41 protein-coding genes are annotated in these 50,109 nt (G+C 70.7%); 27 read left to right on the top strand and 14 right to left on the bottom strand.

The window, feature by feature from the left end; translation table 11 throughout:
* The first annotated feature begins 137 nt into the window (after positions 1-137).
* From recG to mutM, 7 genes are all read left to right on the top strand, one after another.
* Positions 138-2,315: an ATP-dependent DNA helicase RecG gene (gene recG / locus ETD85_RS20585; RefSeq protein ID WP_138691372.1), complete on the top strand. Its 2,178-nt coding sequence runs from the start codon at positions 138-140 to the stop codon at positions 2,313-2,315.
* 435 nt (positions 2,316-2,750) lie between these two features.
* Positions 2,751-3,317 (top strand): 16S rRNA (guanine(966)-N(2))-methyltransferase RsmD, encoded by a 567-nt coding sequence (gene rsmD, locus ETD85_RS20580; RefSeq protein WP_138691371.1) that lies wholly within the window; start codon positions 2,751-2,753, stop codon positions 3,315-3,317.
* 14 nt (positions 3,318-3,331) lie between these two features.
* A complete protein-coding gene (gene coaD / locus ETD85_RS20575) occupies positions 3,332-3,808 on the top strand; it encodes a pantetheine-phosphate adenylyltransferase (RefSeq protein WP_138691370.1) in 477 nt (158 codons plus the stop codon).
* A 54-nt stretch (positions 3,809-3,862) separates the two neighbouring features.
* A complete protein-coding gene (locus ETD85_RS20570) occupies positions 3,863-4,432 on the top strand; it encodes a YceD family protein (RefSeq protein WP_138691369.1) in 570 nt (189 codons plus the stop codon).
* Between the two features lies 1 nt (position 4,433).
* On the top strand, positions 4,434-4,613 hold the full coding sequence (gene rpmF, locus ETD85_RS20565; protein WP_033409409.1) for a 50S ribosomal protein L32: 180 nt from the start codon (positions 4,434-4,436) through the stop codon (positions 4,611-4,613).
* A gap of 204 nt (positions 4,614-4,817) precedes the next feature.
* Entirely contained in the window at positions 4,818-5,537 is a 720-nt protein-coding gene (rnc, locus tag ETD85_RS20560; RefSeq protein ID WP_138691375.1) for a ribonuclease III, read from the top strand.
* 131 nt (positions 5,538-5,668) lie between these two features.
* On the top strand, positions 5,669-6,514 hold the full coding sequence (gene mutM / locus ETD85_RS20555) for a bifunctional DNA-formamidopyrimidine glycosylase/DNA-(apurinic or apyrimidinic site) lyase (RefSeq protein ID WP_138691368.1): 846 nt from the start codon (positions 5,669-5,671) through the stop codon (positions 6,512-6,514).
* Here mutM and ETD85_RS20550 read toward each other — a convergent pair.
* Positions 6,462-7,643 carry an MFS transporter gene (locus ETD85_RS20550; RefSeq protein WP_138691367.1) on the bottom strand — a complete coding sequence of 394 codons (1,182 nt, stop codon included), beginning with the start codon at positions 7,641-7,643 and terminating at the stop codon, positions 6,462-6,464. The genes mutM and ETD85_RS20550 overlap by 53 nt on opposite strands.
* 90 nt (positions 7,644-7,733) lie before the next feature.
* Between ETD85_RS20550 and ETD85_RS20545 the strand changes: the two genes are divergently transcribed.
* From ETD85_RS20545 to ETD85_RS20520, 6 genes are all read left to right on the top strand, one after another.
* A complete protein-coding gene (locus ETD85_RS20545; RefSeq protein ID WP_138691366.1) occupies positions 7,734-8,636 on the top strand; it encodes a LysR family transcriptional regulator in 903 nt (300 codons plus the stop codon).
* Positions 8,637-8,656: 20 nt separating this feature from the next.
* A complete protein-coding gene (locus tag ETD85_RS20540; protein WP_138691365.1) occupies positions 8,657-8,944 on the top strand; it encodes an acylphosphatase in 288 nt (95 codons plus the stop codon).
* A 191-nt stretch (positions 8,945-9,135) separates the two neighbouring features.
* On the top strand, positions 9,136-9,330 hold the full coding sequence (locus ETD85_RS65835) for a hypothetical protein (RefSeq protein ID WP_090938435.1): 195 nt from the start codon (positions 9,136-9,138) through the stop codon (positions 9,328-9,330).
* A 175-nt stretch (positions 9,331-9,505) separates the two neighbouring features.
* Positions 9,506-13,210, top strand: a complete 3,705-nt coding sequence (gene smc / locus ETD85_RS20530) for a chromosome segregation protein SMC (protein ID WP_138691364.1) — start codon at positions 9,506-9,508, stop codon at positions 13,208-13,210.
* Between the two features lie 52 nt (positions 13,211-13,262).
* Positions 13,263-14,435, top strand: coding sequence for a signal recognition particle-docking protein FtsY (gene ftsY, locus ETD85_RS20525; RefSeq protein WP_138691363.1), 1,173 nt, complete (start codon positions 13,263-13,265; stop codon positions 14,433-14,435).
* Between the two features lie 369 nt (positions 14,436-14,804).
* Positions 14,805-16,487 (top strand): tetratricopeptide repeat protein, encoded by a 1,683-nt coding sequence (locus ETD85_RS20520; protein ID WP_240779266.1) that lies wholly within the window; start codon positions 14,805-14,807, stop codon positions 16,485-16,487.
* Here ETD85_RS20520 and ETD85_RS20515 read toward each other — a convergent pair.
* Genes ETD85_RS20515 through ETD85_RS20505 form a run of 3 tightly spaced genes read right to left on the bottom strand, consistent with a single transcriptional unit; the run spans position 16,402 to position 19,285 of the window.
* Positions 16,402-17,211, bottom strand: a complete 810-nt coding sequence (locus ETD85_RS20515; protein ID WP_138691361.1) for an ABC transporter ATP-binding protein — start codon at positions 17,209-17,211, stop codon at positions 16,402-16,404. The two genes, ETD85_RS20520 and ETD85_RS20515, sit on opposite strands and share 86 nt — an antisense overlap.
* On the bottom strand, positions 17,208-18,251 hold the full coding sequence (locus ETD85_RS20510; protein ID WP_138691360.1) for a FecCD family ABC transporter permease: 1,044 nt from the start codon (positions 18,249-18,251) through the stop codon (positions 17,208-17,210). The genes ETD85_RS20515 and ETD85_RS20510 overlap by 4 nt, the downstream gene beginning before the upstream one ends.
* Entirely contained in the window at positions 18,251-19,285 is a 1,035-nt protein-coding gene (locus ETD85_RS20505) for a FecCD family ABC transporter permease (protein ID WP_138691359.1), read from the bottom strand. Before ETD85_RS20505 ends, ETD85_RS20510 begins: the two co-directional genes overlap by 1 nt.
* Before the next feature lie 97 nt (positions 19,286-19,382).
* Here ETD85_RS20505 and ETD85_RS20500 point away from each other — a divergent pair, with 97 nt between their 5' ends.
* Entirely contained in the window at positions 19,383-20,354 is a 972-nt protein-coding gene (locus ETD85_RS20500) for an ABC transporter substrate-binding protein (RefSeq protein WP_138691358.1), read from the top strand.
* On the opposite strand, the gene ETD85_RS20495 is transcribed toward ETD85_RS20500, so the two are convergent.
* Complete coding sequence (locus ETD85_RS20495) at positions 20,351-21,424, bottom strand: PLP-dependent cysteine synthase family protein (RefSeq protein WP_138691357.1); 1,074 nt, start codon at positions 21,422-21,424, stop codon at positions 20,351-20,353. The genes ETD85_RS20500 and ETD85_RS20495 overlap by 4 nt on opposite strands.
* A gap of 235 nt (positions 21,425-21,659) precedes the next feature.
* Between ETD85_RS20495 and ETD85_RS20490 the strand changes: the two genes are divergently transcribed.
* On the top strand, positions 21,660-22,256 hold the full coding sequence (locus ETD85_RS20490; protein ID WP_138691356.1) for a sigma-70 family RNA polymerase sigma factor: 597 nt from the start codon (positions 21,660-21,662) through the stop codon (positions 22,254-22,256).
* Here ETD85_RS20490 and ETD85_RS20485 read toward each other — a convergent pair.
* Together ETD85_RS20485 and ETD85_RS20480 are read right to left on the bottom strand one after the other, a co-directional pair.
* Entirely contained in the window at positions 22,253-23,149 is an 897-nt protein-coding gene (locus tag ETD85_RS20485) for a sensor histidine kinase (protein WP_170246765.1), read from the bottom strand. The genes ETD85_RS20490 and ETD85_RS20485 overlap by 4 nt on opposite strands.
* Positions 23,150-23,219: 70 nt before the next feature.
* Positions 23,220-24,059 carry a DMT family transporter gene (locus ETD85_RS20480; protein WP_240779265.1) on the bottom strand — a complete coding sequence of 280 codons (840 nt, stop codon included), beginning with the start codon at positions 24,057-24,059 and terminating at the stop codon, positions 23,220-23,222.
* A 91-nt stretch (positions 24,060-24,150) separates the two neighbouring features.
* Between ETD85_RS20480 and ETD85_RS20475 the strand changes: the two genes are divergently transcribed.
* The 3 genes from ETD85_RS20475 to ETD85_RS20460 all read left to right on the top strand — a co-directional run bounded on the left by ETD85_RS20475 (position 24,151) and on the right by ETD85_RS20460 (position 26,681).
* Positions 24,151-24,726, top strand: coding sequence for a helix-turn-helix domain-containing protein (locus tag ETD85_RS20475; RefSeq protein ID WP_138691353.1), 576 nt, complete (start codon positions 24,151-24,153; stop codon positions 24,724-24,726).
* 468 nt (positions 24,727-25,194) lie between these two features.
* Positions 25,195-25,986: a polysaccharide deacetylase family protein gene (locus ETD85_RS20465; RefSeq protein ID WP_138691351.1), complete on the top strand. Its 792-nt coding sequence runs from the start codon at positions 25,195-25,197 to the stop codon at positions 25,984-25,986.
* A 44-nt stretch (positions 25,987-26,030) separates the two neighbouring features.
* A complete protein-coding gene (locus ETD85_RS20460) occupies positions 26,031-26,681 on the top strand; it encodes a DUF2461 domain-containing protein (protein WP_138691350.1) in 651 nt (216 codons plus the stop codon).
* A gap of 78 nt (positions 26,682-26,759) precedes the next feature.
* Here the strand turns inward: ETD85_RS20460 and ETD85_RS20455 are convergent, their stop codons facing one another.
* The 3 genes from ETD85_RS20455 to ETD85_RS20445 all read right to left on the bottom strand — a co-directional run bounded on the left by ETD85_RS20455 (position 26,760) and on the right by ETD85_RS20445 (position 31,969).
* Complete coding sequence (locus tag ETD85_RS20455) at positions 26,760-29,288, bottom strand: hypothetical protein (RefSeq protein ID WP_138691349.1); 2,529 nt, start codon at positions 29,286-29,288, stop codon at positions 26,760-26,762.
* 215 nt (positions 29,289-29,503) lie between these two features.
* Positions 29,504-31,354 (bottom strand): translational GTPase TypA, encoded by a 1,851-nt coding sequence (gene typA / locus ETD85_RS20450; protein ID WP_138691348.1) that lies wholly within the window; start codon positions 31,352-31,354, stop codon positions 29,504-29,506.
* A 57-nt stretch (positions 31,355-31,411) separates the two neighbouring features.
* Positions 31,412-31,969 carry a TetR/AcrR family transcriptional regulator gene (locus tag ETD85_RS20445; RefSeq protein WP_138691347.1) on the bottom strand — a complete coding sequence of 186 codons (558 nt, stop codon included), beginning with the start codon at positions 31,967-31,969 and terminating at the stop codon, positions 31,412-31,414.
* Between the two features lie 139 nt (positions 31,970-32,108).
* Between ETD85_RS20445 and ETD85_RS20440 the strand changes: the two genes are divergently transcribed.
* Genes ETD85_RS20440 through ETD85_RS20420 form a run of 5 tightly spaced genes read left to right on the top strand, consistent with a single transcriptional unit; the run spans position 32,109 to position 39,055 of the window.
* The gene (locus tag ETD85_RS20440; protein ID WP_138691346.1) at positions 32,109-32,852 is read left to right on the top strand and encodes an AMP-binding protein; all 744 of its coding nucleotides are present in this window, start codon (positions 32,109-32,111) and stop codon (positions 32,850-32,852) included.
* A gap of 52 nt (positions 32,853-32,904) precedes the next feature.
* Positions 32,905-35,319, top strand: a complete 2,415-nt coding sequence (locus ETD85_RS20435) for a LuxR C-terminal-related transcriptional regulator (RefSeq protein WP_138691345.1) — start codon at positions 32,905-32,907, stop codon at positions 35,317-35,319.
* A gap of 56 nt (positions 35,320-35,375) precedes the next feature.
* Positions 35,376-35,789, top strand: a complete 414-nt coding sequence (locus ETD85_RS20430; RefSeq protein ID WP_170246763.1) for an AMP-binding protein — start codon at positions 35,376-35,378, stop codon at positions 35,787-35,789.
* A 52-nt stretch (positions 35,790-35,841) separates the two neighbouring features.
* Positions 35,842-38,271 carry an ATP-binding protein gene (locus tag ETD85_RS20425; protein WP_138691343.1) on the top strand — a complete coding sequence of 810 codons (2,430 nt, stop codon included), beginning with the start codon at positions 35,842-35,844 and terminating at the stop codon, positions 38,269-38,271.
* Between the two features lie 10 nt (positions 38,272-38,281).
* Positions 38,282-39,055: an alpha/beta hydrolase gene (locus ETD85_RS20420; RefSeq protein ID WP_240779264.1), complete on the top strand. Its 774-nt coding sequence runs from the start codon at positions 38,282-38,284 to the stop codon at positions 39,053-39,055.
* A 246-nt stretch (positions 39,056-39,301) separates the two neighbouring features.
* Here the strand turns inward: ETD85_RS20420 and ETD85_RS20415 are convergent, their stop codons facing one another.
* Both ETD85_RS20415 and ETD85_RS20410 read right to left on the bottom strand, forming a co-directional pair.
* Entirely contained in the window at positions 39,302-40,735 is a 1,434-nt protein-coding gene (locus tag ETD85_RS20415; protein ID WP_138691342.1) for an aldehyde dehydrogenase, read from the bottom strand.
* 188 nt (positions 40,736-40,923) lie between these two features.
* The gene (locus ETD85_RS20410; RefSeq protein WP_240779263.1) at positions 40,924-43,914 is read right to left on the bottom strand and encodes a M14 family metallopeptidase; all 2,991 of its coding nucleotides are present in this window, start codon (positions 43,912-43,914) and stop codon (positions 40,924-40,926) included.
* Positions 43,915-44,147: 233 nt separating this feature from the next.
* Between ETD85_RS20410 and ETD85_RS20405 the strand changes: the two genes are divergently transcribed.
* A complete protein-coding gene (locus ETD85_RS20405) occupies positions 44,148-45,044 on the top strand; it encodes a coiled-coil domain-containing protein (protein ID WP_138691341.1) in 897 nt (298 codons plus the stop codon).
* Here ETD85_RS20405 and ETD85_RS20400 read toward each other — a convergent pair.
* On the bottom strand, positions 45,026-46,339 hold the full coding sequence (locus tag ETD85_RS20400) for a GH1 family beta-glucosidase (RefSeq protein WP_138691340.1): 1,314 nt from the start codon (positions 46,337-46,339) through the stop codon (positions 45,026-45,028). The genes ETD85_RS20405 and ETD85_RS20400 overlap by 19 nt on opposite strands.
* 92 nt (positions 46,340-46,431) lie before the next feature.
* On the opposite strand from ETD85_RS20400, the gene ETD85_RS20395 reads away from it, so the two are divergent.
* The gene (locus ETD85_RS20395; protein WP_138691339.1) at positions 46,432-47,070 is read left to right on the top strand and encodes a TetR/AcrR family transcriptional regulator; all 639 of its coding nucleotides are present in this window, start codon (positions 46,432-46,434) and stop codon (positions 47,068-47,070) included.
* Between the two features lie 21 nt (positions 47,071-47,091).
* Here ETD85_RS20395 and ETD85_RS20390 read toward each other — a convergent pair whose 3' ends face one another.
* Positions 47,092-48,015 (bottom strand): aldo/keto reductase, encoded by a 924-nt coding sequence (locus tag ETD85_RS20390; protein WP_138691338.1) that lies wholly within the window; start codon positions 48,013-48,015, stop codon positions 47,092-47,094.
* 81 nt (positions 48,016-48,096) lie between these two features.
* Here ETD85_RS20390 and ETD85_RS20385 point away from each other — a divergent pair, with 81 nt between their 5' ends.
* Positions 48,097-48,456 (top strand): MerR family transcriptional regulator, encoded by a 360-nt coding sequence (locus ETD85_RS20385; protein ID WP_138691337.1) that lies wholly within the window; start codon positions 48,097-48,099, stop codon positions 48,454-48,456.
* A 36-nt stretch (positions 48,457-48,492) separates the two neighbouring features.
* Entirely contained in the window at positions 48,493-49,950 is a 1,458-nt protein-coding gene (locus ETD85_RS20380) for a peptidoglycan D,D-transpeptidase FtsI family protein (RefSeq protein ID WP_138691336.1), read from the top strand.
* Positions 49,951-50,109 lie beyond the last annotated feature (159 nt).

The following is a 50,109-nucleotide window of genomic DNA, read 5'->3' as shown; positions in this document are numbered from 1 at the left end:
TGGCCGGGGCGGGCGTGCGGCCGGTCCGGCGGGGCGTGTCCCCGATCTGCGCGGACGTGACGCGGACCGGCACGCCGACGCGGCGGGGAGCACTCGGACGGGGTTCCTGTCGGCCGCAGGCGGTAGAACTTATTGCCGTGAGCCGTTTCGACGAGCCTCTGACGAAGGCCCTCGACCCCAAGACCGCCAAGTTGCTGCACAGCGTGCTCGACCTGGAGACGGTCGGCGACCTGCTGCGCCACTATCCGCGCCGCTACGCCGAGCGCGGCGAGCTGACCTCGCTCGACGCCCTGGCGGTGGACGAGCACGTGACCGTGGTCGGCGAGGTGACCAGGCTCATGCGCAAGCCCATGCGCAACCGGGGCGGCACCTGGCTGGAGGTCGAGGTCGTCGACGGCAACGGCAACAAGCTCTACCTGTCGTTCTTCGGCAAGGGCTCCCACGTGGCCGAGTCGCGGCTCAAGGCCGGGCGGCGCGGGATGTTCGCGGGGAAGGTGGGGCTCTTCGGCTCGCGCACCAGCCCCCGCTGGCAGCTCGCGCATCCGGAGTTCGAGCTGTTCGAGGAGAGCGAGGCCAGCGCCGAGGAGTTCGCCGCCGCGCCGGTGCCGATCTATCCGGCGGGCAAGGACCTGACGCCGTGGGCGATCAGGCGCGCGATCGGCGTCGTGCTCGACACGCTCGGCCCGCTGGACGACCCGCTGCCCGCCGAGCTGCGGGCCAGGCACGGCCTGCAAGATCTGGCCGACGCGCTGGAGGCGATCCACCGGCCGAAGGACTTCGCTGAGGTGGGGCGGGCGCGCAAGCGGCTGAAGTTCGACGAGGCGTTCGTGCTGCAGGCGGTGCTGCTGCAGCGCCGCCAGGCCGCCACCGCCTGGCCCGCCAGGTCCAGGCCCAGGCGGAGCGACGGGATGCTGGCCGACTTCGACGGGCGGCTGCCGTTCTCGCTGACCGAGGGGCAGGCGGAGGTCGGCGAGGAGATCGCCGCCGACCTCGCGCTCGAGCACCCGATGCACCGGCTGCTGCAGGGCGAGGTGGGCGCGGGCAAGACCGTGGTGGCGCTGCGCGCGATGCTCCAGGTGGTCGACGCGGGCGGCCAGGCGGTGCTGCTGGCGCCCACGGAGGTGCTCGCCCAGCAGCACCACCGCTCGATCACCGGCATGCTCGGGGATCTGGCGCAGGGAGGCATGTTCGGCGGCACGGCGGTCACGCTGCTGACCGGCTCGATGGGCGCGGCCGCCCGCCGCTCGGCCCTGCTCGACGCCGCCTCGGGCACGGCGGGGATCGTGGTCGGCACCCACGCGCTGTTGCAGGAGCACGTGCAGTTCGCCGACCTGGGGCTGGTCGTGGTGGACGAGCAGCACCGCTTCGGGGTCGAGCAACGCGACGCCCTGCGGGAGAAGGCGGGCGAGGCCCGGCCGCACGTCCTGGTCATGACGGCCACCCCGATCCCGCGCACGGTCGCCATGACGGTCTTCGGCGACCTGGAGGTCTCGACGCTGTCCCAGCTCCCGTCCGGGCGCGCGCCGATCACCACGCACGTCGTGCCGGCGGCCGAGAAGCCCCACTATCTCGAACGCACCTGGCAGCGCGTCAGGGAGGAGGTGGGCCTGGGCCGGCAGGCGTACATCGTGTGCCCCCGCATCGGCGACCTGGAGGGCGACGAGGGCGACCTCGGGTCCGTGACCGCGGACGAGGAGCGCCGCCCGCCGCTGGCGGTCCTCGACGTGGCCGAGCTCCTGTCCGAAGGCCCGTTCCACGACCTGCGCGTCGGTACGCTGCACGGCAAGCTGCCGCCCGAGGAGAAGGACGCGATCATGCGGTCGTTCACCAAGGGCGAGCTCGACGTCCTGGTGGCCACCACGGTCATCGAGGTGGGCGTGGACGTGCCCAACTCCTCCGTCATGATCATCATGGACGCCGACCGGTTCGGCGTCTCCCAGCTCCACCAGCTACGCGGCCGGGTGGGCCGGGGCGGCCTCCCGGGGCTGTGCCTGCTGGTCTCCGACTTCCCCGAGGGCACCCCGGCCCGCGGCCGACTGGACGCGGTGGCCGCCACGCTCGACGGGTTCGAGCTGTCCAGGGTGGACCTGGAGCAGCGCCGGGAGGGCGACGTGCTGGGCGCGGCCCAGTCGGGCAAGCGCTCCTCGCTGAAGCTGCTGCAGCTGCTGCGCGACGAGGACGTGATCGCCACCGCGCGGGAGGAGGCGGGGGCGCTGCTGTCCGCCGATCCGGAGCTGACGTCCCACGAGGGCCTCAGAGCGGAGATCGACCGGCTTCTGGCGGATGAGCGGGCGGAATACCTGGAGAAGACCTGACATGCCCCTCAGCGCCGCCTGAGGGCGTCACAGGCCGGACGCCGCACACCGCCGCACATCGAGACGCGCCCCGAACCTACGGAGACGCGCGCGTCGAGCCGCACACCGGGACGCGCGGCGTACGGACGGAAGAGGCGGCACGCGCCGTAGACGTCAAAAAGCCCGTACGAACCGTACGGGCGAAAAAAGAACCCAGCCGCGGGGACGGCCTCCCCCCGAATGCCGTCCCCGGCTGGGCCCACCCTCGGGTCAGGTGCCGAGGGAACCGGCGTGCGGAAGGGCTCACGATCACGCCGGTCGGCCTTCATGTGGGTCACCTCGAAGGCCGCAGACTCATCATGCGTGCCCACGGTGCCGATGCCAATCACCCTTGCGCACTCGAGGCAGACACTTGTCCACTCTTGACCTGCATGGACATGCGGAACAATGGGTCACATGACTCGGATCATCGCGGGGAGCGCAGGTGGGCGGCGGTTGGCGGTGCCGCCGGGGCGCGGGACGAGACCGACCAGCGACAGGGCGCGAGAAGGCATCTTCTTGACGCTCGATTCACTGTACGGACTCCGTGACGCCCGCGTGCTGGACCTCTACGCCGGGTCGGGGGCCGTCGGCCTGGAGGCGCTGTCGCGGGGCGCCGCCGAGGCCGTGCTCGTCGAGTCCGACCCCAAGGCCGTCCGGACGATCAAGGAGAACGTGCGCTCGCTCGGCCTCCCCGGCGCCGTCGTGGTGGCCGACAAGGTGGACAGGGTGCTCGCTAAGACGCCTGATCAGCCGTACGACATCGTGTTCGCCGACCCGCCGTACGCCGTGTCCGACGACGAGGTGCTCAGGAACCTCGCGTCGCTGCGAGATAACGGTTGGCTGACTGATGAGGCTTTGGTGGCGTTCGAGCGGGAAAGCAGGGGAAAAGCGTTGATGTGGCCAGAAGGGTACGTTGAGGAGAGGGTCCGTAGATATGGCGAAGCGTCCGTTTGGTACGGTCGCGCCGCCGGGAACCCGTAGACCTGGGAGGCGTCTTGCGCCGCGTAGTCTGCCCGGGGTCGTTCGACCCCATCACCAATGGCCATCTCGACATCATCGGCCGGTCCGCCAGGCTGTATGACGAAGTGACCGTCGCAGTCCTCATCAACGTCGAGAAAAGCAGCTTGTTCGCGGTGGACGAACGCATCGACATGCTGCAGACCGTGACGAAGGAATATCCGAACGTCAAGGTGCGGAAGTTCCACGGCCTGCTGGTCGACTTCTGCCGCCAGAACGACATCCCCGCCATCGTCAAGGGCATCAGGGTGGTCAGCGACTTCGACTACGAGCTGCAGATGGCCCAGCTCAACTACCGCCTGTCGGGAGTCGAGACGCTGTTCATGCCGACGAACCCCGAATACTCGTTCCTCTCCTCCAGCAGGGTGAAAGAGATCGCCCGATATGGTGGGGACGTGTCCGGTCTGGTGCCCGATCTGGTGCACAAGCTGCTCATCGAGCGGCTCAGGGGCTGAGCACGACCTGCTATCCTTTCATTTCGGCCTTGTAAGACGGCGATTGTTTTCGCCATGCCTAGCGAGAGCAGGATGACTCAGCACCTCGACCCCCGCTCCCCTTGGGTGCTCTCCACTCATGACTTGGGGAAGCGGCCAGGCACGATGCGGCAGATGACTCTGGCCCTCCCGGCACCGGCGGATCTCGGCGTCGACATGATCGGTGTCCCCAAAGACGCCGAAGTCGAGCTGGATCTCCGGTTCGAAGCAGTGATGGAAGGCGTGCTCGTCTCGGGCACGGCGCACGCCCCGCTCGCCGGGGAGTGCGGGCGGTGCCTCGATCCGGTCTCCTCGGAGATCGAAGTCGATCTGCAGGAGCTGTTCTTCTACTCCGACGAGGACGCCTCGGAGGAGGACTCACTGCTCGACGGTGAGCTGCTCGACCTCGAGCCGACGTTCCGCGACGCGGTGGTGCTCGCACTGCCGTTGAGCCCCGTGTGCCGCGAGGACTGCGAGGGGCTCTGCACGGAGTGCGGGATCAAGCTGGCCGAGGCCGGCCCGGATCACCGGCACGAGAAGATCGACGCCCGCTGGGCGTCGTTGCAAGGTCTGATTACCGAGAACGATAACGATCAGGAGAAGTGACGTGGCCGTCCCGAAGCGAAAGATGTCGCGGAGCAACACCCGCGCCCGTCGCTCCCAGTGGAAGACGACTGCTGTCGCCCTGGTGAGCTGCCCGCAGTGCCGTTCGCCGAAGCAGCCGCACATCGCGTGCCCCACCTGCGGCACCTACAACCGCCGTCAGGTCATCGAGCCGTCTGCCTGATTGACGTAATGCCGGCCGGGTGCCATTGTGCCTCGGTCGGCGTTACCGTCTCAGATGCGTACGGCGGCGGTTCGCCCGCGGCCGTGGTGGACGCCGGGGCTACGCGTTACCCCGACGCCCACCACGTTTTCGGGCATCTTCCGCAGTCGGCGCGCCATGCGAAGATGTCCGAGGAGGAAACACGTGGGCGCAGGTCCTAAGCCGGTGGCCGTGGAGGTCGCCAGAGACGAGCTGGAGCGGGTCCTGGCGGTAGGCCTCGGGCTCGACATTCTGGAGCGGGCGCTGACGCACCGCTCCTACGCGTACGAGAACGGCGGCCTGCCCACCAACGAGCGCCTGGAGTTCCTCGGCGACTCGGTGCTGGGCCTCGTGGTCACCGACACCCTCTACCGCAACCACCCCGACCTGCCCGAAGGCCAGCTCGCGAAGCTGCGTGCCGCGGTGGTCAACATGCGCGCGCTGGCCGACGTGGCCCGCAACCTCGGTTTGGGCCGCTTCCTGCGGCTGGGCAGGGGCGAAGAGGGCACGGGCGGGCGCGACAAGTCCTCGATCCTGGCCGACACCCTTGAGGCCCTCATCGGCGCGGTCTACGTCGACAAGGGGCTGGACGAGGCGTTCAGGGTCGTGCACCTGCTGTTCGACCCGCTGATCGTCCGCTCGGCCTCGCTGGGCGCGGGCCTGGACTGGAAGACCTCGTTGCAGGAGCTCACCGCCTCCGAGGCGCTCGGCGTGCCCGAATACCACGTCGAGGAGAGCGGCCCCGACCACGCCAAGTCGTTCACGGCCATGGTGCGGGTCGGCGGCGAGTCCTACGGCTCCGGCACCGGGCGCAGCAAGAAGGAGGCCGAGCAGCAGGCGGCCGAGGCGGCGTGGACCCGGATCAGGGCGCGCAGGGAGCAGCGCGAGAGCCAGCCCACGGGCTGAGCGCCGCGTTCCATACCGTTCTTGGGGTAACCCGAGGGCGAGAGTTCCGTTTGCCGGCCGCACTCGCAGCGCGGAGTGCGTGCGTTCAGAGATGCGTGAGGTGCCCGTGGGGCCGGAGTGCGAGGTGCTGAGTGCCTGAGCTGCCGGAGGTCGAGGTCGTCAGGCGCGGCCTCGAACAATGGGTCGTCGGCCGGGAGATCGCCTCGGCGGAGGTGCTGCACCCCCGTGCGATCAGGCGGCACGTGCCAGGGGCCGACGAGTTCACCGCCCGGCTCAAGGGCCGGGTGGTGCTGTCGGCCGCCCGCCGCGGCAAATACCTGTGGCTGCCGCTCTCGGGCGCGGACGAGGCGATCCTGGCCCACCTGGGGATGAGCGGCCAGCTGCTCGTCGTGGACCAGGACTCGCCGCTGGAGCGGCATCTGCGCGTACGGCTCCGCTTCGAGGACGGCGGCCCCGACCTGCGCTTCGTGGACCAGCGCACGTTCGGCCACGTCATGCTCACCTCCCTGGTGGACGGCGTGCCCGCGCCGATCTCGCACATCGCGCCCGACCCGTTCGAGGCGGCGTTCGACGAGGCCGAGTTCACCCGCAGGCTCAGGGCCAAGCGCACCGAGATCAAGCGGGCGCTGCTCGACCAGACGCTGATCAGCGGCGTCGGCAACATCTACGCCGACGAGGCGCTGTGGATCGCGAAGCTGCACTGGGCCAGGCCCACGCAGACGCTCACCCGCCCGAAGATCGCCGAGCTGCTCGCCGCGGTCCGCACGGTCATGGGCGCCGCGCTGCTGCAGGGCGGCACGTCGTTCGACAGCCTGTACGTCAACGTCAACGGCGAGAGCGGCTACTTCGACCGGTCGCTGGAAGCGTACGGCCGCCGCGACCTGCCCTGCTCCCGCTGCGGCACCGCGATCAGGCGCGAGGCGTTCATGAACCGGTCGTCCTACTCCTGCCCCAGATGCCAGCCACGACCGCGGTGAGGACGGCGAGCCCGGCTCCCACCCACATCACCGCGGAGATCGAGACCCCGTCCACGACCCGGCCGCCGGCGAACGCGCCGAGCGCGATGGAGACGTTGAACGCGCTCACGAACAGCGCCGTGCCCATCTCGCCGCCGCCCGCCCGCATGATCCAGAGCTGCAGGGTCACCCCGACGCCTCCGTAGCCGAGGCCCCACACCACGAGCATGACCAGGGGCAGGCCGACCAGGGGCAGCGCCGCGGTGGACAGCGCCATGAGCACGGTCAGGACGATGAGGACCGGCTTGGGGTTCACGCCCGCCCGCGCGCCCGCCGCGAAGTTGCCGGCCACGCCCGCGGCGCCGTACAGGAGTAGCGCGGTGCTGACGAGGCCGGGCCCCGCGTCCGAGACCTGTTCGAGGAACGGCCGGACGTAGGTGTAGGCGGCGAAGTGGCCGGCCACGACCAGCACCGTCAGGACCAGGATGACGGTGAGCGGGCCCGAGAGCCACGCTGGGCGCTCCCCACGCGCGGGGGCGGACTCGGAACCGGGCGCGGCGCCGTCGCCGGGCAGAGGCGGCAATGTGACGGCCAGCAGGGCGAGCAGGGCCAGCGCCAGCACCCCCATGGCGGCGAACGCCGTCCGCCACCCCGCGAACGACGAGACGAGCGTCGCCGCCGGCACCCCCAGCACCGACGCCACCGACACCCCGGCCAGGATGATCGACGTGGCCCGGCCCACGGAGCGCTCCGGCACCAGCCGCACCCCGAGGCCGGCCGCGAAGGCCCAGAAGCCGCCGATGCTCACCCCGGTCAGCAGCCGGGCCGCCAGCATGACCGGATGGTTCGGGGCGAACGCGCCCGCCAGATTGGCCACCGCCAGCAACGCCATCAGCCCGAGCAACGTGGCCCGCCGGTCCAGCCGCCGGGTGGTGATCGCCAGCACGGGCGCGGCGACGGCGGCGACGAGCCCCGGCGCGGTCATCATCAGCCCGGCGGTGCCGTCGGACACGCCGAGGTCCGAGGCGATCGAGGTCAGCAGGCCCACGGGCAGCATCTCGCTCGTCACGATCGTGAACGTGCCCACCGCCACGGAGAGCACGGCGGGCCAGCGGGCCTGCGTGCCGGCGGAAATGTCGGTCATAGTCATGCGAGTCAGCCTCGGACTCCCGACCAGCGGGAACAATGGCGAAGTCCGAAGGCTTGGTTTAGTTGGGCTAACCGATCACCGGAGGCGGGCATGGAGTTCAGGGAGCTGGAGTGCTTCGTGGTGCTGGCGGAGGAGCTGCACTTCGCGCGTACGGCCGAGCGCCTCTACCTGTCGCCCGGCCGGGTGAGCCAGCTCATGCGCTCCCTGGAGACCAGGATCGGCGGCCGGCTGTTCAACCGGACCAGCAGGCGGGTCCGGCTCACGCCGCTGGGGGAGCGGTTCCTGGCCGACCTGCGTCCCGCGTACGACGGCCTCGCGAACGCCGTGAGCCGCGCCAAGGCGGCCGCCCGCGAGGTGAGCGGCGTCATCAGGGTGGGTTTCCTGGCCACGCCCACGGACGTCGTCACCGGCAGCGTCCGGGCTTTCGAGGACCGCTATCCGGGATGCGCGGTCGAGCTGGTGGAGATCCCGCTCTCCGACCCCTTCACGAAGCTGCGGGCCGGGCAGGTGGACATCACATTCACGCTGCTGCCGGTGGAGGAGCCGGACCTGCGGACGGGCGAGGAGCTCAACCACGTCTCCTACCAGCTGGGCGTCTCCAGCCGGCATCCGTTCGCGGGACGGGCGGGCATCGGCGTGGAGGAGCTGGCCGGCGTACCGCTGATCGGCCTGGACGGGCCGGCCCCGCGCCTGTGGCACGAGCGCGTCGCGCCGACGGCGACCCCGTCAGGACGGCCCATTCCGCAGGCCGGTAAGGTGGCGACCACCCAGGAGGGCCTGACCCAGGTGGCGCTCGACCGGGGCGGCATGCTGTTCTGCACGCCCACGGCGGTCCAGCAGCACCGCCAGGACATCAGCTTCGTGCCCGTCACCGGGCTGCCCGCGTCGATCTTCGGGCTGGCCTGGGTGAAAGCGGAGGAGACGGCCGCCATCCTGGCCTTCGACGAGGCGGCGACCCGGTTCGCGGTCAGAAGTCAGGTTCTGGTGGCCTGATTCCCTGAACGGGAGAAGAAATGTCAGAGAACGGGGAGAACGTCCGTCTGACCGCCTGGGTACGGGGGAGGGTGCAGGGTGTCGGGTTCCGGTGGTGGACCAGAGCCCGGGCGCTGGAGCTCGGCCTCGCGGGCTGGGCGCGCAACACCGATGACGGCCGGGTCGAGGTCGTCGCGGAGGGGACGCGCGCGGCGTGCGTCAAGCTCCTGGAGCTGCTCAGAGGTTGCGACACGCCGGGAAGAGTGGATGGAGTAGTAGAACGTTGGAGCGAACCCCGAGGTAGTTTGCCCGGTTTTGTTGAGCGGTGACGCGTTTCGTTAAACAGCCCAAATAGGGTATAGTTGTATGTCGGGAGTGCCTACCAGTGGGGCTCAGCGGTTCGTTCGACTTGACCGCCCACACTGCCGGTGCGACTCTTGTTAGGTACCACGCGCACCCCTCCCGCGGAATAAGAAGTGCGCGAACCAGTCTGGTCACTCAGCGTGGAGGACCCTTTACCATGGCGAAGGCTCTACTCGGCCACGTCGGCGGTCCTGACCCTCGAATGGTCTCGGAGATGCGCCGTTTGCAGCAGCGTATCCGGGATCTGGAGGCAGAACTCATCCGACTTCAGGCCACCAATGACGCTCTTGCGGCGCAAACTCGCGACGAAGCGCTAAGTCGCATGCAAGAGCGCGAGCCGGCACTCACCTGAGAGTGATCGGAGCGCAAGACCCCAGGGACGTCTCGAAGAGGCGTCCCTTGTTATTTGCGCTGATTCGGAAAGCTTCCTTTGCCCTGGACGGGGCGGTCCGGACTGTACGTGCCCGCGAAGGGCAGTAAGGACCAGTAGTCTTTTCCGAGTCCGTTCAGGGAGAAGGGGGCCGCGCTTGTATTTGAAGACCCTCACCCTGCGCGGCTTCAAGTCTTTCGCCTCCGCGACCGCCCTGCGTTTCGAGCCGGGCATCACCTGCGTCGTCGGCCCCAACGGCTCGGGCAAGTCCAACGTCGTCGACGCCCTGGCCTGGGTCATGGGCGAGCACAGCGCCAAGTCGCTGCGCGGCGGCAAGATGGAGGACGTCATCTTCGCCGGCACCTCCTCCAGGCCGCCGCTCGGCCGGGCCGAGGTGACGCTGACGATCGACAACTCCGACGGCGCGCTGCCCATCGACTACACCGAGGTCACGATCAGCCGCCTGATGTTCAGGTCGGGGCAGAGCGAATACGCGATCAACGGCGACACCTGCCGCCTGCTCGACATCCAGGAGCTGCTGTCCGACTCGGGCATCGGCCGCGAGATGCACGTCATCGTGGGGCAGGGCCAGCTCGACGCCGTGCTCCACGCGGGCCCCGAAGACCGGCGGGCCTTCATCGAAGAGGCCGCGGGCGTGCTCAAGCACCGCAAGCGCAAGGAAAAGGCGCTGCGCAAGCTCGACGCCATGCAGGCCAACCTGACCCGCGTCCAGGACCTCGCCACCGAGCTGCGCCGCCAGCTCAAGCCGCTGGGCCGCCAGGCGGAGATCGCCCGCAAGGCCGCCGTCATCCAGGCCGACCTGCGCGACGCCCGGCTGCGGCTGCTCGCCGACGACATGCGCATCCTGCGCACGACGCTGGAGCGCGAGGCCGCCGACGAGGCCGCGATCACGGCCAGGCGGCGCCAGGTGGAGGCGGAGCTGGCCGAGGGCCAGCAGCGCGAGGCCGCGCTGGAGGCGGCGGAGGCCGAGGCGCAGCCCAGGCTGAGCGCCGCGCAGGAGACCTACTTCAGGCTGTCGTCGCTGAGCGAGCGCATCACCGGCCTGGAGCAGCTCGCCGCCGAGCGCCACAGGCACGCGATCGACGCCGCCGCCATCGAGCGCCGCGGGCGCGATCCCGAAGACCTCGAACGCGAGGCGGGCGAGGTCCGCGAGCAGGAGCTCATCCTGCGGGCCGAGCTGGAGCAGGCGCACGAGCTGCTGGAGGAGGCCGTCCAGCGGCGCGCGGAGTCCGAGGCCGAGCTGAGCGCCGAGGAGCAGCGGCTCGCTCTCGCCGCCAGGGCCGCCGCCGACCGCCGCGAAGGGCTGGCCAAGCTGCGCGGCCAGGTCGACTCCGTACGCAGCCGGGCCAGGGCCGCCGAGGAGGAGATCGGGCGGCTCCGGCAGGCCGTGACCGACGCCGCCGAGCGCGAGCGGCAGGCCAGGGAGGACCTGGAGACGCAGCGCGAGGAGGAGCCCGCCACCGACCCCGCGCTCATCGAGGAGCTGGCCACCGCGCAGGCCGTGGTGGAGGAGGCCAGAGCGGTCGCCGACGAGGCCAGGGCGGCGGCGGAGGAGGCCAAGTCGGGCCTCGACGCGCCGCGCGCCGCCGTGCAGGCCGCCAAGGCGGGGGTGAGCACCGCCCGCGCCACCGACCAGCAGGCGCAGCGCTCGGTGGCCGCGCTGGCCGCCCGCCGCGACGCGCTGGAGCTGGGCCTGGCCAAGGGCGACGGCGGCGCGGCGCTACTGGAGGCCGATCTCGGCGGGGTGCTGGGGCCGCTGGCCGCCTCGATGCAGGTCACGCCGGGGGCGGAGCTCGCGGTGGCGGCCGTGCTCGGGCCGGTCGCCGAGGCGATCGCCGTCAAGACGCTCGACACCGCCGTCGAGGCCCTGGAGCTGCTGCGCGCCCAGAGCGCGGGCCAGGCGACGCTCCTGGTCGCGCTGCCGGGCGGGGAGGACCCTGGCGAGACGGCCGCCGGGCACGGCGCGCCGCGCGCCGCGGCTCCTGGCGGCGGGCGCTGGGCGGCCGATCTGGTGACGGTGCCCGATCACCTGCGGCCCGCCCTGGATCACGTGCTGGCCGGCGTCGTGGTCGTGGACGACCTGGAGAGCGCGCGCACGATCGTCGAGCGCCACCCCGGCCTGCGGGCCGTCACGACCAAGGGCGACCTGGTCGGCGCCCACCTGGCCACCGGCGGCGCCGAAGGCGGCACCTCCGTGCTCCAGGTGCGGGCGGCGCTCGACGAGGCCGTCAGAGACCTGGAGGCGGCCGAGGCCGGGGCCGAGGAGAGCGCGGCGGCACTGGACGAGGCGATAGACGGGGAGCAGGCCGCGCAGGCCGCGCTCGAAGCCGCCCAGGCCCAGGTCAACGAGGCCCAGACCGCCGTCACCACCGCCCAGGCCGGCGTGAGCGCCGCCCAGGGCGCGCTCGACCAGGTCAGAGGCCGCCAGCGGGAGGCCGACCAGCGCAACGCCGCCGCGGCCAGGCGGCTGGCCCAGATCGAGGCCGCCGCCAACGCCGCGCGCGACGAGGCCGAGCGGCTGGCCAGGAGCGTCACCAGGGCGACGGAGGCCCGCACCGAAGGGCTGGAGGAGCTGGCCGAGCTGGAGATCCGGCTGGCCGAGGCCGAATACGCCCAGGAGCTGGAGTCCGAGCCCACCACCGACCTCCGCGACGACCTGGCCGGCGCCTGCGAGTCCGCCAGGCAGCGCGAGATGGACACCCGCCTCCAGGTGCGCACCGCGGAAGAGCGCGTCAGGGGCATCGAGGGCCGGGCCGACGGCCTGCTGCGGGCCGCGAGCAGGGAGCGCCAGGAGCGCGCCCTGGCCGCCGCCCAGCGGGCCAGGCGCAGGCGGCAGGCCGCCGTGGCCGAGGCCGTCAGCAAGGGCGCCAAGCAGGTGCTCAGGGCCCTCACGCAGTCCGTACGGCTCGCCTCCACCGAGCGCGACGAGGCCGACCTGGCCAGGGTCGCCGTCGACGCCGAGCTCAAGCAGGTCCGCCTGCGCGTCCGCGAGCTGGGCCAGGAGCTGGACCGGCTGGTCAACCGGGTGCACGGCAACGAGGTCGCCCGCACCGAGCAGCGCCTGCGCCTGGAGCAGATGGAGCAGCGGGCGCTGGAGGAGTTCGGGGTCGAGACCGAGGCGCTGATCTCCGAATACGGCCCGGATGCCCCCGTGCCGGGCGACCCGCCGGTGCCGTACGTGCGCGAGGAGCAGGAGAAGCGGGCCAGGGCCGCCGAGCGGCAGATGAACCAGCTCGGCAAGGTCAACCCGCTGGCGCTGGAGGAGTTCGCGGCGCTGGAGGAGCGGCACGCGTTCCTGACCTCGCAGCTCGAAGACCTCAAGAAGACCAGGCGCGACCTGCTGACCGTGGTCAAGGAGGTCGACGACCGGGTGGAGCAGATGTTCGCCTCGGCGTACGAGGACGTGGCCAGGGAGTTCGCACAGGTCTTCACCAGGGTCTTCCCCGGCGGCGAGGGGCGGCTCGTGCTGACCGAGCCCGCCGACATGCTGACCACCGGCATCGAGGTCGAGGCCAGGCCGCCGGGCAAGAAGGTCAAGCGGCTGTCGCTGCTGTCCGGCGGCGAGCGCTCGCTGACGGCGGTGGCGTTCCTGGTCTCCATCTTCAAGGCCCGGCCCTCGCCGTTCTACGTGATGGACGAGGTCGAGGCCGCGCTCGACGACACCAACACGCAGCGGCTGCTGACCCTGTTCGAGGAGCTGCGGCAGAGCTCGCAGCTCATCGTGATCACCCACAACAAGCGCACGATGGAGATCGCCGACGCCCTCTACGGCGTGTCGATGCGCGGTGACGGCGTCACACAGGTGGTCAGCCAGCGATTGCGCGAGCGCGAGTCTGCCTGATCGGGGTGGCATTGGGCATACCATGCCGGTCGATCTGGAAAACTGACATCTTGTGGATGGTTATCTCGGCGTCATCGTGATCGTGGCCGTCGTCGCCCTGCTGGCGGCCGGCGGTCTCTTCCTGCTCTTCAGACCGGGACGTAAGGCGGCCCCGCCGGTCAAGCCGCCGGAGGCCCCCACGCTCCCGGAGGAGAAGCTGCCCCCGGGGGTGGGTGAGGAGGACGAGGGCGCGACCACCACGCTGCCGCCGCCGGTCAAGCCGGCGGAGCCGGTCGTCCTCCCGCCCGAGATCGAGAAGCCGCCGCCGTCCGCCGGCCGGATGGTGCGGCTGCGCTCCCGGCTGGCGCGCTCGCAGAGCGCGTTCGGGCGCGGGCTGCTGGAGCTGCTCTCCCGCGACCGTCTCGACGACGACGTGTGGGACGAGATCGAGGAGAGCCTGATCACCGCCGACGTGGGCGTGGCCCCGACCCAGGCGATGGTCGAGGAGCTGCGCACCAAGGTCAAGGTGCTCGGCAGCCGCACGCCCGACGAGGTGCGCAAGCTGCTGCGCGAGCAGCTGCTCGCGCAGGTCAACCCCGACCTCGACCGCACGCTGCACATCCAGAAGCACGGCGAGCGGCCCGCGGTGGTCCTCGTCGTGGGCGTCAACGGCACCGGCAAGACCACCACCACGGGCAAGCTCGCCCGCTCGCTCGTCGGCGACGGCAAGAAGGTCGTGCTCGGCGCGGCCGACACGTTCCGCGCGGCGGCCGCCGACCAGCTCCAGACCTGGGGCGACCGGGTCGGCGCCGACGTGGTGCGCGGCCCCGAGGGCGGCGACCCGGCCTCCGTGGCCTTCGACGCCGTGGCCAAGGGCATGTCGGAGAAGGCCGACGTCGTCATCGTCGACACCGCGGGCCGGCTGCACACCAAGACCGGCCTCATGGACGAGCTGGGCAAGGTCAAGCGGGTCATCGAGAAGAAGGCCACGGTGGACGAGGTGCTGCTGGTCCTCGACGCCACCACGGGCCAGAACGGCATGCGCCAGGCGCAGGTGTTCGCCGAGGTGGTGAACATCACGGGCATCGCGCTGACCAAGCTCGACGGCACCGCCAAGGGCGGCATCGTGATCTCGGTGCAGCGGGAGCTCGGCGTCCCGGTGAAGCTGGTGGGGCTGGGCGAGGGCCCCGACGACCTGGCACCGTTCGATCCCGAGGTGTTCGTGGACGCGATTCTGGGCGACTGAGCGATTACGGACGTGGCCAAAAAACCCGGCGAAATGCCCCTTACCAGATAAATCTTGATCGGCCACTTTTCAATGTGTTGACATGTACCGGTCATCGAGTGATCGCTCGGTCCCGCAGCGAACGTGAAAGGCCGCCCCATGAAGAAGATCGTCGTGCACAGGCCCGGAACCGTTAAGCCGACCGCCGCGGCCGCGCCGCGGCACTCGGCCTGAGCACCCCAGTCGCACAGCTCGGCCGGCGGCTCCCCGGAGACGCCGGCCGGCGCCGGATTCGGATCCGGGGAGGGGGACACGATCATTCTGGACGCGGACCGCCGCATCGGCGGCCCCTACACGTTCGCCGCCGGGCTGCTCGGCCACCTGGTCCCGGTGGCGCTGGAGCGCTGGCCCGGCCTGGTCGCCGCGTACGACATCGAGATCCGGGCCGCGGCCCCCGCGCTGCGCGACCTGGTCCCGGCACGCCGGCGATCTCTGGCTGACGAGCTGCCCAGGGCACAGCGCATCCTCGTCCCGGGCGCGCGCCGCACCCTCAGGATCGCCAACGGGCTGGCCGAGTTCGTCCGCGACCACCTGCTCCGCGCGGGTCCGCTCACGCTCAGCGTGCACAACCTCGGCGAGGCCGACCACACCGACGCCGAGCTCGTGACCGTGCTGCGGCGCAGACTCGCCCCGGAGCTGCTGCGCATCGAGGAGGGCCCGTCGGCGCCCGGGGCCGGGCCGCTGCCGGCCGACTTCGACCGCTTCCGCGACGAGGGCTTCCACCACGCCATGGCGGAGTCGGGGCTCGAAGCGCTGCGCGGGCTGACGTACGAGGACGATCCGGCGGGCTGGGAGCACCTCCTGCAGCGCGTCGCCGGCGCTCTTGAGGCCGTCGAGCGCGAGGACGAGGCCCGCGAGCTCTACGACCGGGCCAGGCGCGAGAGCACCGACCCGAAGCGCCGCGCCACGGCCGCCTACGCCACCGCCATGATCCTCGTACGCCACCACGACCCGGCCCGCCGCGACCCCGAACAGGCGCTGGCCTGGGTCAACGAGGCGATCACGATCACCTCCCTGCTGCCCGACCGCCGCGAGCGGGCCTTCCACCTCGGGTTCGACCTCAACGGCAAGGCCCTGGTGGAGGTGCGCAGGGACCGCCGCGCCGCGGCTGCGGAGCTCGTCCGGCAGGCCATCGACCTGGCCGAGACCGACCTGGCCGACGAGCACCCGATACACCGGCTCGTCCTGTACGCCAACAGGGGCCAGCTGCTGGCCATGGCGGGCCGGCACGAGGCGGCGCTGGCCGACTACACCCGCGCGATCGAGGCCGACCCCGGCTATCCCGACTACTACCTCGACCGGGGCAACCTGCTGCACAAGCTCGGCAGGCTCGCCGAGGCGCTGGCGGACTACGAGAGCGTCATGCGGCTCAGCCCGCCCTTCCCTGAGGCGTACTACAACCGGGCCGAGCTGCGGTTCGTGTCCGGCGACCACGAAGGCGCGCGTGCCGATCTGGACCACACGCTGGATCTCGACCCCTCCTTCACGCCCGCGTACGTCAACAGGAGCGGCCTGCACGCCGCCGCCGGCGACTACGCCCGCGCGCGCCAGGACGTGGAGCAGGGCCTGCGGCTCGCCCCGCGCGACCCCCACCTGCTGTGCGTGCTCGGGCAGATCGAGCTGGCCGAGAGCCGCTACCCCGAGGCGCGGATGGCGTTCGACACCGCGCTGGAGCTGGACCCCGAGCTGGTGGCGGCCTGGGCGAGCCGGGCCGAGCTGGCCTTCGAGCGCGGCGACCGCAGCGCCGCGCTGACGGACCTGACGCACGCGCTCAAGCTGGAGGAGACGGCCGAGCTGCTGTTCAACAGGTCCGTCGTCTACCGGGCCGCCGGCCTGCCGGAGCAGGCCAGGCAGGACCTGGTCAGGGCCGCCGAGCTGGCGCCCGGCGACGAGGACGTCGGCCGGGCGCTCGCCGAGCTGCGCGAGGTCAGGCCGCCGGCTTCCCGGACTGATGACGAGGGCGCGTCCCGATCGGGACCACCAGAGGAGTCCCTGCCACGGGGTCCGCGATGACCTTGGCGTCCAGCTCGAACACGTCGCGCAGCAGCTCCTCGGTCAGCACCTCGTGGGGTCCGCCCGCGGCGATCACCTTGCCCGCGCGCATGGCGACCAGGCGGTCGGCGTAGCGGGCGGCCAGGTTGAGGTCGTGCAGGACCATGACGACCGTGCGGCCCGCCTCCTGGTGCAGGTGCCGGACGAGCTCCAGCACCTCCACCTGATGCGCCAGGTCCAGGAACGTGGTCGGCTCATCGAGCAGCAGCAGGTCCGTGCCCTGGGCCAGGGCCATGGAGATCCACGCCCGCTGCCGCTGGCCGCCCGACAGCTCCTCCAGCGGCCGTTCGGCCAGGTCGGACAGGCCCGTCATGTCCAGTGCCGCGCTCACCGCGCCCTCGTCGTCCGACGACCACTGCCGGTACCAGGTCTGGTGCGGATGGCGGCCCCTGGCCACCAGGTCGGCCACGGTCAGCCCTTCCGGGGCGCTGGGCGACTGGGGGAGCACCCCGAGGATCTTGGCGACCTCGCGGGTGGGGATCTTGTCGATGCGCTTGCCGTCCAGCAGCACCTCGCCGCCCTGGGGCTTGAGCAGGCGGCCGAGCGCACGCAGGAGCGTGGACTTGCCGCAGCCGTTCGGGCCGATGATGGTGGTTACGGTGCCCGCTTCGATGCCGAGGTCGAGACCGTCGACGACGAGGCGGTCTCCGTACCCGAGCTTGACGTCGGCGGCCTGCAGTCTCACTTGCGTGACCTCCAGATCAGATGGATCAGGTAAGGGGCGCCCAGGACGGCGGTGACGATGCCGACGGGCAGTTCCAGCGGGGAGAAGGCGGTCCTGGCGATCAGGTCGGCGGCCGTGGTGAGCACGCCGCCGATGATCGCCGAGCACAGCAGCGGCGGCCGGCCCGAGCGCACCAGCCGCAGGGCGATCTGGGGCGAGGCGAGCGCCACGAACGCGATCGGGCCGGCCGAGGCGGTCGCCACGGCTGCCAGCAGGACGGCGGCGAGGATCATCAGGGCGCGGGCGGGGTTCATCCGGACGCCGAGCGCGGTGACGGTGTCGTCGCTGAAGCGCAGCGCGTCGAGCGAGCGGGTGCCGAGCAGCGTCAGCGGCACCAGCACGGCCAGTGCCAGCGCGGTGGGCACCACATGCTCCCAGCCGCGCCCGTTGAGCGAGCCGCTGATCCAGACCATGGCGCGGCTGGTGTCGTTCACGTCGCCGATGGTCAGGAGCCAGAACTTGACGTTGGTGAACACGGCGGCCACGCCGATGCCGACCAGGACCAGGCGGTAGCCGTCCAGGCCGCGCCGCCAGGCCAGGCCGTACACGACGGCCGCGCCGAGCAGGCCGCCGAGCAGGGCCAGGGCCGGGATGCCGAGGGTGGACAGCAGGCCGCTGGCGCCGCCGTACGCGCTGCCGCTGGCCACGACGCCGGCCACGACGGTGACGGAGGCCCCGGTCGTGACGCCCAGGATCTCGGGGCTGGCCAGGGGATTGCGCGCGATGGACTGGATGATGGCGCCCGACAGCGCGAGCGCGGCTCCGACCAGGGCACCGGTCAGCGCGCGTGGCAGGCGCAGCTCCATGATGACGAAGTGGGCGGCGCTGTCGACGTCGAAGGTGCCGGCGACGACCTCGGGCAGCGTCATCCGGATGTCGCCGATGCGCATGTTCATGGCCATGAGCACGACGAGGAGGACGAGTCCGGCCAGCGCGACGGCGACGCCGCGCAGGCGTACCTGCCAGGACAGGCCGCCGACGCGCAGGGGGAGAGTGGTCATCACAGCCGCACGGGCTTCCTGCGGCGGACGAGCGCGACGAAGAACGGGGCGCCGAGCAGCGCGAGCACCACGCCGACCTCCAACTCGCCCGGCGGGGCCACCACGCGGCCGATCACGTCGGCGACCAGCAGCAGCGCCGCGCCGACCAGCCCCGAGAACGGCAGCAGCCACCGGTGGTCGGTGCCCGACAGCGGGCGTACGAGGTGCGGCACGATCAGCCCGATGAAGGCCAGCGAGCCGCACGCCGCGACGGAGGCGCCCGCCAGCAGGGTGACGGCCGCGACGCCGACGGTCCTGGTCATGGCGATGTTCTGGCCGAGGCTCCTGGCCACGTCCTCGCCGAGGGAGAGCGCGTTCAGCCCGGGGGCGTTCACCATCGCGAGGACCAGGCCGGCCAGGATGAACGGCAGCACCTGCCAGACCACGTCGGAGCCCCTGGCGGCGATCGAGCCCGCCTGCCAGAACCTGAACACGTCCATCGCCTGCTCGTCCAGCAGCACGATGGCCGAGGTCAGCGCGTACAGGAAGGCGCTCACGGCGGTGCCGGCCAGCGCGAGCGTCACCGGGGTCGGCCCGCCCCTGCCGCCGACCATGCCGAGCGCGAACACCGCCACGCTCGCGACCAGCGCCCCCGCCAGGCCGAACCAGATGTAGGCGAGCAGGCTGGAGGCGCCGAGCAGGATGATCGAGGCCACCATCGCGAACGCCGCGCCCTGCGTGACGCCGAGCAGGCCGGGGTCGGCGAGCGGGTTGCGGGTGTGGCCCTGCATGAGCGCGCCGGCCACGCCGAGCGCGATCCCGGCGAGCACGCCGAGGACGGTCCTGGGGACGCGCAGCGAGCGGATGACGATGTCGTTCTCGGTGCCGGTGGGGGCGGTGAGCGCGTGCCAGGCGTCGGTGATGGGCACGGGCTTCGAGCCGATCGTGATGCTCAGCAGGACCGCCACCGCGACCGCGATCAGCAGTGCCGTCAGCACTGTGAGCCGGCGGTGCCGGATGATCCGGAGGCGCGGCGCGACCGCTGTTGCGCTCACCGCTCCTCCTCAACGTTTGCCGGATCCTGGTGAAGTATGCCAGCTTAGGCAGGGCTAACCTAATTTAGGGTTGCCTTATTTTTGCGAAGGGATTTCGATGAGACCGTTGCGTGCTCTGGTCGGTGCTGTCCTGGTGGCGGCGCTGGCCGCTTGCGGTTCTTCGGCCGAGCCGGCGGCGGCGCCGGCGTCCGGCGCGCCTTTCCGGACCGTCAAGCACGCGATGGGAGAGACCGTCATCCCGGCCCAGCCCAAGCGGGTGGTGGCGCTGGACCAGAGCTTCGTCGACGCGGTACTCACGCTGGAGACGCCCGTCGTGGGGTACACGACGTACCGCTCGATCGACTCCAAGCTGCCCGACTACCTCGGGCCGGTCGCCGAGCAGTACGGCAAGGAGGCGACCCCGGTCGGCACGCTGGAGGAGCCGAGCCTGGAGAAGGTCATGGCGCTCAAGCCCGACCTGATCCTCTCGGCGAAGGTCCGGCACGAGAAGGACTACGACAAGCTGGCCAAGATCGCGCCGACCGTGTTCAGCGAGACCACCGGGGCCATCTGGAAGGACAACCTCCGGCTCGTGGGGCAGGCCCTGGGCAAGGAGGAGCTCGCCGACGCCAAGATCAAGGCGTACGAGGAGCGGGCCAGGAAGATCGGCGAGGAGATCACGGCGAAGGACGGCAAGCTGCCGACGATCTCGATCGTGCGTTTCGCCGGCGAGCCCACGACCCGCCTGTACGTCGAGAACTCCTACTCGGGCCTGGTGCTGAAGGACGTCGGGTTCACCAGGCCCGAGGGCCAGCCGACCGTGCAGGACACCATCGCGGTGAACCTGAGCCAGGAGCGGATCGCGGACCTGGACGCCGACCACCTCTTCATCGCGACCTATCCGGACCCGGCGTCCGACGGGCCCAAGGAGAAGTTCGTGAACAACCCGCTGTGGGGCAAGCTCAAGGGCGACAAGCACGAGGTCAGCGACCTGACGTGGATGAGCGCCGTGGGCATCCAGGGCGCGCACTCCATGCTGGACGACGTGGCGAAGATCTTCGGCGTGGACCCGGCCAGGGCCGCCTCCTAGACGGGCAGGAACGCGCGCAGCTCGGCCAGGTGGGGCTCGATGTCCAGGTTCTGGCCGGCGAGCCAGCGGGGGTTGCCGTACGTGCCCTTGTAGCGGTCGCCGCTGTCGCAGATCAGCGTGACGATGCTGCCCCGCTGGCCGCGCTCGCGCATCTCGGCGATGAGATCCACGCAGGCGGCCATGTTCGTGCCCGTCGAGCCGCCCACGTCCAGGCCGGTGACCTCGCGGGTCCAGTGCATGGCCGCGATCGAGCGGGCGTCGGGCACGGCGATCATGCGGTCGATGACCGTGGGCAGCAGCGACGGCTCCACCCGGGGCCGGCCGATGCCCTCGATGCGGGAGCCGGGAGCGGTGACCGTGGCGTCGCCGGAGACCCAGCCGGGGTAGAAGGCCGAGCCCTCCGGATCGACGACGGCCAGGCGCGTGGTGTGGCGGCGGTAGCGGATGTAGCGGCCGATGGTGGAGGACGTGCCGCCCGTCCCCGCGCCGACCACGATCCAGGCCGGCTCCGGATAGGGCTCCATCGACATCTGGGAATAGATCGATTCGGCGATGTTGTTGTTGCCTCGCCAGTCGGTGGCCCGCTCCGCGTAGGTGAACTGGTCCATGAAGTGGCCGCCGGTCTCGGCGGCCAGACGGTGAGATTCCTCATAGATCGCGCCGGGATCGGCCACGAGATGGCCCTTGCCGCCGTAGAACTCGATGAGCTGGCACTTCTCCGGCGACGTCGACTCCGGCATGACGGCGATGAAGGGCAGGCCCAGCAGGCGGGCGAAATAGGCCTCGCTGACGGCCGTCGAGCCGCTCGACGCCTCCACGATCGTCGTGCTGGGCCCGATCCAGCCGTTCGCCAGACCATATAGGAATAGAGATCGGGCCAGTCGGTGCTTCAGTGAACCGGTCGGGTGCACTGATTCGTCTTTCAGGTAGAGGTTTACCCCCCAATCCGAGGGCAGCGGAAAGACGTGCAGATGTGTATCGCAACTACGGTTGGCGTCGGCCTCGACCCTGCGGATGGCCTCAGCCACCCAGCGGCGTACGTCCGGGTCATGCCGGTCCACGAAACTCATCCTCATACGCTATCCCATGTGACTCTCGCCACTATTACTGCGAAATTGGGTGGTTAGTGTTATGATAATGAGACTTGTCCGGCCGTGGACGTGATAACGCACGTCGCGAGCAGATGGACGGAAACCCCTTCTGATCAAGGCGGGCTCTCTAACGCGTCCCTTAGGCGGGACTTGCGATGATGGAACGCCGTCAGGCGGCTCATGCCGAAACGGGGGATAGCGCAAGGGGGAATGAATGATCACCATGACCGATGAGCAGCGCCAGGACTGGTTCGAGCGCGATGTCGTGCCCGTGACGTCGCAGCTCTTCGCCTCCGCCATGCGCCTGACCCGTAACGCCGCCGACGCGGAAGACCTGGTGCAGGAGACCGTGGCCAAGGCGTACACGTCCTACCACCAGTTCCGTGAGGGCACCAACCTGAAGGCCTGGCTGCACCGGATCCTCACGAACAACTTCATCAACGACTACCGCAAGAAGCAGCGCTCGCCCAAGCTGTCCGCCGCCGAGGACATCGAGGACTGGCAGTTGCACGCCGCCGAGTCGCACAGCTCGACCGGCCTGCGGTCGGCTGAGAACGAGGCGCTCGACCGGCTGCCCGACAGCGTCGTGATGAACGCCCTGCGGTCCCTGCCCGAGGACTTCCGCGTGGCCGTCTACCTGGCCGACGTCGAGGGGTTCGCGTACAAGGAGATCGCCGACCGGATGGGCACGCCCATCGGGACCGTCATGTCCCGCCTCCACCGTGGCCGCCGCCAGCTGCGGGGGATGCTGGAGGAGTACGTCCGCGAGGAGGGCGCCGTGCGCCTGCCCGCCCAGCGTGCCGCTGCCTAGGCCCCCATATTGAGATGAAGGCGGACGCGTAACACGCCGCCTTCGGTGCGCAGCTCGACGAGGTCGCAGAGCTGCCTGCTGATCCAGAGCCCGTATCCCCGAGGGGACTCGGGCTCGGGTGGTATATAGCCGGGTAAGGGGTCGTCCAGGGCGCCGCCGGGGTCGGCGATCTCGCAGACCAGCTCCCCGTCGTGCACCCACATCGTGATCGTGCCGTACCCCGCGCCGTGCTCGACGCTGTTCGCGGCGATCTCCGACACGCTGATCACGAGCGACGTGATGAGGTTGCGGTCCATGCCGGCCGCCCTGGCGAAGTCGCCGACGGCCTGGCGCAGCCGCTTCAGCTCACGCGCGGTGAACCTGATCGTCTCGGCGTCGCCGGCCGGTTCGGGGAGTGGTGCGCGGTCACCGTTCAGCACCAGCTCGTGCGGCTCGACGAAGCGGCTGCTCGCCGCCTCGCCGCCGTCACTGCCGAGCAGCAGCGGGTGGTTGACGTGGCTGAAGTCCAGCGCGGACTCCGGCACCTTCCGTATGTCGTACAGGCACAGCATGACCGTCGCGGCCGTCTGGAGCGCGGCGTTCAGCACGGACTCGTAGCGGATGTACTCCCTGACCTCGCGCTCGCTCCTGCCCTCCCAGACGGGCTCGCCGATGATGAGGGTACGGCGGCCCCTGGTGTACTCGTGGTAGGCGGCCAGCGTCCGGTACGGGTGCCCGAACCAGGCCGTCGATACGCGGCTGTCGATCTGCCCGGCGTCCCGCCCCAGCGCGTCGGCCAGCAGGGCGAGCTTGGTCGCGCAGGTGATCACCAGCACGCGCCTGCCCTCGTGCAGCGCGGACCGCACGCGCGGCACGGTCAGGCCCAGGAGGGCCTCGTCAGAGTCGTACGGCACCGCAACGTGCTTCAGCGACTCACCATCGGAACGTGCCCGATCTGGGCGCACGGGCGAAACGTAGCAAGCGCTAGTGGTGCTGCGCAACGGCTATCAGGGCCACCGCCACGAGCGCGCAGGCCACACCGGCCACCTGGACCGCCCGCAGCCGCTCGCCCAGCACCTGCCTGGCCAGCAGCAGGGTGCTGGCGGGATAGAGCGAGACCAGCACGGCCACCAGGCTGAGCAGCCCGTCCTGCTGGGCGAGCAGGTAGAGGACGTTCGCCGCCATGTCGAGCACGCCGGCGGCCACGATGATGTGCAGCGAGCCGGGCCCGGGCTTGAGCGCGCGCCTGGCGAGCACGGCGAGCAGGGCCACCAGCGAGATCGACGACAGCCGGGCGCCCACCAGCGGCCACAGGCCGGCCTCGTGCGGGGCCATGGACAGCAGGATGAAGAAGCCGCCGAACCCGGCTCCCGCCGCCAGCGCGGCCAGCACCGAGGACAGCGAGGCGCGCCGGCCCCCCGAGCCCTCCTGGCTGACCAGGAGCACCGCGCCCAGCGCCAGCGCCACGCCCACCAGCGCCCAGACCGCGGGCCGCTCGCCCGTCGCCAGCCCGAACGTCACCGGCAGCGCCGCCGAGGTGACCGCGGTCGTGGGGGCCACCACCGACATGACGCCCATGGCGAGGGCCCGGTAGAACAGCACGAGCCCGGCGGCCCCCGCCAGCCCGGACGCCAGCCCCCAGGTCAGCGCGGGTGCTCCGAACGTGCCGGGCAGCAGCGGCAGCAGGCCGAGGATCAGGACCAGCCCGGCGATCTGCGACAGCACGACGACCGAGAACACCTGGGATCGCCGGGTGGCCAGGCCGCCGAAGAAGTCTGCGGTGCCGTACACCACCGCGCAGGCGGTGGCCAGGATCACTGTCACGTTTCCCTCCCTCATGGTTCAACAGGTTGCACCGGTAGTACAACACATTAGGTGCAATAGACTGCAAATCGGTTTCACTAAACTGCACTGCATGGAAGATCCGGACCTCATCAACCAGGCCATCGCGAACAACGTGCGCGCGCAGCGCGCGCATCGTGGTCTGACGCTCGACGCGCTGGCCGCCAGGTCGGGCGTGAGCAGGGGCATGCTCGTCCAGGTGGAGCAGGGCCGGACCAACCCGAGCGTCTCCACCCTGACCAGGATCGCCTCCGCATTGGGCGTGACCGTGGCCAGGCTGGTCGAGGTCGCCGACGTTCCGGTCGTCCGGATCGTGGACAAGGCCGACGTGGTCACGTTCAGCCAGGGAGAGGTGCACGCGCGGCTGCTGGTCGGCGCGGACGTCCCGATGATCCTGGAGCTGTGGGACTGGCGGATGGCGCCCGGCGAGCACCACGACGGCGACGCCCACCCTCCGGGCACCCGCGAGATGCTGACCGTGCTCGACGGCGAGCTGACCCTGACCGTCTATGGCAGGAGTCACGTGGTCGGCAAGGACGACGCCGTGCTCTTCACCGCCGATCGCCCGCATCGCTACGCGAACAGGGGCAAGTCGGAGCTGCGGTTCGTGATGGTGGTCGCGGAGCCGCGTGAGGCGCATGACCAATAACGCCGAACACCCTCCTGATCACTCCTCGGAGTTCAATGATTACTCCATGTCTTGGACGGCTGATGCCCGTTGTTGGGTACATCCCAGGTGTACGGCGAAACGTCGGCGTGCGCACCGGCCGGGGGGTGGCGTGTGAGTGAGGCCCGAGCGGCGACGGAGAAGCTCCATACGGAGCTTCATGGTCTGGGCGTCACCAGTGCGTACGAAATAGGCGACGACGCGACCATCTCCGTGTGGATAGGTCTGGTCGTTCGGTATAGAGACGGGTTTTACCGCTGGCAGGAAGGCCCGGTGAAACGTCGGCATCTGGGTACGGATCCGGTCGGATGTGCCATGCGCGTGGCGCGCCGCTACAAGGAATTGCAGGCGGATATCCCACTCTGGTGGGACGACCTGGCCAGGGAACTGCGGGGGAGACCGGTCCAGGACTATCCGTAGGCCCCCGCATGCGGCGTTTCGGGGGGAAATATGCGCGTATGGGCTTTGCCGCTGGCCCTGCTCGCCCTGGTCGGCTGCGTCACCAAGTCGGTGCCGCACCGTGAGCAGGTCAGGGCCCCGGTCGTGCCCATCAGGCCGGCCGTCGTCGATCCCGTCGTCCTGGCCAAGTGGCTGGTGTCGATGCAGTCCGGGTGGCCGCGCAGCCGCAAGTTCGACTGCGCCCGGATCAAGTGCGTGGCGCTGACGTTCGACGACGGGCCCGGCGAGTACACCGGCAAGCTGCTCGACGAGCTGAGCAGGCGTGACGTCCGGGCCACGTTCTTCGTCATCGGGCAGATGGTGGCCGCGGACAAGGGCGGCCACACGGTCCGCCGCATCGTGAACGACGGTCACGAGATCGGCAACCACTCCTGGAGCCATCCCGCCCTGGCCGGGCTGTCTCACGAGGAGCTCAGGCATCAGCTCAAGCACACCGAGAACATCGTGCAGAGGCTGACCGGGGTGCGGATGCGGGTGATGCGGCCGCCGTACGGGTCCACCGACGACGAGGTGGCGGCCGAGACGCGGCGCGAGGGGCTGGCCCAGATCCTCTGGAACGTGGACACCCTCGACTGGCGCGACCGGGTCTCCAAGACCGTGGCCAAGCGGGCCGGCGCGGCCAAGCCCGGCTCGATCGTCCTGCTGCACGACATCCACCGCACCACCGTGGACGCCGTGCCGTCGATGCTGGACACGCTGGGCAAGAAGGGCTTCACGTTCGTCACGGTCTCGGAGCTGTACGGCAAGACGCCCGCGCCCGGGCGTACGTACACGGAGCGGTGACGGTCGCCGCGCCGGTTGCCGGTGCCGCGTGGGACCCTTGACACATGGGTTTCACCGGCTTTCCCGACGAGGCGTTCCTCTATTACGAGGGGCTTGAGGCGGACAACTCCAAGACCTACTTCACCCGGCACAAGCAGCTCTACGAAGAGGCGGTGCGCGAGCCCATGCTCGCGCTCACCGACGAGCTGGCGGCGGAGTTCGGGGCGGCCCAGCTCTTCCGGCCGTATCGGGATGTCCGCTTTTCCAAGGACAAGACGCCTTATAAGACCCATCAAGGGGCTTTTATCGACTTGTTGCCGGGGATCGGGCTCTACGTGGAGGTCAGCGCCGCGGGGCTGTTCATCGCGGGCGGGATCTACACGCAGGCGTCCGACCAGGTCGCCCGCTTCCGCGCGGCCGTGGACGAGGACCTCTCGGGCAAGGCGCTGGAGTCGATCACGGACGCGCTGACGGCGGCCGGATACGCGCTCTACGGCGAGCGGCTCAAGACCAAGCCCAGGGGGTTCACCGAGGACCATCCGCGGATCGAGCTGCTGCGCCACAAGTCGCTCTACGCGGGGGTGAGCTTCGAGCCCGAGCCGTGGGTGCACACGCAGGTGGTGCGCGAGCGCGTGGCGCAGACGTGGCGGGCCTGCGGGCCGCTGGTCGAGTGGCTCTGCGCCCACGTGCGGGGCAGCGAGCTCCCGCGCCGCTGACCGGGACCGCGGTCACTTCGTGGTGCTGCTCAAAGGGTCTGCGGGTCACTCCGGGGTGCTGGGGAGTGGGCTCGCGGGTCACTTCGGGGCGGTGCTGACCTGGTCGCCCTTGAGTATGCGGTCCACCGTCTGCCCGGCCGCCGACGTCGCCGCCGTCGTGCCCGCGGCCAGGACGATGGCCAGCGCCGGCGCCGCCAGGCTGCGTACGCTGCGCAGCGTACGCACCCGCGCCCAGGGCTCCCCGGCCAGGTGCATGATGCGCCACTCCCAGAACAACCCGAGCCCGACGCAGACCATCATCACCTGACCCACCACGATGCCCACCACCTGCGCCTTGTCGAACGGCCCGATGTCCGGTTCGACCAGCGTGGAGAGATAGCCGGACAGCTCGGTCAGCAGCGCCGCCGCCGTCAGGTGCAGGGCCTTGGTCATCGGCTGGGTGCCGCGCACGCGCGGATAGAAGTAGCCGAACAGGAAGCCGAAGGCCGGAAGCGTGACCAGGTAGCGCCCGTCGAAGACGAAGCTGGTCAGGTCCACGCCTTCGGGCCAGCCGTACACGAGCGCGAAGGGCAGGCTCAGCAGCAGGCTGACGGTGAAGGCGGCCACGCCGTTGTGCCACGGCGTGCACCCGGCGGCCGTGGCGAACGCCGTCTCCGGATGCCGCCCGTGCTCGCGCAGCGCCGCCTCCAGCGTCTGCCGTCGCTCGTCGAAGTCGGCCATCGACATGTCGCCCGCGCCGATCCTGTTCCGCCCGATGCGGTAGAGCTCCTGTTCGGAGACCAGCAGCAGCCGCTTGTGCAGGGCGGCCCGGACGAGCCGCCGGTGCTCCTCGTACGTGGCCGGCTCGGCGATGGCCGGACGCGGGCCGGTGAGCAGCCACCTGGCCGTGGCCCAGGCCACCAGGGACGTGATCGCCAGCAGCGGCAGCGGCACGTCGATGTCGGCCAGCGTGGTGCTGCCGCCGGGTGTGATGTAGAGCACCATCAGCACGGTGATCATGGTGGACTCGACGACCGGGTTGTCGATGGCCGCGAGCCGGCCGCCCAGCCGCCTCAGCCGCAGCACCAGCATCACGAATCCCATCAGCAACAGCCCGAGCACCCCGCGCACGATCGGATCGAGCACGAGGTTGCCGATCATGGGCTCCGGCCGGCTCACCGCCAGGCTCCACGACCCGGAGTCCAGCCACTCGGTCGGCCAGCCCTGCACGAGCAGGCTGACGAGCACGGCCGCCACCACGGCGGAGCGCTGCCACTGCTTGGTCGCCACGGCCACCGCGGCGATCGGGATCACGGCCCAGCCCAGCGCCAGGACCAGCCGGATGCTGTCGGGCGGGTACACCCCCGTCAGCAGCGCCCGCAGCCACAGCGCCAGCGCCAGCAGCCCGATCGCGGCCTCGGCCGACAGCACGGACAGGCGTACGATCACCGCCCGGACGCCCAGGTCCACGCTGAACGCGATCGCGGACCCGGCCGCCGCGACCGCGGCCACCGCGCCGCCGGCGAGCAGGGCCTGCCCCGACAGCTGCCCGTGCAGCCACGACCAGCTCAGCATGCCGAGGCCGACCACGACCCCCAGACCGGTCACGACCAGCAGGTCACGGGTCGTCCACGGCGGGCTGGTCGGCAGCACCCGCCCGGCGTGCCGCAGCGTGAGCGCCGGCACCGCGACGAACAGCACCACGTACGTCACCGCCACCCAGTCCTTCGCGACCAGCGGGATCAGCAGGGTGGGCGCGGCCAGCGCGAGCCCGATCACCAGCTCCCTGTTGGGCGGCCGCTGCCACCATCCCTTGCCGAGCGAGCGCAGCAGGTAGGCGAGCAGCGCGAGCGCGGTGAGGACGCCGAGCGCGGTGGCCCACGAGAAGTCGTCCGCCTCGACCACGTCGGCGAACCCGTACGAATCCGGCGCCAGGGTCATGCTCACCGGGTAGCCCCCGACGGCGAACTCCAGCCGCTCGGCCAGCTCCCTGTCCGGTGTGATCCCTTCGAGCCGCAGCACCGTCCACTCGCCGGGCAGCACCGCGATCGACCGGTCGGGCACGATGAGCGGGTCGGCGGCGGTGGGCGGGCCGAAGTCCAGCTTGAGCAGCTCGTCCATCTTGACCTGCCGCAGCAGCGTCACCGTGAACTTGGCCGTGGTGTGCCCGGCGTCCGAGACGAGGGCCGGGGCCAGGCGGGTCGTGGGTCCCAGCGCGGGGCCGTCCACCTTGATCGCGCCGAACACGGAGTCGACGGCCTGCGCGAGCGAATGCGGGAACCCGCCGCCCTGGCGCAACGCCCCGATGAGGGGATCCTCGGGGGTCAGCTTGAGCCAGTGGAAGACGGTCACCTTGACCTGGCGCTGGCGCGGATCGAGCCGTCCCTGGGGCACGGCCGCCAGATCCCGCTCACTCGCCCTGGTGACCATCACCTCCGTGGTGGCCTCGCGGGCCCAGCGGGCGACGGGGTCGGCGCGGCCGGCGGCGGCCGCCCACGGGTTGGGCGCCGTGATTCCTCTGGGCGGGGCAGGGCCCGCTACCGGTCTGGCTGCGACGGTGCACCAAACGATCGCCCCGAAAGACACCAGAGCCAGCCCGAACGCGATTGCGATCCGGAGCTTTCCCACAAATGGATGATTCTCCGGCAAGGCCGGATGTTCTATCTCATCGGGTCACGGTGTGATTACAGCTGCTCCCATAACAACTTTTCTTTACGGCAGGACCCGGGAGCGCCCATCCATCGCACGTGGCGGAGCCGGGACTCTTACTGCCGATACTTACCAGGAAGCCGCGCTTTGTTCGCATAAAAGCGAGCAAAGCGCGGCTTGTCAGAATCCTCGGCTCAGGCGCGCTTGGCGCGCGCGGCGGCGCGACCGCGGACGGAGGCGTCGAGCACCACCTTGCGGATGCGGACCGCGTCCGGGGTGATCTCCACGCACTCGTCCTCGCGGATGAACTCCAGCGCCTGCTCCAGCGACAGGTTGCGGGGCGGGATCACCTTTTCCGTCTCCTCGCTGGTGGAGGAGCGCATGTTGGTGAGCTTCTTCTCCTTGGTGATGTTCACGTCCATGTCGTCCGACCTGGAGTTCTCGCCGATGATCATGCCTTCGTAGACCTCGGTCGTCGGCGCGACGAACAGGGTGCCGCGCTCCTGAAGGTTGAGCATCGCGAACGCGGTCACGGGACCGGACCTGTCGGCCACCAGGGAGCCGTTGTTGCGGGTGCGCAGCTCGCCGAACCAGGGCTCGTAGGAGTCGAACACGTGGTGCACCAGGCCGGTGCCGCGCGTCTCGGTCAGGAACTCGGTACGGAAGCCGATCAGCCCGCGCGCCGGGACCACGAACTCCATCCGGATCCAGCCGGTGCCGTGATTGGTCATGTGCTCCATGCGGCCCTTGCGCACGGCCAGCAGCTGCGTGACCGCGCCCAGGTATTCCTCGGGGCAGTCGACCGTCAGGCGCTCGACGGGCTCGTGCACCTTGCCGTCGACGACCTTGGTGACCACCTGCGGCTTGCCGACGGTCAGCTCGTAGCCCTCGCGGCGCATCTGCTCGACCAGGATGGCCAGCGCCAGCTCGCCGCGGCCCTGGACCTCCCAGGCGTCGGGCCGGTCGGTGGGCAGCACGCGTAGCGACACGTTGCCGACGAGCTCCTTCTCCAGCCGGTCCTTCACCATGCGGGCGGTCACCTTCGAGCCCTTGACCTTGCCCACGAGCGGCGAGGTGTTGGTGCCGATGGTCATGGAGATGGCGGGCTCGTCCACCGTGATCAGCGGCAGCGGGCGCGGGTCGTCGGGGTCGGCCAGCGTCTCGCCGATCATGATCTCGGGGATGCCCGCGATGGCGATGATGTCGCCGGGGCCGGCCTCCTCGGCGGGCTTGCGCTCAAGGGCCTCGGTCATGAGCAGCTCGGTGATCTTCACGCGCTGGATCGTGCCGTCGGTGCGGCACCAGGCCACCTGCTGGCCCTTGCGCATGACGCCCTGGTGGATCCGGCACAGCGCGATGCGGCCGAGGTAGGAGGAGGCGTCGAGGTTGGTGACGTGCGCCTGGAGCGGCGCGTTGGGGTCGTAGGTCGGCGCCGGGATGGTCGACTTGATGATGTCGAACAGCGGCTCGAGGTCCTCGGAGTCGGGCATGCCGCCGTCGTCGGGACGGTTGAGCGAGGCCCGGCCGGCCTTGGCGGAGGCGTAGACGATCGGGAAGTCGATCTGCTCCTCGGTGGCGTCGAGGTCCATGAAGAGCTCGTAGACCTCGTCCACGACGTCCTTGATGCGGGCGTCGGGGCGGTCGACCTTGTTGATGCACAGGATGACCGGCATCTTCGCGGCGAACGCCTTGCGCAGCACGAAGCGGGTCTGCGGCAGCGGGCCCTCGGACGCGTCGACCAGCAGCACGACGCCGTCGACCATCGACAGGCCGCGCTCGACCTCGCCGCCGAAGTCGGCGTGGCCCGGGGTGTCGATGATGTTGAGGGTCATGCCGCCGTGCTTGACGGCGGTGTTCTTCGCGAGAATGGTGATGCCCTTCTCGCGCTCGAGGTCGTTGGAGTCCATGACGCGGTCATCGACATCCTGGTTCGCACGGAAGGCCCCGGACTGCCAGAGCATGGCGTCGACCAGCGTAGTCTTGCCATGGTCGACGTGCGCGATGATCGCGATGTTCCGCAGGTCGTCGCGGCTGTTCAAAGGCATGATGACGTCTCGCTCTGTGTCGTGGGGGCGGCCGCGCGAAGTCGCGACCTTATAAGTCTAGTTGATCCCCTCTGATGGCAAGAGCGGGACGAGGTGACGGCGGGCGTAAGAGCGGGCGTCGTCGTCGTTGCCCAAGGGGATCGCGCTGTCCGGAATGAGGACGAAAGACAGCGCGATGCGGATGAACATCTCCGCCACCGCCTCCGCGTCGGGAGTGTCGAGATGCTCGGCCAGCTGCTCCCTGGCCACCGCGAGGTACGGCCCCGCCTCCAGCGTGAGCTGCGGCAGGATCGTCTCGGGCTCGTTGGCCAGCAGGCCGCTCAGCAGGGGATGGCCGCGCACGAGACGCAACGTGATCGCGAACCCCTCCGTCACCTGGTCCGCCGGCGTCGGCAGCGGCGCCAGGGCCTGCTCGAACGCCTTCAGGAACCGCTTCAGCTCGCGCAGGATCACCGCCTGGATCAGATCGCCCTTGCGCGCGAAGCGCCGGTAGACGGTGACGCGGGCCAGCCCGGCACGCCTGGCGACGTCGTCCATGGTCAGCCGGCGCAGGCCCTGCTCCAGCATCCCGGCGTAGGCGGCGTCGAGGATGCGATCGAGGGAGTCGTCCCGCATGGATCAAGCGTACGGGGCCGCGTCCGCGCCGGGGCCCGGCCAGGGCGGGCCGCGCGCGGACGCCGGGCCGGGGCAGCTACATAGGCGGTTGCACAATTGTGCGCATGGCAATCGCGGCGGCGATACCTAGATTGGCGGCATGACCTGGACAGAGCTGGTTATGGCCGCAGCACCGATTCAGGGCGACCAACCGGCTGTGAGCGACGTCAGGACCGGCGAGGTGTTGTCGTACGCGGCCTTCATCCGGCGCGTCACGCGCGCCGCGGCGGGTCTGCGCCGTCTGGGTCTGCGTTACGGCGACCACGTGCTCGTCGACGTCCCGCTCGGCGCGACGCTGCCGGTCGCGATCCACTCCGTGGCCTGGGCCGGCGGGGTCTCCGTGCTCGGCTCGTGCGGCGCCGCCCGCATGATGATCACCCAGGCGCACTACGACCCCGGCACGGCTCGGGTGGAGCAGGTCTTCTCCTTCCAGCCGGTGGCCGGCGCCAAGCCGTTCGGCGAGCTGGTGGGCGAGCGCGGCCTGGAGTTCGGCCCGCTCGCGGGCCCGGCGGTGGTCGTCGGTGGCGAGCGCATGTTCGGCCACGACGAGCTGGCCGGCGACCTGCGCAGGCTGGCCGCCCGGCTGGTCATCGGCAAGGACGACGTCGTGATCAACGCGGTCAGCGAGTCGTTCAGGGGGCTGCGGGTGATCGACCTGGCCATGATGTCCGGCGCCCACGTCGTGGTCGCCCACGAGCCGAGCCTGGTGGGCTGCCGGGTGCTGGCCCAGGAGCGCCGGGCCACCCTGGTCGTCGCACCCTATGACCTGGCCAGACGCCTGCTCGGCGACCCGCTGCTGCGTGTCGTCGACGAAAGAGCGGTCGTAAGCTCGCTTGGACTGTGAAAAGTGCGACACTGTGGGAGAGTGTGATCCTTCCGCGACGCAGGGTGACCACATGCCAGAGCCCCCACGGCACAATCTTCCAGCAGAGCCCAACCGGTTCGTGGGTCGTGAGCGTGACCTCGACGATCTGCGCGGGCTGTTCGGCGAGACGCGGGTGGTGACGCTGTGCGGCGTCGGCGGCATCGGCAAGACCCGGCTGGCGCTGCGGGTGGCCGCCGGGCTGGTGCCCGCCTACCCCGACGGCGTCTGGCTGGTGGAGCTGGCCAGGTTCAGCAGGCCCGAGTTCGTGGCCCAGGAGATCGCCCGCGTGCTCGGCGTGCGGGAGGAGACCGGCCGACCGCTGCTCGACACCGTGACGGCCCGGCTGCGCGGCCTGCGCTGCCTGCTGCTGCTCGACAACTGCGAGCACCTGGTCGACAGGTGCGCCGAGGTGTCCGCGGCGCTGATCGCCGCCTGCCCGCGGCTGAGCATCCTGGCCACCAGCAGAGAGCCGTTGCGCATCGCCAGCGAGCTCATCTGGCGGGTGCCGCCGCTCGACCTGCCCGACATGGGCACCCCCGACGCCGAGTCCGTGCAGCTCTTCATGGACCGCTCGGCGGCGGCCGGCACCAGGCTCGGCCGGGAGAGCCTGCCCGACGTGGTGCGCCTGTGCCAGGCGCTCGACGGGCTGCCGCTGGCGCTGGAGCTGGCCGCGGCGCGCACGAGCCTGCTCAGCCCCGGGCAGATCGCCGACCGGATAGACGATCGCTTCTCGCTGCTGACCACCGGCGGGCGCACGGCCCCCGCCCGGCATCGCACGCTGCTCGCGACCGTCGAGTGGAGCTACGACCTGCTGTCGGCCAAGGAGCAGGTGCTGCTGCGCCGGCTGTCGGTGTTCGCCGGCGCCTTCGACCTGGACCTGGCCGAGCAGGTCTGCGCCGAGCGGCCCATCTCCGAGCCGGAGATCGTCGATCTGCTCGGCGGCCTGGTCGACAAGTCCCTCGTGCTGTGCGACGAGAGCCGCAGGCGCTACTGGCTGCTGGAGACCATCAAGCGTTACGCGGTCGAGCGCCTCGAACAGGCGGGTGAGCACGAGGTCCTGCGCGAGCGGCATCTCAACGTGCTCTGCGAGCTGCAGGCCCGCCATTTCACGACCGAGATGGTGACGCCGGACGTCCCGTGGCCCGAGCGGCTGGCGGCGCTGACCATGAGCAGGAGCCTGCTCGACGACCAGCGGGTGGCGCTCGACTGGGCGGCCGAGTCCGGTAACGCGCTGCTGGGCCTGCGCCTGTGCACGACCAGCACCGGGCTGCTGCCCATCGGCGGCAACCTGACGGAGATCGTCGCCTGGATCGAACGCCTGCTCTCGCTGGACCTGACCCATGTGCCCGACGGGCAGGTCGCGCACGCCAAGGCCTACCTCGCCTACGGGCTGGAGGCGCGAGACGAGCTGAGCCGCTCGCTGGAGGTGGCCGGGGAGAGCCTGGCGGGGCTGCCACCGCCGAACGTCTTCCCGCGCTGCGTCATGCACAGCCTCATGGTGGTGGTGCTGCTGCGCATCGGCCGGACCGACGAGGCGCTGCACCACGCGGAGGAGGGCCTGGCGCTGGCCACCAGCTCCGGCGACACCTGGAACCAGGCGGCGGGGCTGGCCGGGCTGTCCGCGGTGGCCCTGACCCGCGGCCGGTTGCGCGAGGCGCAGCGGCACGGCGAGGAGGCGCTCGCGCGGGCGCGCGCACACGGCCACCGCTGGATCATGGCCAGGACCGCGGCCCAGCTCGGCGCGGTGGCCGAGGCCCGCGGCGACCTGGTGGCCGCCCAGGCCCAGTACGAACTGGCCGTCCCCTGGCTGCAGGAGCTGGGCAGCGACCCGGAGCTGGCGCGCTGCCTGGCCAGGATCGGCAGGGTGGCGGCGATGCTGCACGAGTTCGCCACGGCCAGGGAGCGGCTGGCCGCGAGCCTCGCGCTGGGCCGGGCCACCGGGCAGCGCCAGGGGGTGGCCAGGTGCCTGGTGGGGCTGTCGGTGCTGGCCGAGTCCGAAGGCGACCTGGAGAGCGCCGTGCTGGCCGCCGCGGCGGCGGCCACGCTGCGCGAGTCGATCGGCCAGCAGTCGGCCACGACCAGGATCGAGGAGCTGCTCGGCCGGGCCCGCACCAAGCTGGGCGACGGCCGCACCACCTCGCTCTGGTCGCGCGGCCGGGCCATGAGCCCCGACGACGCCGCCCACCACGTGCTCGAAGGCGAGCGGCTGGCGAGCGCCGGCCCCGTGGCGACCGAGCCGGTCAGACACTCGCTGCTGACCGCGCGCGAGAGGGAGATCGCGGGCCTGCTCACCCGAGGGCTGTCCAACCGGGCCATCGCGGAGGAGCTGGTGATCAGCCCGGCGACCGTCGCGCGCCACATCGCCAACATCATGGAGAAGCTCGGCTACACCTCGCGGGCGCAGATCGCGGTGTGGGCCGCCGAGCGCTCCGGCGATTCTGCATAGGGATCTGCATATTCCGCCCCATGTATGCATGTGACGCCCTCCCTAGCGTGGGCTGCATGGATGAGCGCATCGTCATGGTGGACTCAGGCACCGGCCTGGAGCTCACCGAGGAGCAGCTGGACGAGAGGTCCGCCGTCGCGACCGTCCAGTTGCGGCGCAGAGGAGTGCGCACGGGTGACACCGTGCTCATCTGCCTGCCGGTCGGGCCCGACCTGCTGGTGGCCGCCGACGCGGTGATCGCCGCGGGCGGCGTCGCCTGGCCGGTGCCCGCCGACCTCGACACGGGCTCGCTCAGAGACCGGATCAAGGCGAGCGGCGCCCGCGTGATGATCTCCGATCTGCCGCACGCCCTGGACGCGGCGGACGAGTCGCGCGTACGCGTCGTGATGAGCGTGGCGGACCTGAGCGCTCTACATTCGTATCCGGGCAGTCGCCGAATCTGCGCGGAAAGTGATCGCACGGAGCGCTGAAGCGGTGGACACTGAGCAGGGATGAGATCCGCCGCGACCGCTTGGGCCCCTCATGACCACGCAACTCCTGCACAACCTGCCCGCCGAGCCCAACCGCTTCGTCGGACGCGCGAGAGACGTGGCCGAGCTGAGCACGCTGGTCCACGAAGAACGCGTGATCACGCTCAGCGGGGTCGGCGGCATCGGCAAGACCCGCCTGTCGCTGCGCGTGGCGGCGCAGGCCGTGCCCCGGTTCGCCGACGGCGTGTGGCTGGTGGAGCTGGCCCGCATCGGCGATCCTGCGCTGATCGTCAACGAGCTGGCCGAGGTGCTCGGCGTTCGTGACGAGGCTCCTGGGCGGTTGCTCGACGGCCTGCGCGTGCGCCTGCGCGAGGCCAGCACGCTGGTCGTCCTGGACAACTGCGAGCACCTGGTCGAGCACTGCGCCGAGCTGGTGACCGGGCTGATCGCCGAGTGCCCCGAGCTGCGGTTCCTGCTGACCAGCCGCGAGCCGCTGCGGATCCCGGGCGAGCTGATCTGGCGGGTGCCGCCGCTGGAGCTGCCCGACGACCACCACCCCGACGCCGAGTCCGTGCTGCTCTTCGTCGAGCGGGCGCTGGCGGCGGGCGCGCGGGCGGTGGCCGCCTCCATGGACGACGTCGTACGCCTGTGCCGCGCGCTCGACGGGCTGCCCCTGGCGCTGGAGCTGGCGGCGGCCCGCACCAGCGTGCTGAGCCCCGGCCGGATCGCCGACCGGATCGGCGACCGGTTCAGGCTGCTCACCTCCGGCGACCGTACGGCTCCCGCCAGGCAGCGCACGCTCCTCGCCACCGTCGAGTGGAGCCACGACCTGCTCACCCCCAAGGAGCGGGTGCTGCTGCGCCGGTTGTCGGTGTTCGCCGGGCAGTTCGACCTGGAGCTGGCCGAGCGGGTGTGCGCGGACGGCGGCATCGTGCGCAGGCTCGACCTGCTCGATCTGCTCGGCGGCCTGGTGGACAAGTCGCTGGTGATGCACCTCGACGGCGCGGGCCGCTACCGCCTGCTGGAGACCATCAGGGATTACGCCGCGCAGCGGCTGGAGGAGGCGGGTGAGGCCGGACGCCTGCGCGACCGGCACCTGCGCGTCATCTGCGAGGAGATGGAGCACCACTACGAGGCGGGCTCGCTGGACCGGCGGACGCCGTGGCCCGAGCGGTTCGCGCACTTCACCAAGGGCCGCGGCCTGCTCGACGACTGCAGGATCGCGGTCGGCTGGGCGGTGGCCTCGAAGCAGCCCGTGCTCGGGCTGCGCCTGGCCCGCGCGGCGCTGGCCGTGCTCGCGGTCCGCGGCGACCTGGGGGAGAGCGTCGGCTGGCACGAGCGGCTACTGGCGCTCGACCTGTCCGCGGTGCCGCCCGACCTGATCGCGGTGGCCAAGGGCGGCCTGGCGTACGGGCTGGAGCTCGGCGACGAGCTGGCCCGCGCGGAGGAGCTCATCGTGCAGGGCGTCGAGGAGCAGAAGAAGCACCCCTACACGCACTGGCTCGGCATCACCTACGGAGTGGCGCTGACCGTCTTCTTCCGCACGGGGCAGAGCGACAAGGCGCTGCGGTACCTGGAGGAGCTGGAGGCGGCGGCCCGCGCCCACGACGACCTGTTCAACCTGGCCACCGTCAGGATCGCGCAGCTCAACCTGGCGCTGTTCCACGGCCGGTTGCGCCAGGCGCGGCGCAGTGGGGAGGAGGCCCTGGCCCTGGCCAGGGAGTCGGGGCACCACTGGACGCTGGCCAGGGCGCTGGCCCATCTGGGGGCGGTGGCCGAGGCCGCGGGCGACCTGGAAGCGGCGCTGTCCCATCACGGCGCCGCGCTGCCGCTGCTGCGGGACATGGACAACCGGGTGGAGCTGGCCCGCTGCCAGGCCCAGCTCGGCAGGGTGGCCGCCGGTCTCGGCGACTACGCCGCCGCCCGAGCACATGTGGCCGCGAGCCTGGCCCTGAGCAGGCAGACGGGGCAGCGCAGGGGGATCGTGCGGGCGCTGATGGCCATGTCGGCGCTGGCACGGGCACAGGGCGACCTCGAAGGCGCCGTGCTGGCCGCGGCGGCCGCCACGGTGCTGCGTGACGCCATCGGGCAGTTCGGCACGCCAGGGCGCGTCCAGGAGCTGCTGGCGCAGGCCCGTGCGGAGCTCGGCGAGGGCCGGGTGGCGTTGCTGTGGGCGACGGGGACGGAGCAGCCCGCCGACGAGGTGGCCAGGCGGGTGCTCGACCGCGAGGCGGCGCCCGCGCGGCGGCCGGTGTCCGTGGCGCCCGAGCCGCGGTACGGCGGGCTGACCGCCAGGGAGCGGGACATCGCCGTGCTGCTCGCCCGCGGGCTGAGCAACCGGGCCATCGCGCTGGAGCTGGTGATCAGCACGGCCACGGTGGCCAGGCACGTCGCCAACATCATGGAGAAGCTGGGATTCTCCTCCCGGGCGCAGATCGCGGTGTGGGCGGCCGAGCACGGGGCGGATTCCGGACGAACATAAGCTGACATCCATGCCTTTCGCGCCCAATTTCCCCGTGATGCTGAGGACCGAGGACGGGGTCCGCATCGACGCCGCACACACCCCGCCTCTGCGCAGCGGAGGCCATGGGCACGACATGGGACTCGGGATCGTCGTGGCGCACGGGTTCACGGGGTCGTGGCGGGAGCGGTCCGCGCGCCGGATCGTGCACGTGCTGAGCGGCTACGGCGGTGTGATCGCGTTCGACTTCCGCGGGCACGGGCGTTCCGGCGGCGAGACCACCGTGGGTGACCTGGAGATCCTCGACGTCGAGGCCGCGGTCAGGCACGCCCGCGTGATCGGCTACTCGAAGATCGCGGTGGTGGGGTTCTCGATGGGCGCGGCGGTGGCCGTGCGGCACGCTGGCCTGCGCGGCGGCGTGGACGCGGTGGCCGCGGTGAGCGGACCCGCCCGCTGGTACTACCGGGGCACCAAGCCGATGCGCCAGGTCCACTGGGCGATCGAGCGGCCGTTCGGCCGGTGGGCGGCCCGGGTGGCCAAGCGTACGAGGATCATGCGCGGCCAGTGGGACCCGATCCCGATGCCGCCGCACGAGGCCGCCGCGCTCATCTCGCCGACCCCGCTGCTGATCGTCCACGGCGACGCCGACACGTTCTTCCCGCTCGAACACGCGCACCAGCTCTACGGCGGCGCACGCGAGCCCAAGGAGCTCTGGATCGAGCCCGGATACGGTCACGCGGAGTCCGCGGCGACCCCCGATCTCATCCGCAGAATCGGCAAATGGATCTCCTCGAACTTTTCGTGAGTAATACACGTCTACCTAGGGCGGATGGAAAGAAACCACCGGGAGAAAGTCCCTGGGGAAGGAAACCGCCGATGCGGTGGACATGGGACATACTTCTGTGGTCGGACGGTCGCTCACAGTAGGGCGCGTCCAGCGGCCTGCGAGCAGGTCGTGGTTTGCACACCTAGCGTCGCGGGGGCGCGCTGGGTGAGCAGCCCGCAACGACGAGGGCCCCGCGGCACGCGCGGGGCCCTGACTCGCGGCCGGTCAGCCCAGCCGGGCGATCGTCTTGTACTCCAGGTAGCCGCTCAGGCCCTCGGGGCCCAGCTCGCGGCCGATGCCGCTGGCCTTGTAGCCGCCGAAGGGCGCGTTGGACTCCAGCATGAAGCAGTTCACGCCGTAGGTGCCCGTGCGGACCTGGCGGGCCACGTCCATGCCGTGCTCGGTGTCGGCGGTCCACACCGTGCCGGCCAGGCCGTAGTCGCTGTCGTTGGCGATCCTGATGGCGTCGGCCTCGTCGTCGTACGGGATCACGGCCAGCACCGGCCCGAAGATCTCCTCGCGGGCGATGCGCATGTCGTTGGTGACGCCGGCGAAGACGGTGGGCGAGACGTACCAGCCGCGGTCGTACGGCCGGTCGAGCCCGCCGGTGACGACCTTGGCGCCCTCCTCCATGCCGATCTTGATGTACGCCTCGACCCGGTCCTGCTGGCGCTTGGCCACCAGCGGGCCGATGCCGGTCGACGGGTCGGCCGGGTCGCCGACGGGCTGGGAGTTGACCATGCCCGCGACCGCCTCGACGACCTCGTCGTAGCGGCTCTGCGAGGCCAGGATGCGGGTCTGCGCCACGCACGCCTGGCCGTTGTTCATGAGCGAGGCGATCGCCAGCATGCCCATGCTGGAGGCCAGGTCGGCGTCGTCGAGGATGATGGCGGCCGACTTGCCGCCCAGCTCCAGGCTGACCCGCTTGAGCTGCTCGCCGCAGATGGCCGCGATGCGCCGGCCGGCCGCCGTCGAGCCGGTGAAGGCCACCTTGTCCACGCCGGGGTGCGAGATCAGGTGCTCGCCGGTCTCGCGGCCGGCGGCCACGATGTTGAGCACGCCGGCCGGCAGGCCCGCCTCGACCGCCCACTCGGCCAGCAGGTACGCGTCCAGCGGCGTCTCGGGCGCCGGCTTGAGCACGATCGTGCAGCCGGCCAGCAGCGCGGGCGCGAGCTTCGTCATCGTGACGAACTGCGGCACGTTCCACGGCACCACGGCCGCCACCACGCCCACGGGCTCCCTGCGGACGGTGATCGGGCCGAACAGCCCCGGCCGCTGCTCCTCCTGGACGAAGGTCTTGCCGAGCTCGGCGTAGTACTGCAGCATGCCCAGCGGCTGAGGGGCCTGTGCCAGGTTGGAGAAGGTGATGGGCGAGCCCATCTCCTCGGTGATGAGCTGGGCCATCTCGGCCTGCCGCTCGTTGTAGATCGCGGCCAGCCGGCCGAGCACCTCGGCCCGCTCGGCGAACGACAGCCGCGGCCACGGCCCGTGGTCGAACGCCTGCCGGGCCGCGGCGATCGCGCGCTCCATGTCCTCGGGCGTGCCGTCGGGCACCCGGCCGACGAGCTCCTCGGTGTGCGGGGAGATGACGTCTATCGTTCCGGTGCCCGCTGGGGCCACCCATTCGCCCCCGATGAACAGCGTGTCGTGCTGGCGCATGTCGTGAGCCTCCTGCTTGACCGAATGCTTGCTCGCTAGAGGAATGCCTCAAGGCGACCGAACCATGTTCTGTCCGGACACGCAAGAGGGACACGGCACGCCCGTGCCGTGTCCCTCCCAGGCCCATCGAAGGCCCGTCAAAGGTCCCTCAACGGTCCCTGAGCGTCCTCAGACGCCCCTCAGGGGCGTCAGCGCGGATCGCCGAGCAGGTGCCGCATGGACCTCTTGACCAGGTCTGTACGCGCGGCCTGGTCGGTCACGCTCTCAGCGCCGAATCCGAGATACACCGTGTCCTGGGTGGTGATCCCCGCGCCCTCCTCGAACACCTGGTCCGTCCGGAACCAGTTGTTGATCGACGGCGCCGAGCCCTCCGGCGGCGCGCCGGCGGCCCAGCCGCCCAGGTCCGACTCGAACGAGGTCGACTCGGTCGTGGCGCCGTCCAGGGTGACCGCGAAGTCGTCCAGGAAGACGCCCGCCCCCTGGGTGCTCCAGTCGCTGATGTAGGAGATGGACAGCTCGACCTGCTTGCCCGCGTACGGGGTCAGGTCGATCTTCCACTGCTGCCAGCCGGCCGAGTTGCCGGAGGCGGCGTTCCACGAGCCGGAGGTGCCGGTCGGCTCGCAGGCCGGGCCCTGGTAGCGCTGCGTGAACGGGTGGATCGTGCGCCAGCCGCCGCTGTTCTCCGTCAGGCAGCTGTCGCCGGTGTCCGCGCTGGTGTGGCCGTTGGCGTCCGGCAAGGTGGTCCAGTCGTCGCCGCCCGCCGTCCTGGCCTCGACCGTGAGGAAGTCCCAGGCGCTCTCCGTGTCGTACGACGTCCAGAACGACAGGTCGCCGCCGCTCTTCCCGGTCAGGTCGATGGTCTTGGTCAGCCGCTTCCACGAGACGTCGGCGATGCCGCTGTAGACGTCCCACGCGCCGGTGTGCGGGTCGAAGGGGCCGCCGGGGCGTACCCACTTGATCGGGGCGGAGCTGGCGAACTGCGGGAACTGCGCCGGGGGCAGGATCGCCGAGGTGGCCACGAACGAGTTGGTGTGGCCCGGCTCGATCGTGGCGCCGAAGCCGTCGAACTTGCCGCCGACGCCCTGGAGGGCGAACGGCTGTCCCGACTCGTCGGTGCCCGCGTCGTCGAAGAAGACGTAGGCGCCCAGCCAGTACTGCTGGAAGTCGTTGAACACCGGGATGCACGGCGGGTCGTCCGGCACCGTGCACTCCGCCTGCGCCGGCTGGTCGGGCTGGTAGTAGTACAGGCCGTTGTTGTTCTGCGCGTACGACGGGTACTTGCCGGCGTGCAGCAGCTTGCCGCCCTCGTTCAGGTAGTCGCGGACCGCCAGCTCGGTGTCCACGCCGCCCTTGGAGGTGGTGCCGCCCACCTGGCCGGTCGTCCTCGGGATGATGTCGTCGCCGGTCTCCCAGACCACCGCCTTGTAGTGGCTGAGCACGCCGAGCGGGTGCGGCGCCTTGCGGCCCAGCCTGTCCATGTCGTACACGTCCGAGGTGTAGCCCGCCGCGGTGAGCGCGGCGGCGTACTCGTCGGCGTACTTGGCCTCGGTCACGCCCTGCGCCGGGCTGATGCCGGTGACGTCCTCGGCGGCCAGCACCAGCACCTGGCCGCCGATGTCGGTGGCGACGGTGTAGGTGAAGTCGGCGCTCTTCCTGCCGATCGAGCTGAACCAGACCTTGACCTTGTCACCCGGCTTCGTGCCGGTGATCTTGCCGCGCAGCCGGTGGTAGTAGCGGTTGTAGCCCTTGCCGTAGCGCTCGCCGCCCTTCCACTCGCCGGTCAGCGACACCTTGGTACGGCCGCCGTTGACCTGGTAGTTCAGGAACACCGGGCCGAGCTTGCGCTTGGCGTTGACCTGGACGACCTGGTCCCTGCCGTAGCTGAGCTCGAACGGGTCGATCTCGAAGTCCGGGGTCCTGTTGCCCAGGTGGGTCACCGGCTCGACCGGGTTGACCGCCGACTTGGCGACGTCGAGCGCGAACGGCAGGCCCTTCTCGAACTCGGCCTGCACCAGCGCCTCGTCATCGGGGAAGACGAAGCCGCAGCCGTCGCAGCCCTCGTCGAGCTCGGGCGTCCAGGACAGCGTCCCGTACTGGGCGTGCGCCTGGTCGTTGGTGTCGCCGTTGGTCGTGTAGAGCTCGGCGCCGAGGTCCGGGTCGAAGCCGGGGATGGCGGGGTTGGCGTCGTTCCCGGTGAGCGCCTCGTAGATCGGGTTGTCGGCCGTCTCCGTGGCGATCTGCACGCCGATCGGGTAGAGCAGCAGCGGGCCGAAGGAGTGGTAGTTGAGCTGCATCTCGAACCCGACGCGCCGCAGCAGGCCGTCCATGGCCCTGGTCTCGGGCTCGCTGGCCGGTCCCGAGCCGCGGAAGGTCTCGCTGCTGGGGATGCTCGACGAGCCTTCCTCGTCGTAGTGGAAGTTCGTGGGGAAGTTCCTGTTGGGGTCGACGCCGTCGCCGATCCTGATCTGGCCGTCGCCGTCGTTGTCGCGCAGGTTCTTGCGCCACAGGCGGTTGCCCTCGGTGAAGGTGAAGTCGTAGCCGTCGGGGTTGGCCACCGGCACGAACCACAGCTCCGTCTTGTTGAGCAGGTCCCGGAGCGCGGTCTTGTTCGCGACGACGTACTTCAGCAGGCGCAGGTCGACCTGGGTGGAGATCCACTCGCGGGCGTGCTGCGTGGCCGAGTAGAGGGTCGAGGGCTTGATGCCGTCGGGCAGCACCCTGGCGCCGGTGGTCACCTTGGCCGCCAGGATGTCCTGGCCGCGCAGCGTCTTGCCGATCGACTGGAGCTTGACGATGTCCCTGTTGGCGTTCGCGACGGCCTTGAGCTGGTCGGCGATGCCGCCGGGCTCCGAGTAGGACTTGTAGACGGTGTAGCCGCCCGCGGCCTGCGCCTTGGCGGCCTCCAGCTGCGTCTGGCCCTGGGGGTTGCGCACGGGCTGCGGCCGGTAGCCGAGCTTCTTCAGCGCGTCGAGGTCGGTCTGGGCCGCGGTGAGCTCGACGTGCTCCTTGCCGCCCTTGCTCTCCTGCTGGACGACGTCGAAGCCCTTCTCCCTGAGCGTCTGGGCGGTGCCGGGCGGGCTGTCGAGCTCGTACAGCTCGATGCGGTCGCGCGCGGGCAGCGGGTCCAGCGACGCCTGCGCGGGAAGTGCCACGATTGAGGTGCCTAAGCCGATGATCACGGCGGCGACGATTGTCAAGGTACGAGACACGGTCTGCCCCTTCGCAGAGACGAGTTCGATCGCCATCTCAGACCGTTGGAGCGATCTATACAAGGCCCAATCTTTTAGATCTTCCTTATATCCGACAAATACCTAAAAACATCGCCAAAGGTGCGGCAGTTCGGTCGTTCGGATGACAGGCATCAAGATCATCTTCTATAGTTTCGGTCCGTCTATGAGGGGAGGGGACGGGTGTGAGAATCTGGCGATCCGCCGTTCTTGTCGCCGTTCTCGCCGGGCTGCTCGCACTCCCCGCGCCGCAACCCGCCCTGGCCGACCCCACCCCCGCTGAGCTGCGCAAGCTCACCAAGCAGGCGGCCAGGCTGAATGACCTCTACCGCGGCCAGATCCAGAGCCTGGAGGAGATCAGGATCCAGGCCAAGAAGGCCACCGACACCTCCGGAGACCTCGACGCGCAGCTCAAGGCCGCGCAGGCCGACGTCGGCCGGATCGCGCAGACCTCCTACATCGTGGGCCCGCTGGACAACATCCAGCTCATCGCTCCCAGTACGGACCCGTACAAACTGCTGGGGCAGGCGGCCAACATGGCCTTCATGGCCGGCGAGCGCACCCAGCGGGTCCAGAACATCCAGAAGCTGATCGAGAAGTCGAAGACCGCGAAGGTCGAGGCCAACGACAAGATCGAGAAGCTGCGCAAGGAGATCAAGGCCATGCAGGCCAAGCGGCGCGACATCGAGCGCCTGCTCGCCAAATACGGCTTCCAGCAGCCCGGCGGCGCCGAGGGGCTGACGCCGCGCATGATCTCCGTGCGCGCGGAGATCATGCAGAATTTCCCGATGAAGTACGGCGTGGGCTGCCTGCGTCCCGGCGACCCCGGCGAGCACGGCAAGGGCCGGGCCTGCGACTTCATGATGTCCAGCGGCGGCAGGATGGCCGCCGGCGCCGACGCCGACCGGGGTGACGCCCTGGCCGAATGGCTCATCCAGAACGGCTCCAGGCTGGGCGTGATGTACATCATCTGGAAGCAGCGCTACTACGACATCCGCTCAGGCGGCGGCTGGGACCCGATGTCGGACCGCGGCGGCGTGACGGCCAACCACTACGACCACGTTCACGTGTCGGTGTTCTGAGCCATCAGAAAGTCCCTCAGCCAGTGGTAGGAGCGCTTCGGCGTGCGGCGCTGGGTCGCGAAGTCCACGTGCACCAGGCCGAAGCGCTGGTGGTAGCCCTCGGCCCACTCGAAGTTGTCCAGCAGCGACCAGGCGAAGTAGCCGCGCACGTCCACGCCCTCGTCCATGGCCCGGTGCATGGCCGCGAGGTGACCCTCCAGGTAGGAGACGCGGGCGGTGTCCTCGATCGTGCCCGCGTCGGTGAGCTCGTCGGGCTGGGAGCAGCCGTTCTCGGTGATCATGATCGGCGGGAGCGCGGTCCCGTACCGGGACCTGAGGCCCGTCAGCAGCTCGCGCAGGCCGTCGGGGACGACCGGCCAGCCGAAGGCAGTGGTGGGGTGGCCGGTGATGCCCGCGTCCGTGAACGGCAGCTCGGGGGAGGCCGGGGCGGCGATGCGGGTGGGGTTGTAGTAGTTGATGCCGAGAACGTCCAGCGGGGCGGAGATGGTGGCCAGGTCCCCGTCGCGCAGGAAGTCCAGCGCCGGGGTGTAGGCCGACAAGTCCGGATATCTCCCGAGGAGGACCGGGTCGTTGAACAGGCGGTTGTGCAGGATGTCATAGGCGTCCGCGGCCTTCAGGTCGGGCTCCTCCCGCGAGGCGGGCCAGACCGGCGTGCAGTTGTTGGTGAGCGCCACCTGGCGGGCCCCCGACGCCCTGAGCGCCTGCACGGCCAGGCCGTGCGCGAGTAGCTGGTGATGCGCGGCCGGCAGCGCGCCCGTCAGCAGGGCCTGGCCGGGGGCGTGCAGGCCCAGGGCGTGGCCGTAGGCCATGTGGACGAACGGCTCGTTGAGCGTGATCCACAGGGGGACGCGGTCGGCCAGGCGCTCGGCGACGACGCGGGCGTACTCGGCGAAGATCGGGGCGATCTCGCGGTTCATCCACCCGCCCCGGTCCTGAAGGGCCTGGGGCAGGTCCCAGTGGAACAGCGTGGGCACCGGCTGGATGCCCGCCGCCAGCAGCGCGTCCACGAGCCGGTCGTAGAAGTCGAGCCCGCGCCCGTTCACCGCGCCGTCGCCGAGCGGCTGCACGCGCGGCCAGGAGATCGAGAAGCGGTAGGCGTTCAGCCCGAGCCCGGACATGAGCGCGACGTCCTCGCGCCACCGGTGGTAGTGGTCGCAGGCCACGTCCCCGGTGTGCCCGTCTCTGGTGCGGCCGGGCTCGCGGGCGAAGGTGTCCCAGATGGACGGGCCCCTGCCGTCTTCCTCGGTGGCGCCCTCGATCTGGTAGGCGGCCGTGGCCGTACCCCATAGGAACATCCCAGGCTCCCTGCTACTTCGCGAGTGTGGCTCATGTTATCTGAAGCCGAAGTGGCAAGCTTTACCTGCTGGTAATACGTAAGGATGGAGGCATGACGAGTACCTTGCGCCGCCGTCCCGCCCAGCGCCGGAGCGTGGAGCGGGTGGAACGGATGCTCGACGAGTGCGCGCTCCTGCTCGACGCGGTCGGCTACGAAGCGCTGACCACGAAGGAGGTCGCGCGCCGTGCCGAGGTGCCGATCGGCACGTTCTACCAGTTCTTCCACGACAAGCAGGGGCTGGTGCGCGCGCTGGCGCGGCGCAACCTGGAGGCGTTCCTGCACCGCATCACCGAGCGCATCGCCGTGGCAGAGCTCGGCCACTGGACGGATCTGGTGGACCTCGCCATCGACGAGTTCGTCGACATGAAGCGCACCACGCCCGGGTTCGCCGTGCTGGACTTCGGCGAGGTGCTCGTCACGCCCGGAGGCATTCCCGTCGAGGGCACCAAACGGGCGCTCGACGGGAAGCAGGACAACAACGCCGTGGTGGCCGAGCGGCTGCGCAGCCTCACGCTCGACCTCCTGGACGCGCCCGCCGGGCCCGGGCTCGACCGCGCCCTGCTGGTGGCGGTCGAGGCCACGGACGCGGTGCTCAAGCTGGCCTTCAGGGCCGACCCCTGCGGCGACCCCGTCCTGATCGCCGAGTGCAAGCAACTGGTCCGCCGCTACCTCGCCGACCACCTGCCGTGATCGGCCGGGCCCCGGGCCCGGTCAGACGGCGGCGTCCATCCGGGCGCGCAGCTCGCCGTCCAGCTTGAGGTCCGCCGCCCCGAGGGCCTCCTCCAGCTGGCCCATCGTGGAGACGCCCACGATGGGCACGATGCCGTCGGCCAGCAGCCAGGCCAGCACGACCTGGTTCGGGGTGGCGCCCAGCTCCTTCGCGACCTCGCGCAGGACGGCGAGGCGCCGGGTCGTGCCCGGGTGGTCGTAGATCTCCTGGATCGGCCGGTCCTCCCGCGTGTAGGCCCCGAACATCAGCGTGTTGTACGCCCACAGCGTCAGGTCCGGCTCGGCGGCCAGGTAGTCGAGGGTCTCGTCGGAGACCAGCGTGTGCCCCGCCTCCGGGAGCCTGACGAGCGGGCGCGGGCGCAGATACGTGTGGCGCAGCTGCAGGTGGGTGTAGGGCAGCCAGCCGTGCGCGGCCGAGACGGCCCTGGCCCGCTCCAGCCGCCAGGCCGCGATGTTGCTCGCGCCCGCGCTGCGGATCTTGCCCTGCGTGCCCAGCTCGGCGAGCGCCCCCAAGGTCTCTTCGAGCGGGACCGAACGGTCTTCGATGTGCGACCAATACACATCGATGTAGTCCGTCCGCAATCTCCGCAGGCTGCCTTCCGCAGCCTTGACCACGGCGGTCGCGGACAGGCCCTCCGCAGAGTCCAGGGTGAGGTCGCCGGCGACGGTGGGGCGGGCGCCGCCCTTCGTGCTGATGACCATCTCGTCCCGGTTTCCGCGAGCGGCCAGCCAGTCCCCGATGGCCAGCTCGCTCTCGTCGCCGGTGCGGCCCTCGACCCAGAAGGGGTAGTTGTTGGCCGTGTCGAGCCTCGTGCCGCCGGCTTCGTGGAAGCGGTCGAGGATGGCGAAGGTGTCGTCCAGGCTCACGCTGGTCCCGAAGGGGATCGTCCCGAGTGCGATGTTCATGGGCTCGACTCTGAGAGCTGGAGCGCACTCCATGTCAAGCCGGTTGACCTGGAGTGTGCTCCAGGTGGGATATTGGTACGCGTGAGCGTGTACACCCCCGCGGAAGTGGTCGAGGAGACCGGCTTCAGCCTCGACACCTTGCGCTACTACGAGAAGATCGGCCTGCTGGAGCGCGTCGGCCGGAACGCGGCCGGGCAGCGCAGGTTCAGCCAGGAGGACGTCGGCTGGCTGGGCATGGTCCGCTGCCTGCGTGACACGGGGATGCCCATCGCCAAGATGCTGCGCTTCGCCGAGCTCGTACGCGCCGGCGACCACACCATCCCCGACCGCATCAAGCTCCTGGAGGAGCACGACCGGCAGGTCCAGGCCCAGATCGCGAACCTCGCCGAGCGGCAGAGCTTCATCCACAACAAGATTTCCTACTACCGAAGCGTCCTGTAGCGCCGCCTTTGCGGTCCGGCTGTTAAACCAAGATCCATGGCCGGACCGAGAGCAAGGTGGAGCAACCTGCCCATGCGCCGCGTCGCCCAGCTCTGCGCGGTGCTGCTGTTCACCCTGCTCGTCCACGTCACGCTCATCCAGGCGTTCGGGTCGCAGGCGCTCAACGCCGACCGCAGGAACGAGCGCCCGCTCATCGCCAAGTTCGACCATCCGCGCGGCGACATCCTCACCTACGACGGCACCGTCATCGCCACCAGCCGCCCGGCCGGCGAGGGCCCGTACGGCTACCGGCGCGTCTACCGCAGCGGCGAGCTCTACGCGCCCGTCACCGGCTACCTCGCGCTGCGCCGCGCCACGGGCATCGAGCAGGCCCAGGACGCGGTCCTTTCCGGGGACGACGCCAAGGTCAGGGTGCGCTCGCTGGTCAGGGACGGGCGCGTCGAGGGGGCCGACGTCCGGCTGACGATCAGCGATCGGGCGCAGTGGGCCGCGTACCAGAGCCTCAAGCAGACGGGGATCCCGGGGGCGGCGGTGGCCATCAACCCGGCGACCGGCGCGATCCTGGCGCTGGTCAGCTATCCGTCGTTCGACCCGAACACCCTCGCCGGCTTCGACGCCGCCCGGATCGCCGAGACGACCAGGCGGCTCAGAGAGTCGCCCGCGCAGCCCCTGCTGAACCGGGCGCTGAACCAGCTCTATCCGCCCGGCTCCACGTTCAAGCTGGTCACCACGGCCGCGGCGCTGGCCTCCGGCGAGTACACGCCCGCCGCCCTGGTGAACGCCCCCACCCGGCTGCGGCTGCCCGGCACCCCGACCTACCTCCAGAACGCGGGCCACGCGGCCTGCGGCGACACCCGGCCGACCCTGACGTACGCGTTCCAGGTCTCCTGCAACACCGCCTTCGCCAACATCGGGCTCCAGCTCGGCCAGGACCTGCTCAGGGACCAGGCGGAGGCGTTCGGCTTCAACGCCCCGGGGCTGACCGTCCCGCTGGCGACCACCCCGAGCAGGTATCCGCCGGAGATGGACCGGGCCCGGACGGCGCTGGCAGCCATCGGGCACCACGACAACCGGGCCACGCCGCTGATGATCGCCATGCTGTCGGCGGCCGTCGCCAACGACGGGGTGCTGATGCGGCCGTACCTGGTGGAGGAGGCGCGCCTGCCCGACGGGTCCGTCTTCAACCGGGCCAACCCCGCGCCGTACCGGACGGCCATGTCGCCCACCCTGGCCGGCCAGCTGGCCCAGATGATGACGACGGTGACCCGCGCGGGAGGCACGGGGACGGGCGCGGCCATCCCCGGCGTGGAGGTGGCCGCCAAGACCGCCATCCTGGAGACGCTGCCGGGGACCGAGGACCACGCGCTCGTGACGGCCTTCGCGCCCGCGGACGCGCCCGAGGTGGCGGTGGGGGTCGTGCTGGAGCGTCCCGGCGCGCGGGCCGACGCCGTGGCCCCCATCGCCCGCGCCATCATCGAGGCCGCACTCGCGTAGGGCCGCCCGGTCAGCGGTAGGCGGTGGCCTGGAGGGTGTAGAGGTCGGCGTAGAGGCCGTCGAGTGCCATGAGGGTGGCGTGGTCGCCCTGTTCGGTGATCTTGCCGTGGTCGAGGACGTAGATGCGGTCGGCGTAGCGGACGCTGGCCAGGCGGTGGG

This window comes from Nonomuraea zeae (assembly GCF_005889725.1).
In the GTDB taxonomy this organism is placed as follows: domain Bacteria; phylum Actinomycetota; class Actinomycetes; order Streptosporangiales; family Streptosporangiaceae; genus Nonomuraea; species Nonomuraea zeae.
The sequence above is the reverse complement of the archived record's forward strand: the minus strand, read 5'-3'. Positions and strand labels throughout refer to the sequence as shown.

Bases quoted from the DNA above. Each gene is read 5' to 3' on its own strand.
- ETD85_RS20420 (WP_240779264.1), top strand. From the start codon at position 38,282: ATGCCTTTCGCGCCCAATTTCCCCGTGATGCTGAGGACCGAGGACGGG.
- rsmD (WP_138691371.1), top strand. From the start codon at position 2,751: ATGACTCGGATCATCGCGGGGAGCGCAGGTGGGCGGCGGTTGGCGGTG.
- ETD85_RS20425 (WP_138691343.1), top strand. From the start codon at position 35,842: ATGACCACGCAACTCCTGCACAACCTGCCCGCCGAGCCCAACCGCTTC.
- ETD85_RS20510 (WP_138691360.1), bottom strand. From the start codon at position 18,251: ATGACCACTCTCCCCCTGCGCGTCGGCGGCCTGTCCTGGCAGGTACGC.
- ETD85_RS20380 (WP_138691336.1), top strand. From the start codon at position 48,493: ATGGCCGGACCGAGAGCAAGGTGGAGCAACCTGCCCATGCGCCGCGTC.
- ETD85_RS20390 (WP_138691338.1), bottom strand. From the start codon at position 48,015: ATGAACATCGCACTCGGGACGATCCCCTTCGGGACCAGCGTGAGCCTG.
- ETD85_RS20460 (WP_138691350.1), top strand. From the start codon at position 26,031: ATGGGTTTCACCGGCTTTCCCGACGAGGCGTTCCTCTATTACGAGGGG.
- ETD85_RS20545 (WP_138691366.1), top strand. From the start codon at position 7,734: ATGGAGTTCAGGGAGCTGGAGTGCTTCGTGGTGCTGGCGGAGGAGCTG.
- ETD85_RS20465 (WP_138691351.1), top strand. From the start codon at position 25,195: ATGCGCGTATGGGCTTTGCCGCTGGCCCTGCTCGCCCTGGTCGGCTGC.
- ETD85_RS20570 (WP_138691369.1), top strand. From the start codon at position 3,863: ATGCCTAGCGAGAGCAGGATGACTCAGCACCTCGACCCCCGCTCCCCT.
- ETD85_RS20550 (WP_138691367.1), bottom strand. From the start codon at position 7,643: ATGACTATGACCGACATTTCCGCCGGCACGCAGGCCCGCTGGCCCGCC.
- ETD85_RS20430 (WP_170246763.1), top strand. From the start codon at position 35,376: ATGGATGAGCGCATCGTCATGGTGGACTCAGGCACCGGCCTGGAGCTC.
- ETD85_RS20475 (WP_138691353.1), top strand. From the start codon at position 24,151: ATGGAAGATCCGGACCTCATCAACCAGGCCATCGCGAACAACGTGCGC.
- ETD85_RS20395 (WP_138691339.1), top strand. From the start codon at position 46,432: ATGACGAGTACCTTGCGCCGCCGTCCCGCCCAGCGCCGGAGCGTGGAG.
- ETD85_RS20490 (WP_138691356.1), top strand. From the start codon at position 21,660: ATGATCACCATGACCGATGAGCAGCGCCAGGACTGGTTCGAGCGCGAT.
- ETD85_RS20415 (WP_138691342.1), bottom strand. From the start codon at position 40,735: ATGCGCCAGCACGACACGCTGTTCATCGGGGGCGAATGGGTGGCCCCA.
- ETD85_RS65835 (WP_090938435.1), top strand. From the start codon at position 9,136: ATGGCGAAGGCTCTACTCGGCCACGTCGGCGGTCCTGACCCTCGAATG.
- ETD85_RS20500 (WP_138691358.1), top strand. From the start codon at position 19,383: ATGAGACCGTTGCGTGCTCTGGTCGGTGCTGTCCTGGTGGCGGCGCTG.
- ETD85_RS20495 (WP_138691357.1), bottom strand. From the start codon at position 21,424: ATGAGTTTCGTGGACCGGCATGACCCGGACGTACGCCGCTGGGTGGCT.
- ETD85_RS20440 (WP_138691346.1), top strand. From the start codon at position 32,109: ATGACCTGGACAGAGCTGGTTATGGCCGCAGCACCGATTCAGGGCGAC.
- ETD85_RS20400 (WP_138691340.1), bottom strand. From the start codon at position 46,339: ATGTTCCTATGGGGTACGGCCACGGCCGCCTACCAGATCGAGGGCGCC.
- ETD85_RS20540 (WP_138691365.1), top strand. From the start codon at position 8,657: ATGTCAGAGAACGGGGAGAACGTCCGTCTGACCGCCTGGGTACGGGGG.
- typA (WP_138691348.1), bottom strand. From the start codon at position 31,354: ATGCCTTTGAACAGCCGCGACGACCTGCGGAACATCGCGATCATCGCG.
- ETD85_RS20445 (WP_138691347.1), bottom strand. From the start codon at position 31,969: ATGCGGGACGACTCCCTCGATCGCATCCTCGACGCCGCCTACGCCGGG.
- ETD85_RS20435 (WP_138691345.1), top strand. From the start codon at position 32,905: ATGCCAGAGCCCCCACGGCACAATCTTCCAGCAGAGCCCAACCGGTTC.